54 protein-coding genes and 1 other RNA gene (2 of these 55 cut by a window edge) are annotated in these 56,738 nt (G+C 53.8%); 24 read left to right on the forward strand and 31 right to left on the reverse strand.

Annotation, left to right across the window (positions count from 1 at the left end):
- The 3 genes in view from AC2FC2_RS10590 to AC2FC2_RS10600 are tightly spaced (each overlapping or abutting the next) and all read right to left on the reverse strand, a layout consistent with a single transcriptional unit that may run on beyond the window.
- Positions 1-673 carry the 5' portion of a metal ABC transporter permease gene (locus AC2FC2_RS10590; protein ID WP_265554563.1) on the reverse strand. 185 nt of this gene lie to the left of the window's left edge, so the window shows 673 of its 858 coding nt (coding positions 1-673); the start codon lies at positions 671-673; its stop codon lies off the left edge, out of view.
- On the reverse strand, positions 670-1,383 hold the full coding sequence (locus AC2FC2_RS10595) for a metal ABC transporter ATP-binding protein (protein WP_490659192.1): 714 nt from the start codon (positions 1,381-1,383) through the stop codon (positions 670-672). Before AC2FC2_RS10595 ends, AC2FC2_RS10590 begins: the two co-directional genes overlap by 4 nt.
- Entirely contained in the window at positions 1,380-1,526 is a 147-nt protein-coding gene (locus tag AC2FC2_RS10600) for a hypothetical protein (protein WP_490659193.1), read from the reverse strand. Before AC2FC2_RS10600 ends, AC2FC2_RS10595 begins: the two co-directional genes overlap by 4 nt.
- Positions 1,527-1,856: 330 nt before the next feature.
- On the opposite strand from AC2FC2_RS10600, the gene AC2FC2_RS10605 reads away from it, so the two are divergent.
- The 3 genes from AC2FC2_RS10605 to hha all read left to right on the forward strand — a co-directional run bounded on the left by AC2FC2_RS10605 (position 1,857) and on the right by hha (position 2,973).
- Positions 1,857-2,183 (forward strand): hypothetical protein, encoded by a 327-nt coding sequence (locus tag AC2FC2_RS10605; RefSeq protein WP_265554883.1) that lies wholly within the window; start codon positions 1,857-1,859, stop codon positions 2,181-2,183.
- A gap of 162 nt (positions 2,184-2,345) precedes the next feature.
- Positions 2,346-2,714 (forward strand): Hha toxicity modulator TomB, encoded by a 369-nt coding sequence (tomB, locus tag AC2FC2_RS10610; protein ID WP_004940312.1) that lies wholly within the window; start codon positions 2,346-2,348, stop codon positions 2,712-2,714.
- Positions 2,715-2,769: 55 nt separating this feature from the next.
- Complete coding sequence (hha, locus tag AC2FC2_RS10615) at positions 2,770-2,973, forward strand: hemolysin expression-modulating protein Hha (RefSeq protein ID WP_044548719.1); 204 nt, start codon at positions 2,770-2,772, stop codon at positions 2,971-2,973.
- A gap of 79 nt (positions 2,974-3,052) precedes the next feature.
- Here the strand turns inward: hha and AC2FC2_RS10620 are convergent, their stop codons facing one another.
- Complete coding sequence (locus AC2FC2_RS10620; RefSeq protein ID WP_209636506.1) at positions 3,053-3,982, reverse strand: LysR family transcriptional regulator; 930 nt, start codon at positions 3,980-3,982, stop codon at positions 3,053-3,055.
- A gap of 138 nt (positions 3,983-4,120) precedes the next feature.
- Between AC2FC2_RS10620 and AC2FC2_RS10625 the strand changes: the two genes are divergently transcribed.
- Positions 4,121-5,908 (forward strand): adenine deaminase, encoded by a 1,788-nt coding sequence (locus tag AC2FC2_RS10625; protein WP_490659194.1) that lies wholly within the window; start codon positions 4,121-4,123, stop codon positions 5,906-5,908.
- A gap of 97 nt (positions 5,909-6,005) precedes the next feature.
- Positions 6,006-7,349: an NCS2 family permease gene (locus tag AC2FC2_RS10630; RefSeq protein ID WP_490659195.1), complete on the forward strand. Its 1,344-nt coding sequence runs from the start codon at positions 6,006-6,008 to the stop codon at positions 7,347-7,349.
- 123 nt (positions 7,350-7,472) lie between these two features.
- Here AC2FC2_RS10630 and ffs read toward each other — a convergent pair.
- An RNA gene (ffs, locus tag AC2FC2_RS10635) (signal recognition particle sRNA small type) lies at positions 7,473-7,569 on the reverse strand.
- 155 nt (positions 7,570-7,724) lie between these two features.
- Between ffs and AC2FC2_RS10640 the strand changes: the two genes are divergently transcribed.
- Positions 7,725-8,039: an MGMT family protein gene (locus tag AC2FC2_RS10640; protein ID WP_245209923.1), complete on the forward strand. Its 315-nt coding sequence runs from the start codon at positions 7,725-7,727 to the stop codon at positions 8,037-8,039.
- A gap of 65 nt (positions 8,040-8,104) precedes the next feature.
- Here the strand turns inward: AC2FC2_RS10640 and AC2FC2_RS10645 are convergent, their stop codons facing one another.
- Entirely contained in the window at positions 8,105-8,596 is a 492-nt protein-coding gene (locus AC2FC2_RS10645) for a YbaY family lipoprotein (RefSeq protein ID WP_209636512.1), read from the reverse strand.
- A gap of 229 nt (positions 8,597-8,825) precedes the next feature.
- Between AC2FC2_RS10645 and tesB the strand changes: the two genes are divergently transcribed.
- Complete coding sequence (gene tesB / locus AC2FC2_RS10650) at positions 8,826-9,689, forward strand: acyl-CoA thioesterase II (RefSeq protein ID WP_209636514.1); 864 nt, start codon at positions 8,826-8,828, stop codon at positions 9,687-9,689.
- Between the two features lie 93 nt (positions 9,690-9,782).
- Here the strand turns inward: tesB and amtB are convergent, their stop codons facing one another.
- From amtB to AC2FC2_RS10675, 5 genes are all read right to left on the reverse strand, one after another.
- Positions 9,783-11,069, reverse strand: a complete 1,287-nt coding sequence (amtB, locus tag AC2FC2_RS10655) for an ammonium transporter AmtB (protein WP_209636515.1) — start codon at positions 11,067-11,069, stop codon at positions 9,783-9,785.
- A 36-nt stretch (positions 11,070-11,105) separates the two neighbouring features.
- Positions 11,106-11,444, reverse strand: a complete 339-nt coding sequence (gene glnK, locus AC2FC2_RS10660; protein WP_012005549.1) for a P-II family nitrogen regulator — start codon at positions 11,442-11,444, stop codon at positions 11,106-11,108.
- A gap of 297 nt (positions 11,445-11,741) precedes the next feature.
- A complete protein-coding gene (locus tag AC2FC2_RS10665) occupies positions 11,742-13,520 on the reverse strand; it encodes a SmdB family multidrug efflux ABC transporter permease/ATP-binding protein (RefSeq protein WP_209636516.1) in 1,779 nt (592 codons plus the stop codon).
- Complete coding sequence (locus AC2FC2_RS10670) at positions 13,513-15,288, reverse strand: SmdA family multidrug ABC transporter permease/ATP-binding protein (protein WP_209636518.1); 1,776 nt, start codon at positions 15,286-15,288, stop codon at positions 13,513-13,515. Before AC2FC2_RS10670 ends, AC2FC2_RS10665 begins: the two co-directional genes overlap by 8 nt.
- A gap of 97 nt (positions 15,289-15,385) precedes the next feature.
- Positions 15,386-15,847 carry an Lrp/AsnC family transcriptional regulator gene (locus AC2FC2_RS10675; protein WP_061806800.1) on the reverse strand — a complete coding sequence of 154 codons (462 nt, stop codon included), beginning with the start codon at positions 15,845-15,847 and terminating at the stop codon, positions 15,386-15,388.
- A gap of 123 nt (positions 15,848-15,970) precedes the next feature.
- On the opposite strand from AC2FC2_RS10675, the gene AC2FC2_RS10680 reads away from it, so the two are divergent.
- The gene (locus tag AC2FC2_RS10680; RefSeq protein ID WP_209636920.1) at positions 15,971-17,011 is read left to right on the forward strand and encodes a PLP-dependent cysteine synthase family protein; all 1,041 of its coding nucleotides are present in this window, start codon (positions 15,971-15,973) and stop codon (positions 17,009-17,011) included.
- A gap of 112 nt (positions 17,012-17,123) precedes the next feature.
- Here the strand turns inward: AC2FC2_RS10680 and cof are convergent, their stop codons facing one another.
- The gene (cof, locus tag AC2FC2_RS10685; RefSeq protein WP_490659196.1) at positions 17,124-17,948 is read right to left on the reverse strand and encodes an HMP-PP phosphatase; all 825 of its coding nucleotides are present in this window, start codon (positions 17,946-17,948) and stop codon (positions 17,124-17,126) included.
- A gap of 110 nt (positions 17,949-18,058) precedes the next feature.
- Here cof and AC2FC2_RS10690 point away from each other — a divergent pair, with 110 nt between their 5' ends.
- Positions 18,059-19,786 carry an SgrR family transcriptional regulator gene (locus AC2FC2_RS10690; protein ID WP_490659197.1) on the forward strand — a complete coding sequence of 576 codons (1,728 nt, stop codon included), beginning with the start codon at positions 18,059-18,061 and terminating at the stop codon, positions 19,784-19,786.
- 116 nt (positions 19,787-19,902) lie between these two features.
- Positions 19,903-20,601, forward strand: coding sequence for a 7-cyano-7-deazaguanine synthase QueC (gene queC / locus AC2FC2_RS10695; protein ID WP_265554573.1), 699 nt, complete (start codon positions 19,903-19,905; stop codon positions 20,599-20,601).
- Positions 20,602-20,715: 114 nt separating this feature from the next.
- On the opposite strand, the gene AC2FC2_RS10700 is transcribed toward queC, so the two are convergent.
- The 9 genes from AC2FC2_RS10700 to bolA all read right to left on the reverse strand — a co-directional run bounded on the left by AC2FC2_RS10700 (position 20,716) and on the right by bolA (position 31,529).
- On the reverse strand, positions 20,716-21,132 hold the full coding sequence (locus AC2FC2_RS10700; protein ID WP_265554575.1) for an acyl-CoA thioesterase: 417 nt from the start codon (positions 21,130-21,132) through the stop codon (positions 20,716-20,718).
- Positions 21,133-21,288: 156 nt separating this feature from the next.
- Entirely contained in the window at positions 21,289-21,678 is a 390-nt protein-coding gene (locus AC2FC2_RS10705; protein WP_265554577.1) for a ComEA family DNA-binding protein, read from the reverse strand.
- Positions 21,679-21,817: 139 nt separating this feature from the next.
- Positions 21,818-23,704: a peptidylprolyl isomerase gene (gene ppiD, locus AC2FC2_RS10710; protein WP_490659198.1), complete on the reverse strand. Its 1,887-nt coding sequence runs from the start codon at positions 23,702-23,704 to the stop codon at positions 21,818-21,820.
- Positions 23,705-23,886: 182 nt separating this feature from the next.
- The gene (gene hupB, locus AC2FC2_RS10715; protein ID WP_006319790.1) at positions 23,887-24,159 is read right to left on the reverse strand and encodes a nucleoid-associated protein HU-beta; all 273 of its coding nucleotides are present in this window, start codon (positions 24,157-24,159) and stop codon (positions 23,887-23,889) included.
- A gap of 216 nt (positions 24,160-24,375) precedes the next feature.
- Complete coding sequence (lon, locus tag AC2FC2_RS10720) at positions 24,376-26,730, reverse strand: endopeptidase La (protein WP_209636533.1); 2,355 nt, start codon at positions 26,728-26,730, stop codon at positions 24,376-24,378.
- A gap of 194 nt (positions 26,731-26,924) precedes the next feature.
- Positions 26,925-28,196, reverse strand: coding sequence for an ATP-dependent protease ATP-binding subunit ClpX (gene clpX / locus AC2FC2_RS10725; protein WP_182821771.1), 1,272 nt, complete (start codon positions 28,194-28,196; stop codon positions 26,925-26,927).
- A 162-nt stretch (positions 28,197-28,358) separates the two neighbouring features.
- Positions 28,359-28,982 carry an ATP-dependent Clp endopeptidase proteolytic subunit ClpP gene (gene clpP / locus AC2FC2_RS10730; protein ID WP_020825491.1) on the reverse strand — a complete coding sequence of 208 codons (624 nt, stop codon included), beginning with the start codon at positions 28,980-28,982 and terminating at the stop codon, positions 28,359-28,361.
- 561 nt (positions 28,983-29,543) lie between these two features.
- Entirely contained in the window at positions 29,544-30,848 is a 1,305-nt protein-coding gene (gene tig / locus AC2FC2_RS10735) for a trigger factor (RefSeq protein WP_044548696.1), read from the reverse strand.
- A gap of 366 nt (positions 30,849-31,214) precedes the next feature.
- The gene (gene bolA, locus AC2FC2_RS10740) at positions 31,215-31,529 is read right to left on the reverse strand and encodes a transcriptional regulator BolA (protein ID WP_004940361.1); all 315 of its coding nucleotides are present in this window, start codon (positions 31,527-31,529) and stop codon (positions 31,215-31,217) included.
- 365 nt (positions 31,530-31,894) lie between these two features.
- Here bolA and AC2FC2_RS10745 point away from each other — a divergent pair, with 365 nt between their 5' ends.
- The 8 genes from AC2FC2_RS10745 (at position 31,895) to AC2FC2_RS10780 (ending at position 40,921) form a co-directional block, all read left to right on the forward strand.
- A complete protein-coding gene (locus tag AC2FC2_RS10745; RefSeq protein WP_209636535.1) occupies positions 31,895-32,473 on the forward strand; it encodes a lipoprotein in 579 nt (192 codons plus the stop codon).
- Positions 32,474-32,526: 53 nt separating this feature from the next.
- Complete coding sequence (ampG, locus tag AC2FC2_RS10750) at positions 32,527-34,005, forward strand: muropeptide MFS transporter AmpG (protein WP_400768503.1); 1,479 nt, start codon at positions 32,527-32,529, stop codon at positions 34,003-34,005.
- A gap of 439 nt (positions 34,006-34,444) precedes the next feature.
- The gene (cyoA, locus tag AC2FC2_RS10755) at positions 34,445-35,392 is read left to right on the forward strand and encodes a cytochrome o ubiquinol oxidase subunit II (RefSeq protein ID WP_209636540.1); all 948 of its coding nucleotides are present in this window, start codon (positions 34,445-34,447) and stop codon (positions 35,390-35,392) included.
- Between the two features lie 5 nt (positions 35,393-35,397).
- Complete coding sequence (gene cyoB / locus AC2FC2_RS10760; RefSeq protein ID WP_209636542.1) at positions 35,398-37,389, forward strand: cytochrome o ubiquinol oxidase subunit I; 1,992 nt, start codon at positions 35,398-35,400, stop codon at positions 37,387-37,389.
- A complete protein-coding gene (locus AC2FC2_RS10765; protein WP_209636543.1) occupies positions 37,379-37,996 on the forward strand; it encodes a cytochrome o ubiquinol oxidase subunit III in 618 nt (205 codons plus the stop codon). Before cyoB ends, AC2FC2_RS10765 begins: the two co-directional genes overlap by 11 nt.
- Positions 37,993-38,331: a cytochrome o ubiquinol oxidase subunit IV gene (locus tag AC2FC2_RS10770; RefSeq protein ID WP_012005527.1), complete on the forward strand. Its 339-nt coding sequence runs from the start codon at positions 37,993-37,995 to the stop codon at positions 38,329-38,331. The genes AC2FC2_RS10765 and AC2FC2_RS10770 overlap by 4 nt, the downstream gene beginning before the upstream one ends.
- A 17-nt stretch (positions 38,332-38,348) precedes the next feature.
- Complete coding sequence (cyoE, locus tag AC2FC2_RS10775) at positions 38,349-39,239, forward strand: heme o synthase (RefSeq protein ID WP_012005526.1); 891 nt, start codon at positions 38,349-38,351, stop codon at positions 39,237-39,239.
- Positions 39,240-39,556: 317 nt separating this feature from the next.
- Positions 39,557-40,921 (forward strand): MFS transporter, encoded by a 1,365-nt coding sequence (locus tag AC2FC2_RS10780; protein ID WP_209636545.1) that lies wholly within the window; start codon positions 39,557-39,559, stop codon positions 40,919-40,921.
- A gap of 51 nt (positions 40,922-40,972) precedes the next feature.
- Here the strand turns inward: AC2FC2_RS10780 and AC2FC2_RS10785 are convergent, their stop codons facing one another.
- Positions 40,973-41,464, reverse strand: a complete 492-nt coding sequence (locus tag AC2FC2_RS10785) for a YajQ family cyclic di-GMP-binding protein (protein WP_209636547.1) — start codon at positions 41,462-41,464, stop codon at positions 40,973-40,975.
- 182 nt (positions 41,465-41,646) lie between these two features.
- Between AC2FC2_RS10785 and panE the strand changes: the two genes are divergently transcribed.
- Positions 41,647-42,558: a 2-dehydropantoate 2-reductase gene (panE, locus tag AC2FC2_RS10790; RefSeq protein WP_265554598.1), complete on the forward strand. Its 912-nt coding sequence runs from the start codon at positions 41,647-41,649 to the stop codon at positions 42,556-42,558.
- Positions 42,521-43,111 (forward strand): protein deglycase YajL, encoded by a 591-nt coding sequence (gene yajL / locus AC2FC2_RS10795; RefSeq protein WP_265554600.1) that lies wholly within the window; start codon positions 42,521-42,523, stop codon positions 43,109-43,111. Before panE ends, yajL begins: the two co-directional genes overlap by 38 nt.
- Before the next feature lie 155 nt (positions 43,112-43,266).
- Here yajL and thiI read toward each other — a convergent pair whose 3' ends face one another.
- Complete coding sequence (thiI, locus tag AC2FC2_RS10800) at positions 43,267-44,715, reverse strand: tRNA uracil 4-sulfurtransferase ThiI (protein WP_209636554.1); 1,449 nt, start codon at positions 44,713-44,715, stop codon at positions 43,267-43,269.
- Between the two features lie 232 nt (positions 44,716-44,947).
- On the opposite strand from thiI, the gene xseB reads away from it, so the two are divergent.
- The 3 genes from xseB to dxs all read left to right on the forward strand — a co-directional run bounded on the left by xseB (position 44,948) and on the right by dxs (position 48,161).
- A complete protein-coding gene (gene xseB / locus AC2FC2_RS10805; RefSeq protein WP_209636557.1) occupies positions 44,948-45,211 on the forward strand; it encodes an exodeoxyribonuclease VII small subunit in 264 nt (87 codons plus the stop codon).
- 5 nt (positions 45,212-45,216) lie between these two features.
- A complete protein-coding gene (gene ispA, locus AC2FC2_RS10810) occupies positions 45,217-46,137 on the forward strand; it encodes a (2E,6E)-farnesyl diphosphate synthase (protein WP_037424308.1) in 921 nt (306 codons plus the stop codon).
- Positions 46,138-46,295: 158 nt separating this feature from the next.
- Positions 46,296-48,161, forward strand: coding sequence for a 1-deoxy-D-xylulose-5-phosphate synthase (gene dxs, locus AC2FC2_RS10815; RefSeq protein ID WP_209636559.1), 1,866 nt, complete (start codon positions 46,296-46,298; stop codon positions 48,159-48,161).
- 205 nt (positions 48,162-48,366) lie between these two features.
- On the opposite strand, the gene pgpA is transcribed toward dxs, so the two are convergent.
- The 6 genes from pgpA to nrdR form a co-directional block, all read right to left on the reverse strand.
- Entirely contained in the window at positions 48,367-48,897 is a 531-nt protein-coding gene (gene pgpA / locus AC2FC2_RS10820) for a phosphatidylglycerophosphatase A (RefSeq protein ID WP_209636560.1), read from the reverse strand.
- Positions 48,863-49,846: a thiamine-phosphate kinase gene (gene thiL / locus AC2FC2_RS10825; protein WP_209636562.1), complete on the reverse strand. Its 984-nt coding sequence runs from the start codon at positions 49,844-49,846 to the stop codon at positions 48,863-48,865. Before thiL ends, pgpA begins: the two co-directional genes overlap by 35 nt.
- 176 nt (positions 49,847-50,022) lie before the next feature.
- On the reverse strand, positions 50,023-50,439 hold the full coding sequence (gene nusB / locus AC2FC2_RS10830; RefSeq protein WP_061806788.1) for a transcription antitermination factor NusB: 417 nt from the start codon (positions 50,437-50,439) through the stop codon (positions 50,023-50,025).
- Positions 50,440-50,459: 20 nt separating this feature from the next.
- On the reverse strand, positions 50,460-50,930 hold the full coding sequence (ribH, locus tag AC2FC2_RS10835; protein WP_037424293.1) for a 6,7-dimethyl-8-ribityllumazine synthase: 471 nt from the start codon (positions 50,928-50,930) through the stop codon (positions 50,460-50,462).
- A 243-nt stretch (positions 50,931-51,173) separates the two neighbouring features.
- Positions 51,174-52,283 carry a bifunctional diaminohydroxyphosphoribosylaminopyrimidine deaminase/5-amino-6-(5-phosphoribosylamino)uracil reductase RibD gene (gene ribD, locus AC2FC2_RS10840; RefSeq protein ID WP_209636564.1) on the reverse strand — a complete coding sequence of 370 codons (1,110 nt, stop codon included), beginning with the start codon at positions 52,281-52,283 and terminating at the stop codon, positions 51,174-51,176.
- 10 nt (positions 52,284-52,293) lie between these two features.
- Positions 52,294-52,743 carry a transcriptional regulator NrdR gene (gene nrdR, locus AC2FC2_RS10845; RefSeq protein WP_037424287.1) on the reverse strand — a complete coding sequence of 150 codons (450 nt, stop codon included), beginning with the start codon at positions 52,741-52,743 and terminating at the stop codon, positions 52,294-52,296.
- Positions 52,744-52,929: 186 nt separating this feature from the next.
- On the opposite strand from nrdR, the gene AC2FC2_RS10850 reads away from it, so the two are divergent.
- Entirely contained in the window at positions 52,930-53,484 is a 555-nt protein-coding gene (locus AC2FC2_RS10850) for a SadB/YajI family lipoprotein (protein ID WP_490659199.1), read from the forward strand.
- 39 nt (positions 53,485-53,523) lie between these two features.
- Here AC2FC2_RS10850 and ttrA read toward each other — a convergent pair whose 3' ends face one another.
- Together ttrA and ttrC are read right to left on the reverse strand one after the other, a co-directional pair.
- Entirely contained in the window at positions 53,524-56,607 is a 3,084-nt protein-coding gene (gene ttrA, locus AC2FC2_RS10855) for a tetrathionate reductase subunit TtrA (RefSeq protein ID WP_490659200.1), read from the reverse strand.
- On the reverse strand, positions 56,600-56,738 hold the final stretch of the coding sequence (ttrC, locus tag AC2FC2_RS10860) for a tetrathionate reductase subunit TtrC (RefSeq protein WP_490659201.1). 920 nt of this gene lie beyond the right edge of the window; only the last 139 of its 1,059 coding nucleotides appear in the window; the start codon falls outside the window, past its right edge — the gene reads right to left on this strand; the stop codon is at positions 56,600-56,602. The genes ttrA and ttrC overlap by 8 nt, the downstream gene beginning before the upstream one ends.

Genomic DNA, 56,738 nt, shown 5'->3' on the forward strand with positions numbered 1-56,738 from the left:
TGCGCGCCCAAAAACGGGCGCTGGCAGCGGGCAACATCATCAGCCCAACCGACATCAGGGTACCGAGGATCTGGAAACCGGCGACCAGGTTGATGACCACCAAAGCCAGAAACATCCCGTGTATCAGCGCCAACCAACGGGGTGCGCTGACGCGTAAAAAGGTGGCGTCAAAAGATTCAATCACCAGCGCACGGTACAATGCGGCTAACACCAGCAGAGAGAAGCTGGTTATCGCCCCCACCATTAAAATGGCATGCGTGTCCACCGCCAGGATCGAACCGAACAACACGTGCAGTAAATCAACGCTGGACCCCCGTAGCGAAACTAAAGTCACCCCCAGCGCCAGAGATCCCAGATAGAAACCTGCAAAACTGGCGTCTTCTTTCAGCAACGTCCGGCGACTGACCAATCCGGACAGCATCGCTACCGCCAACCCGGCAATAAACCCACCGACGCCCATTGCGACCAGCGACATGCCGGAAATCAGATAGCCGATCGCGGCCCCTGGCAGCACCGCGTGAGATAACGCATCACCAACCAGACTCATGCGCCGCAGCAACAGGAAAACCCCTAGCGGTGCGGCGCTGAGCGACAACGCAAAGCAGGCAACCAACGCACGACGCATAAAGCCGAATGAAGCAAAGGGATCAATAAGTGAATCAAGTAACATCATTGCGCCACCGCCATACGACATACCGGTGGGCTGGCGACATTCAACGCGGGGATATGCTCCAACACTCGACCGGCGGCTCCCCAATGGCAGCATTCTGGTGTCAGTAACAACGCTTGAGGGAAATGGTTAGCCACCATCGACATGTCATGCAGTACCGCAATGACGGTTCGCCCTTGTTGATGCAACTGCGCGATCACCTGCAACAACAATTGCGTCGTTGCGCTGTCGATACCGGTAAAAGGTTCATCCAGTAAAATCAGCGGCGCCTGCTGGACCAGCAGACGTGCGAACAATACCCGCTGTAGTTGGCCCCCAGAAAGCTCGCCAACCGGGCTATGTGCCATCGCCGTCATGCCCACGGTCTCTAACGCTTCCGAAATTTGCAGTACAACGCGTTTGCGCAATCCACCAAACATGCCGCTCTGCGGCCAGCTTCCCATCGCCACCAGATCGCTCACCACGATCGGAAACTGGCGGTCCAATTCAGCCTGTTGCGGCAAATACGCCATCCGCGGTAATGAATGACCGCTGAAGGACAGACTGCCGTTCTGTAGCGGCAAAAGCCCAGCCAACGTTTTCAGCAACGTGGACTTTCCGGCCCCGTTTACCCCGACAACGGCGGTCAGAGACCCCGTAGCAAAGTGACCACTGAGCGGTGGGAACAGAGGTGCACCACCGTAACCGATCACGGCCTCTTGTAACGTTATCATGGCAATGCCACCGCCCAGAGTATGCCTAGCCAGAGTAAAACCAACAGCAATGCGGCAATGCCACAGCGCAACCCTGCAGAGGCCGTGAACAGTGAATGTAATGACGGCGTAGCGTCATCGTGTGATGTGGATGTCAGTTTCATGGTCAGACGACAGGAAATTAAATTGTTACAGTATAACATCACAAACACTTCAACAGCTCAAGCGCCGACCCGGTGATTAGTGCAACCGAACGTAACAATAAAGTGAGTAACCTGCCGACATGTGACACTTTTTCGAAAACGAGAGCGACTCTTTAGAGGTATGCTGGGTAGCGTCAGGGTTATTAACTGATAAGCAACGTTGGGTTAGTGTAAAAAAGCCTTTAGTTAACGAAAAGTTTACCGACGAAGTGTCCAAAAAGGAGTAAGATAATTAGACGGGAACGCCATAAGGTCAGGCATTAAATGGATCTAATTCTCCACTGTCGAACAATGACGGAAGCACTTTCTGTTAAAAAACTAAAGAAAGCGATCCTCGATAAAATGTCAGAGTTGGAACCGGCATTGACCAGCGGCTTGAGTTTTTATTCAGAAAGTGCGCATTATGCTGAGGGTTCATTAGAGATACTTGATATTCAAGCACTGAGCAACGATAAGTATTCAATGAGTTACCGCTATAAATGGACAATTTTCAATGCCTGTCTGGATATCAACGCCGAGGAATACATCAGCGATAGTGTCACTTTTCGCGTTGCCGAACAGGGACTCATCTTTGACATCATTGATAACTCTCGGCCATCTACAGCAGATGAATTGTAAGTTTACGTAATAACAGCAGGCCAGATGCGAAGAAATGATTTATATTCATTATACGGAAAGTTTATTCTGTCACCTTCATTAAGCTGTCTCCGTCTATGATGTAAATCAGCTTACTCACAGAGTGTTATCAACACCGAAATTAAGACTTACGGAGGGGATGATATGGATGAGTATTCGCCTAAAAGGCACGATATTGCTCAGCTAAAATTCTTGTGCGAAAACCTGTATGATGAAGGCATTGCCACGCTGGGCGACAGCCATCACGGCTGGGTGAACGATCCGACATCTTCCGTCAACCTTCAGCTTAATGAGTTGATAGAACATATTGCTTCGTTTGTGATGAGTTATAAAATTAAATACATGGACGAAAGTGATTTATCGGAGTTAGTCGAAGAGTATCTCGATGATACCTACACGCTGTTCAGCAGTTACGGTATAAATGATTCCGATTTGCGTCGTTGGCAAAAAACCAAGGCGCGATTATTCAGAATGTTCTCAGGAGAGGACATCTGTACGACAATGAAAACTTAGGGGATAATTATCCCCAAATTATTCTTCTCTACGGTTTATAACACCAAAGGTTATCATGACTAAAATTGATTATCTGATGCGTTTACGTAAATGCACCACAATTGACACACTGGAACGCGTCATTGAAAAAAACAAATATGAGCTTTCAGATGATGAGCTTGAGTTGTTTTACTCTGCAGCCGACCATCGCCTGGCTGAGCTCACCATGAATAAACTGTACGATAAAATCCCAACGGCCGTTTGGAAGTTCGTACGATAGTCCCAGCGTAAAATGCGTTGAGCCGATACATTCATCGGCTTCAATGTTCCCCTGCTAGCGTATTTATCTCATTGACTTCCTAGACTTTCATTCGCTTTTGGAATTCTTGCAATAACAATTGGAAACAATCATCAATTAATACCGGATGGTTTCGGTGTGCGCTGCGCATTAACGCCACGGTGCGGCTGAGCATTGGCTGCTGTAGCTGAACCACGGTTAATTCTTCATCATTCAAATGCGTGGTGTAAAGTTGCGGTAAAATTGCCACGGCTAATTTTGAACGCACTAAACCATATAACGTCTCTAAAAAATCCACCTGGTAACGTGCGGTTAAATTCAAACGGTGGCTTTCCGCCAATGCCAACACCAATCTGCTGATATTCCCTTTAGAAAAAACGGCGATATCCCGCCGGGTTAATTGCCGCCACGGTAGGTGATGTGATTCCGCCAGAGGATCGTCACATCGCATGACGACCACAAAGGGGTCTTCCTGCAACGGATATATCTCCAGCGATTCTGGCACCGAGCTATCCAGTGCACCAATACCAAAATCGATTAACCCGTTATCTAACTGTAATAACAGCGAGTCATTTGTTTGATCATGAAACTCGATACGCAGACGGGGAAAGTGCGTCGCCAGCAATTGCGGCACCGCCGGAAATAATAACCCGCTGACTGAAGGCACCAGCCCGATACGCACAGTCCCGTCGCCACCTGCCAACATAATACGCTGCATATCGTCAAACGCGGCCTGCGCCACATTCAGCAGCCGTTCAGCATGTGGCAAGATAGCCGCGCCCTGTTCAGTTAAGGTCACCGCCGAGGCGGTGCGATTCACCAACTTGCCCCCTAACACCAACTCTATCTGCCGCAGCGCACTGCTCAATGCCGGCTGACTGATAGCCAGTCGGTTTGCCGTATCGGTAAAATGCCGCAACCTCGCCAAAGTAACGAAATATTGGATCTGTTTCAGAGAAAGCGCGGGCAACCGGCGCCAGGGTTCAGACATGTCAGGTTTCCGTCAGCCAACAAAGTAAACGTTTGCGACAGCATAAACGTTTCTTATCAGGCGATAAATTAAATCATCTGTGCAAAGCCCGTACGCCCGCCTAGAGTAACAACCCTGTCATTATGCCGGGTAATCACCATGACCACTCATTGCACCAGCACGGGCGAACGCCAGCGTGCGGTGAAAGCCGCACTAGGCCAACATCCTTTTGATTTACTGCTGACAAACGCTGCACTCATTGACATGGCAACCGGTGAGGTTCGCCACGTTGATGTCGGCATCGTTGGCTCGCTGATTGCCAGCGTTCACCCTTGCACCACAATGACTGACGCCTTGCTGACACAGGATTTGGCTGGTGCGTATCTGAGCCCTGGGTTGATCGATACCCATGTGCATGTTGAGAGCTCGCACTTGCCACCAGAACGCTATGCTGAGATCGTCGTCGCCCAGGGGACCACAACGATCTTCTGGGATCCGCACGAACTGGCCAACGTGCTCGGCGTTGCTGGCGTGCGTTATGCCGTTGATGCCAGCCGAGGCTTACCGCTCCGGGTGATCTGCGCTGCGCCCTCAAGCGTACCTTCCACACCAGGATTAGAAATGTCCGGGGCCGACTTTGGCGGCCAGGAGATGGAAACCATGCTGGCATGGCCGGAGGTCGGCGGCGTTGCCGAAGTCATGGATATGCATGGCGTACTCAACGGCAGCGACCGTATGCTCGAGATCCTTAATGCCGGGTTAAACAGCGGCAAGTTGATTGAAGGACATGCACGTGGATTGAGCGGTGCTCAACTACAAGCTTACCTGGCCGCAGGTGTTACTTCTGACCACGAACTGACCTCAGGGGCAGATGCGCTGGAAAAATTACGCGCAGGTCTGACGTTAGAAATAAGAGGCTCTCACCCTTACCTGCTGCCGGAGATCGTCGCAGCACTGAAAACGCTCCCGCATCTGTCCTCACAAGTCACAGTGTGCACCGACGATGTACCACCCGATATGCTGTTGGAAAAAGGCGGCATCGTGGCATTGCTTAATATGTTGATCGAACAAGGGTTACCGGCGACTGATGTGTTACGCATGGCTACGCTCAATGCCGCCATCCGCTTGCAGCGTAACGATCTCGGGCTGATTGCCGCAGGCCGTATCGCAGATCTGGTGGTATTCGATTCTCTGAAACACCTTAATGCCCGGCAGGTTTACGTCGCAGGAAAGCTGATGGCACAAGACGGCAAAATGCTGGCTCCCCTCAACGCTAACCCGGATGTCACGGCTCCGCGTAACACCTTGCAGCTGCAACCGCGAGTTGCAGACGATTTCATCCTGAAGGTTCCTGCGATCCGCCATGGCCAAGCGACTCTGCGCCACATCAAGGGTGCCCGTTTTACCCAGTGGGGAGAAAAAACGGTCGAAGTACGTGACGGTAACGTACAGATTCCAGAGGGTTTTAGCCTGATTTGGGTTCAGCATCGTCATGGACGTCACCAAGCCACGCCACAACTGGCGCTACTGGAAGGTTGGGGTGAACTGCGTGGCGCTATCGCCACCAGCTATTCGCATGATTCACACAATCTCGTGGTGCTGGGCCGCGATCCTGCCGACATGGCACTGGCCGCCAATACCCTCATCACCACGGGCGGCGGCATGGCCTTAAGTCAAAACGGTAAGATCCTGGCACAGGTGGCGATGCCGATTGCCGGCATGCTTTCGGATCTACCTGCCAGCGAATTGGCAAAACAGTTTAAAAACCTGCGCGCCATGAGCGCACTGATCGCTGACTGGGAGCCGCCTTACCGGGTTTTCAAAGCAATAGAAGGCACCTGTCTGGCATGCAACGCCGGACCACACCTGACCGATCTCGGCCTGACTGACGGCACAACGCGCCAGATTGTCGATCCACTGATCGCCTGCTGGGAAACACCAGCATAAACACAAACATAATAACAACAGATAACCTATAGATTTCAAGCTACGGCCAGCCGTTCAACATGAAATACGATAGGTATAGCGACGGGAGATTGCCATTATGGCAGAAAATTCAGTACCTGCTCCAACACCAGGGAGCTGGCTGCAGCGGCGTTTTCAACTGCACGCGCGGCAAAGTAATGTCAAAACCGAATGCCTGGCCGGGATCACCGGTTTTCTGGCTGCGGCCTATCTGCTGGTCGTGATCCCCGGGTTACTGGCTGTCGGAGGCATGGATAAAGGCGCCGTCACCACAGGCACCATTCTGGTGTTCGTGCTGGGTACCTTGCTGATGGCATTTTACGGCAATCTGCCGTTTATTGTTGGGCCGGGTATCGGTGGTTCGGTGCTGGTCGGTGTGACATTGGCAGGCAGTGAAGGCATTAGTTGGCAAATTGGTCTGGGTATCGCTTGTTGGTCCGGCATTTTATTTTTTGTCCTGACCCGGCTAGGGCTACGTGAAGTGGTCACCCGTTCGGTACCACAGTCGATCAAGCTTGGGCTAACGGCCTCGATCGGGCTGTTTGTTGCAATACTGGGGTTCCGCAACGCCGGGCTGGTACTGGCCAACGCAAAATCCAACGCGCTAATGCTGGGGGACTTCACTGCGCCCGGTGCATTGATTGCGCTGTGTGGCCTGTTTTTAGCGATTGCTCTGCAGGCCCGCCGCATCCCCGGCGCTATTCTCTGGGCGATCCTGGTCGCTACTCTGGTCGGCATCCCATTCGGCGTCACGCATTTGCCAACCAGCCTGATGGCCATGCCGCATTCATTGGCCCCGGTACTCGGCCATGTCGATCTGGTCGGCGCATTGAATATTGCCTTCTTACCCTATCTGTTCGTGTTTTTCGCTTCGGAGTTTTTCTCAACCATGGGCACGACGCTGGCTGTGGGGGGTGAGGCCGGATTGTTGGACGAGCACGGCAATATGCCGCACATCAACCGACCATTCATGGTGGACTCTATTGCCGCTGCCCTCGGTCCCTGTGTCGGTATTCCTGCTGCCACAGCGCTGATCGAGTCCTCTGCAGCGGCTGAAGCCGGCGGAAAAACCGGGCTAACCGCACTGGCGGCGGCGGTGATGTTTTTACTGATGCTGCTGTTCACACCGGTTGCCCTGATGATCCCGAAAGAAGCCACTGCACCAGCGCTGATTTTGATCGGCCTGAATATGTTCAGCGGGCTGCGCAAAGTCGACTTAGCCAACTTTACCGACGGCCTGCCGGTACTGATGATGGTAATGATCACATTGATCGCCAACAGCTTTGGCACAGGCATCGCAGGTGGGTTGTTGTTTTATATTATTATCAAGGTGATTGCCGGTAAGTGGCGTGAAGTACCTGTAGGTCTTTATCTGCTGGCGATCCCACTGGCGTACTACTTCGCCACGCTGGTTAAGCACTGAGGTGGAAAAGCTGGCGAGCCGTCGGCGCCGGCAGTATTTCTGCTGCGACATTATTAGCCTGGCAATGGCAAACGAGCGGGATGAAGGTTAAAGAGGCTGGTGTGACGCTGAAATTGGTGGAGGCCCTGCCAGCTACATCCCGGCACACACGTCACCTGCTACGGCTGCTTCCTTCCGGATCTGACCGAGTTCACAAGTTAGTGTTGCGGGAGAACCAACAGGGCCCCCATTGACGGCTTCTGTACTCTGAAGCGGTGGGCATTATCGGCTATGCCCCGCCAAATAGCAAGCCAACCCCGGCCAACCGCTGTTTTCTTACCCACCTCGCCTGTGGCACACTCTTCGCTTGGGATTTTACTCGCGCAGGAAGACACTATGGAACCAGAAGACGCCTCCTTCAGCCAACGCGTATTCCACGTGGTGGCCGCCATCCCCTATGGTAAGGTCACGACCTATGGAGAAGTCGCACAGCTGGCCGGCTCACCGCGTGCAGCTCGGCAAGTCGGCGGCGTACTCAGACGTTTGCCTGAAGGCAGCAGCCTCCCTTGGCACCGGGTCATTAACCGGCACGGGCAAATATCGCAGCAGGGAGAGGATTTCCAACGCCAGCGGCAGGCATTGCTTGAGGAGGGGATTATCTTCGGCAAACACAGCACGATTGATCTGCAGGTCTACGGCTGGCGCTGGTAGTAACAAAACAGCCTTTGGCCAGAGCGCAAAGGCTGTTCATCGTTTACTGCTTCAGACCTGCCGGATTATGGCATCGTTGTCGGGGCAGCCTGTGCGGCCATGCCCTGCACCGGAACCATCACCAAGTCAGCACGGGTGCCGTTACGATTCACCACTTCCTGAATGGTGTCGGTAATGAACATCATCCGACCATTTAACGTAATTGCCGCACTCAGGATAATGCGCGCATTAGGCTGTATATCGGACGGATTGTACGGCAGTACAAAATTAAACGGTGCCTGCTTGCCCTCGGTGCGAACGGCGCGCTGGGCGATCACTTTAGATGGCGCATCCGCCAGTGAGGCATCAGAGAGCGTAACGGTCAGTACCGCATCCGGCGGCAGCGCTATGCGCTGGCGAATGTTAACCGAACCTGTCACCGCCGGGCCCTGAATCTGCGTTTGCGCAATCGCTGCGTTTCCCGCGGTCGGTGTAGGCACTTTCGCGCTCTTTTGGGCACAACCCGCCAGGGCGATTGTTAATGCTGTTGCTCCACCTACGATTTGCCAGAGTTTCATGGATCGGTCTCCTTTTTTATTATCAACATGTTGGTGGCTTTCACCACCGCACTCATTAAACTTAGCACAAAATACTGAAAAATCCATTTAGTCCTGCCTATTAATCATTTAGCCCTCTAATAACGCTCAGTATTCAGTCCATTTTCCCTGCGCTTTAACGCAATATATTGACGTCTTGCCGTGATATTCCGCACACTGCTCAAAATGATTATAAAAGGGTAGTAACTTTATGAGCCAGGCACTGCAAAACCTCCTTGATCTGCTGGATCTGGAGAAAATTGAAGAAGGGTTGTTCCGTGGTCAAAGCGAAGACCTGGGACTACGTCAGGTATTCGGTGGCCAAGTCGTTGGCCAGGCACTGTATGCTGCCAAGCAAACCGTGCCGGCTGAGCGCAGCGTGCATTCATTCCACAGCTATTTCCTGCGCCCCGGCGACAGCAGTAAGCCGATTATTTATGACGTGGAAATCCTGCGTGACGGCAACAGCTTTAGCGCCCGCCGCGTCAGCGCTATCCAGCACGGCAAACCGATCTTCTATATGACGGCCTCTTTCCAAAGCCCAGAAGAAGGGTTTGAGCACCAGAACACCATGCCAGATGTGCCGCCTCCGGAAGGATTGATGTCTGAATCGGAGATTGCCCAGAAGCTGTCGCACATGTTGCCGGATAAAGTGCGCGAGAAGTTCATCGGCCAGAAACCGATTGAAATGCGCCCGGTCAAATTCCATAACCCATTGAAAGGCAGCGTGGAAGAACCGCACCGCTACGTGTGGTTCCGCGCCAATGGCACCATGCCGGACGATCTGCGTATCCATCAGTATTTGCTCGGCTATGCGTCTGACTTCAACTTCCTGCCAACCGCGCTACAGCCGCACGGCGTCGGGTTCCTGGAACCGGGCATGCAGGTCGCGACGATCGACCACTCAATGTGGTTCCACCGTCCATTCCGCATGGATGACTGGTTGCTGTACGTAGTGGAAAGCCCTTCTGCTTCCGGCGCCCGTGGCTTTGTACGCGGCCAATTCTATACCCGTGATGGCCAGCTGGTTGCGACGACGGTTCAGGAAGGCGTGATCCGCCAACGCGAAGCCTAATCGCCCACCAAAGAAAAAGGGCGATGTCACCATCGCCCTTTTTGCATCATCATTATTTTTCGAGTTATTTAGCGCACTGCCCTTCTTCAAGGCTTATTGGTTGTAGGCACTCTCGCCATGGCTGTTGACGTCCAGACCTTCGCGCTCCTGCTCTTCCGGCACGCGCAGACCGACAATAGCCCCTGCCACTTTGAAAGCGATAAAGGCAGCCACTCCAGACCAGACCAGGGTTATCACGACACTCAACAACTGGATCCACACCTGATGGCCCATAGTAACGCCTTCTGCGTAGCCCGTACCGCCCAGCGAAGCAGAGGTGAACACACCTGTCAGCAGACAGCCGACGATGCCACAGACGCCATGCACGCCGAACACGTCACAGGTATCATCAACTTTCAGCCATTTTTTCAGCGTGACCACACCCCACAGACCGGCAATGCCGCCGACCAGGCCGATAATCAACGCCCCGCCAACACCCACGGTGCCCGCAGCCGGTGTTATCGCAACCAGCCCGGCGATCATGCCGGAACAAGCACCCAACAGTGAAGGTTTGCCACGCACAATCCACTCAGCGAAGGTCCATGAGAGAATCGCGCCCGCAGTAGCCACCACGGTATTCAGGAACGCCAGGGCCGCAACACCGTTAGCCGCGCTGGCAGAACCGGCGTTAAAGCCAAACCAACCGATGTACAGGATGGACGCACCGGTAAACACCATTGGCAAGTTGTGCGGCTTGAAGGCTTCTTTACCGAAACCCGCGCGCTTGCCCAGCAGGTAAGCGCCAATCAGACCGGCACTGGCCGCGTTGATGTGCACGACGGTACCACCGGCAAAGTCCAGTGCACCATCTGTAGCGAGCAAACCACCGCCCCACACCATATGGGCAATTGGCAGGTAAGAAATGGTGAACCAAATTGCCGCGAAGATCACTACCGCAGAGAAACGGATTCGTTCGGCAAAGCCCCCCACAACCAGCGCAACGGTAATACAGGCAAATGAGCACTGGAATGCCACGTGGATCATTTGGTTAAAGGTGCCGGTAACGCTGTCGATGCCAATGCCCTTCAGCATCGCCGTCTGGAAGCCACCGAAGAACGCATTGCCTTCGCTGAAAGCCAGACTGTAGCCATAAAGCACCCATAACACGCACACCAATGCGAAGGTGACTGTCACTTGGGTCAACATGGAAAGCACGTTCTTGGAACGCAGCAAACCGCCGTAAAACAACGCGACGCCCGGCAAGGTCATGAACAGCACCAAAGCGGTGCAAATCATCATGAAGGCGTTGTCAGCCTTGTCTGCGACCGCCGGAGCGGCCAGGGCCAAAGAAGGAACCATGGTTACCGTACTCAGGCCCAACATGGATAAAAGTTTTTTCATTATCAATCCATCCCCATTACTTTACTGAGCCTGTGATTACAGTGCTGCTTCATCTGTTTCGCCGGTGCGAATGCGAATGACACGTTGCAATTCGGCAACGAAAATTTTGCCGTCACCTATTTTGCCGGTGTAGGCCGCTTTACTAATGACATCAACCACTTCATCTAACTGGTCGTCAGCGATAGCAATGTCGATTTTTACTTTGGGTAAGAAGTTGACGCTGTACTCGGCTCCGCGATACAGCTCAGCATGCCCTTTCTGACGACCAAAGCCTTTCACTTCGCTTACGGTCAGCCCCTGAATACCTACAGAGGATAGGGCTTCACGCACGTCCTCCAGCTTGAATGGTTTAATCACCACGGTCACCAGCTTCATATTGCCTCTCCACGAATTAAGCCCAAACTCACCCCGGGTACGAGTCTTATAAAGCAAAGGCTATGCCACAAATGATTTTGTACGCTAATTCAGCAAATTAACCGGCAGGACGGCGATCCGTTGCACTGCAGGTCGCCGCCAATGCGCCAGCGCACAGAAGATTGATTAAATATTGCGCACTATTTTGGTGCGTGACGCGTCGAAAAAGTGCAGAGAAAGGGATTTAAAAAGCCGTGATGCCTGTTTGTGGTGCGTAGGAGTGGGAAAAGTAAGAGGCCGCCAAAGCGGCCCCAGGCATTACGCCGTTTGTGTTTCTTCGCGGTTAGCGGCGGCCAGTTCTTCCCCCACCAATTGCAGCTGATACATCTGGTAGTAACGTCCCTGCTGCGCCAGCAGTTGCTGATGATTGCCCTGCTCGACGGCCTGACCACGGTGCAGCACCAGAATAGTATCCGCATCCACAATGGTCGACAGACGATGAGCGATCACCACCAGCGTGGTATGTTCGCGAATCAAGCGCAGTGCGCGCTGAATCGCCTGTTCCGTTCCCGAATCAATGTTGGCTGTCGCCTCATCCAGGATCAAGATTTGCGGTGCCTGCACCAACACCCTGGCCATCGCCAGCAGCTGTTTCTGGCCCACAGAAAGATTGTTACCTTGCTCACCCAGGCGCGTATGAATACCCTGCGGGAAGCCGCGCACCAGCTCAGCCAGTTGAACCCTTTCCAGCGCTTGCCAGACGGCTTCCTCACTGATATTGCGCCCCAGGGTAACGTTAGCCAGCACTGACTCGGCAATCACTACCGGATCCTGCTGCACCATCGCCACGCCCTGACGCAACGTACGGTGTGACAGACTGGCCAGCGGACGCCCATCGAGACGCACCTCTCCCTGGTTAACGGGGTAGTAGCCCATTAACAGATTGGCCAACGTACTCTTACCGCTGCCGGTATGCCCGACCAGCGCCACAAAACCACGCGACGGCACCGACAGCGAAATATGCTGCAGCACCTTTTTGTCATCACGGTAGGCAAAGCTCAGATCGTCTATATCTATGCGCCCGCTTTCCAGCGGGCGTTCATCCGTGCCGTAACTCTGCTGCTGACGATCCATCAATTCGAAAATACGCTCGCCGGCGACAACTGCCTGCTGCAAGATAGATTGCTGCGCCGTCAGCTCTATCAGCGGCTCATTCAGACGCCCCAGATAGTTGATAAAGGCATACAACACCCCAACGCCGATCGCTCCCTCACCACTGAAGCCGAACAGCATCAACAGGCCACACAGCACGAGCGCCGAAAACAGGCTGAGCAGTGGACGCAAAAGAAAACCATCCAACCGCAAGGTTTGCATGCGGGCGGTATAATGAGAACGACTGGCGGCGCTCATGCGTTCGCCAAAGCGAAGCTGCTGACGGAACTGCTGAATGACCCCCATACCGTTGATCACTTCGTTAAAGCCATCGTTAATGTCTGCCAGATAACTACGTACCCGCCGCACAATCGGTATGCTGTAATATTGATAAATCCCCATCACCACAAACACCGCAGGAAAGATGCAGATCGCCACCAGTGCCATACGCCAGTCGAGGCTAAACATCGCCACCAGCATGGCGCCAATCAGCGCAGCACTTTTCAATACGGTGGACACAACCATCACGTACAGATCTTTGATCACTTCCGTGTCGTTGGTTACCCGCGAGATTAACTGCCCGACCGGCTGCGTATCAAAAGCACTCAGCGGCTGGCGTAACGCGGCATCCATCACGTCCGTACGCAGGCGTTGAACCACCCCGACTGCCGCCTGGTTGAACAGCAACGCCTGAAAATAGTGTAGCGCTGCTGCGAGCAGTTCCAACAGAATATAGGCGGCTGCCAGCCCACAGACGATCATCAACGGCAGCTGGCCCTTGGCAACATAGTTATCGATAAAGTAGCTGACCAGAATGGGTCCGGCGACTTCCGCCGCTGCTGCGACCCACAGCATTAACACCGCCAACCCCAGCGGTTTCCGGTACGGCGATCCATAAGCCAGCAACCGTTTCAGCGTCGGCCACAGCTTTTGCACCTTATTCATTGGGTAACATCTCCTCACCGCTTTCAGGAGCCTCATCGAGTGCCGCTTCCAGTTGCTGATAACGATACATATCGCGATACCAACCGGGTTGAGCCGCCAGCGACGCATGCTGGCCACGTTGCGCCACGCTACCGTGCTGTATCACCAGAATTTCACTGGCTTCGGTCAACGCCGAGAGCCGGTGTGCGCTGATAATCACCGTCCGGTTTTGTCCCCAGCTACGCAGGTTATGCAGAATTTGATGTTCAGTACGGCCATCCACTGCCGACAGCGCATCATCAAGGATCAGGATTTCCGCATCCAGCAACAGGGCTCGGGCAATAGAAATACGCTGTTTCTGCCCGCCGGACAGCATCACGCCACGCTCGCCCACTTCGGTTTCATACCCCTGCGGCAGACGCAAAATATCCTCATGTACGCTGGCCAGCCGAGCTGCTCGCTCAATTTGTTCCTGCGTCGCACCCGGATTCCCCAGCGCAATGTTGTTTGCCACGCTGTCAGAAAACAAGAACGGCGTCTGGCTAACCACAGACAAGCGTGAACGCCAATCGTCGAGCTTCACCTGCGTCAACGGCAACCCCTGATAGCTGATTTGGCCATCATCAATATCAAACTGACGCTGGATCAACGACAGCAACGTCGATTTACCGGCACCGGTCGGCCCACACAGCCCAAGCATTTGTCCTGGCTCCAGTTTCAATACCACATTGTGCAGTGCCGAATGCGTATTGCCCGGGTAGTGGAACGCCCGGATATCGACGGCCAGACTGCCTCGCCCTGCTGGCAACCTATGCTCGCCATCGGTTACCGCGGGTGCTTCGTCCAGCAGACTGCGAATACGGCTATAGGCCGCGCTGCCGCGCTCGACAATGTTGAACATCCAGGCCAGCGCCAACATGGGCCAAATCATCAGGCCAAGATACATGACGAAACTGGTCAGTTGCCCCAGCGTCATAGAACCGTTTACCACCATCCAACTGCCGCCGCCGATCGCCAACAGATTGGCGGTACCGATGGCGATATAAATCGTCGGGTCAAAACGGGCATCCACCCGCGCCACATGCATATTTTTGGCGCCAGTTTGGGCTGCCACTTCAGCAAACTGATTGGACTGATGATCTTCCAGGCCAAACGCCTTGATCATCCGAATACTGGTCATGCTTTCCTGCGCCTGATCGTTCAGGCTGGAGAACGCGGCCTGCGCTGATTTAAAGCGTTGGTGCAACTGATCGCCATAATACTTGATAACGATCGCCATGATCGGCATGGGAATGAGCGATATCAGGGTGAGCTGCCAGCTAATTTGGGTGCTCATTACCACCAATACAGCCAACCCCATCACCAGCGAATCCACCAGTGTTAATACACCTTCACCGGCAGCGAACACCACCCGATCGACGTCGTTGGTGGCACGCGCCATCAGATCGCCCGTGCGGTGACGCAGATAGAAGGCCGGGTTCTGACGGCTAAGTTGGCGATAAAAGTTTTCACGCAGTTCAACGGCGAGCTGATAGGACGCGCCAAACAGCAATACCCGCCACACATAGCGCAACAGGTAAACAACCACCGCGGTGCCGAGCATTAGCCCCAGCCATGCCATCAGCACCCCACCGGACATCTGTTTTTCGGTGATGCCATCCACAATGATCCCCACCAGCTTGGGCGGCAACAATTGCAGTATGGCAATGATGATCAGCAGCACCACCGCCCCTAAGTAGCGGCGCCACTCGCGGCGGAAATACCAGCCGATTTGAGCAAATAGTCTCACGCAGTTTTATTCCAAGATGTAGATGTAATCGTTTTTTCTCTCGATCTGCCTCAGCAGAGTAGGATACCACCGTTACTTCGCCGATTTGGTGAACTTTTCACTCAGGAACCGGCAGTGCAGTGGTGTATTTGATCTTTTCCATCGCGAAGCTGGAAGTCACGTCGATCAGCCCCGGCACACCGTTCACCAGGCGCTTGTAAAAGCTGTCGTAGCTCTTCATATCTGCCACTTCTACCTGCATCAGGTAATCGTATTCTCCCGCCATGCGGTAAAACGCCAGCACCTCCGGCATCTGCTTGGTCAGTTGCACAAACTGTTGATACCACTCGCTGCTGTGCTGCTGCGTTTTGATCAGTACAAATGCCGTCAGACCCAAACCGAGCTTTTCGTTATCGAGTAGCGCAACCCGTCCACGGATATAGCCCTCCTCTTCCAACCGCTTGAGCCTTTTCCAGCAGGGTGTCGACGTCAGATTGACCGCATCCGCCAGTGCCTGTAACGGCTGCGTGCAATCCTGCTGCAGCATGCAAAGTAATTTACGGTCTGTTTTATCTAACATATCGACAACCAGGAGAATAATTTTCTCCCATTAGGCGATTAAACAGGAAAAATGGCAATCCTTTTTTCTCAGCGGCGGGCTATATTATGCGGTAAATAAGCTCCCCTATTCTGAGGCCAGATGATGACAAATTCTTGGGTAAAATATGCTATCGGTGAAATAGAAGCGGATTTTCAACGCTCCGCCGACACGCACCTGATCCGCCTGAACCTGCCTGAATTTCCTGGTATCTGCCTGTACCTGAAAGACGAAAGTACGCACCCGACCGGCAGCCTGAAGCACCGCCTGGCGCGCTCGCTGTTCCTGTACGGCCTGTGCAACGGCTGGATCACCGAAAACACCACCATAATCGAGGCATCATCCGGCAGTACAGCGGTGTCAGAAGCCTACTTCGCCAGATTAATTGGCTTGCCTTTTATTGCTGTGATGCCTTCCTGTACCGCGCGCCGCAAAGTTGAGCAGATTGCCTTCTATGGTGGCCGATGTCACTTCGTCGATCATGCAGCGCAGATTTACGCCGTCTCCGAGCAACTGGCGAAAGAGCTTAACGGCCACTACATGGATCAGTTCACTTACGCAGAACGTGCTACCGACTGGCGTGGCAACAACAACATCGCCGACAGTATTTTCCGCCAAATGGCTCGCGAACCTTTCCCGGTCCCTAAACACATCGTCATGAGCGCCGGCACCGGCGGTACCTCAGCAACGCTGGGCCGCTACATCCGCTATCAGGGGCACGACACAAGCCTGATGGTGGTCGATCCGGAAAACTCGGTGTTCTATGATTGTTTCCACCAGCGTGACCGTACCCTGATTGGCAGTTGCGGCAGCCGAATTGAAGGCATTGGCCGCCCTCGCGCCGAGCCATCATTTATCCCTTCCGTGGTCGATAGCATGTTGCGCGTGCCTGATGCCGCCAGTGTTGCGACTATCCATTGGCTGGAGACGGTCCTGGGACGCAAAGTGGGCGCATCCACCGGCACTAACGTCTGGGGCGCATTACAGCTGGCAAAACAGATGCGGGAAAACGGCGAGCAGGGTTCCATCGTCACCTTACTGTGCGACAGTGGCGAACGTTATTTGGATACCTACTACAACGAAGAATGGGTCAGCAACAATATCGGCGATCTGACCCCCTATCTGGCGCAGTTGGCAGATTTGTAATCAGCAATAATCCCCAATGGCTTTCGAGTTGCAGCCAACAACGCTGCGGCTTGAAAGATGCCGGGTATAAAAAAAGCCGGGTAAGTCTTACCCGGCGGCCGCCAATAAAACCTCATAATTCGGGGGAATAGGTGAGGCAAGGTGAACGCAGCCAATGTTGCAAATAGTGAGCCACCGCCTGCTGTTCGCAGTGGCCGATAACCTGTAGCTGTGGCAATAACGACTTCAGCTGTGGCAACGCGTTGCCCATCACCACACCGTGCCCTACTGCCGCCAGCATCTCCTTGTCGTTCATCGCATCACCAAACGCCATGCAGTCCGCCATTTTCAGCCCCAGATGACGGCTTAAGGTGTCCAGCGCTGAGCCCTTATTGCAGCCCAACGGCAAAACCTCCAGGCATTCATAAGCGGAGAAGCAAAGATCAACGCGGGCGGCAAAATGTTGCCGCAGTTGTACCTGAAGCTTCAGCAGTTCTTCATGCGGCCCAGCAAAGCAGACCTTGCTGTTGCCAAACGCCGGCAAGCGCCGCACTTCGGTAAGTTGGTAATGGAAACCACTCAAGTGGTGCGCCCGTAGCATCGCCTCCGGCACCGCGAACTCCGTCATCCAGCCTTCGTCACGAAATACGTGCATACTGGCTTCGGTGCACCAATGGGTATGCAAGACCTCTTCAGCAATATCGGCAGGCAAATCGGTGGCGTGCAGCTGCTGCCCCTGATTATCATAGACCCGTGTACCGTTGCCCGTAATCAGATACCCTTGCAGACCCAGCTGCGCCATGATCGGCTGTGCATCCAGGTAGTGACGCCCTGTCGCGAAAGTGACAAACATCTCTCGCTCAACAAGCTGCTTTAGCACCGCCAGAGTTTCCGGCCCAACCCGGTGATCCGGTGTCAACAAAGTGCCATCCATATCAAAAGCCGCCAGGCGATACATAAAGACCTCGTGAATGTGAACGCGATTACAGTCCCTGCAGTATGAGATGGTATTTGCGGAAGTAATAGTGAACAATTCTGGAAAACTGTTCCGGATTTGGATTTCCCCTCATGCGCCTGACCCACCGCCTCAGCCAATATCAACGCCTGTACCAGCAACTTGGCGGTACGCCAGTCGCCATCACCATCAGCGAACTGGCGGCCATGTTCTATTGCAGTGAGCGCCATGCCCGCACGCTGGTGCAACAGTTGCAGGATCAAGGCTGGCTAAGTTGGCAGTCGCAGCCTGGGCGGGGAAAGCGTGCACGGCTGCATTGCCTGAAAACACCTGATGAACTCCGCGCCGCCCACCTGCAAAGGCTATTACAGGACGGCGATCATCAGGGTGCATTGGAAATGGCGCAGTTGGACCCACAACATTTGCAGGAATTACTCAATCCACACCTCGGCGGCCAATGGCAGGCAGGTAGCCCAACGTTGCGTATCCCCTACTACCGTACGCTGGAGTCTCTGGATCCGCTGACGCTCACTGGCCGTGCCGAACAGCATTTGGTTGCCACTCTGCATGCCGGCCTGACGCGCTTTATTACCGGTAATACCGAACCGCAATCAGATCTGGCTCATCACTGGCAAACCAGCCATGACGGTTTACGTTGGCAGTTCTTTCTGCGCAGCCAATTGCGCTGGCACAACGGCGAACCCTTGACCGGGCAACAACTTTTACAAACACTGGAAAAACTGCTGAAGCATCCGCGTAGCCAACCCAGTCTGGCCAACGTCGCCACGCTCAGTCTGCCGCATGCGCTGTGTCTGCAGTTTGATTTACACTCCCCAGATTACTGGTTGGCGCACCGACTGGCAGAGCTGCCTTGCCTGCTCACCCACCCCGATACGCCGAGCATGGGCGCAGGCCCATTTAAGCTAACGCTCAACGAGCCTCATTTGGTGAGGTTGGAACAACACCCGTTTTACCATTTGCAGCATCCTTATCTGGAAAGCATTGAGTATTGGATCACACCGGAACTGCAAAACGGCGATGCATATACCAGTTGCCAACACCCCGTACGTATTACCATTGGCCAGCAGGAGGACTTGGCGCTGGCGCGGCCGGTACAGCGCAGTATGAGCCTGGGTTGGTGCTATCTGGCGGTGAATTTAAAACATGGCGAGCTCAGTGAGGCGCAAGGGAAAAAGCTGCTGATGTTGATCCAACAATCCGGCTTACTGGCCAATCTGCCGGTTCCAAACAGTGTCATCACCCCCAGCCACGAAATGCTTCCCGGTTGGGCGATCCCACAACATCACGTTGAGGAGGGTATTACCCTGCCGGCCAAACTGAAGCTGCTGTACCGGCCCCCTGTGGAGCTGGAAACGGTCACCGTTGCGTTACAACAGCTGTTGGCACGACACGGTTGCGAACTGGAGGTGTGTTACTACGCGGGCAAACGCTGGCAAAGCGCCGAGCAAATCGAGCAGGCCGACATGCTGCTTGCGGACAACTTAATTGGGGAGTCGCCGGAGGCAACGTTAGAAAGCTGGCTACGGCAAGATACGCTGTGGCGCGGTATCCTGCCCGACTCTCGCTGGCAACATCAGCAACAGACGCTGCAACAGATCCAACAACGACCAGCACAACAACAACGTCATGAGCAGTTAAAAGATTACTATCGGCAACTGATGACAGCGGCGATCATCACTCCCCTGTTCCACTACCAATATCAGATCAGCGCGCCACCGCGTATCCATGGCGTCACATTGACCGCCCACGGTTGGTTCGACTTCTGCCAAGCCTGGTTACCACCACCGGTGGAGGATACAGAGCCGCCCTCAGCAGACTGAGCATGGGTGCGGCCCTGCGGTATCCAGCTATTTCTGCTACCATTGCTGCCGCAACGCATTTTTATCCTGCCGCCCGATTGTGTGTCGGGAAAGGCCAAATCCAATAAGGTGATTTTATGAAGCGCGCGGTTGTCGTTTTTAGCGGTGGACAAGATTCCACGACCTGCTTGATCCAGGCATTACAACAGTATGACGAAGTTCACTGCGTTACCTTCGATTACGGCCAGCGCCATCGCGCTGAGATTGAGGTGGCTCAGGCGTTGTCGGTAGCTCTGGGAGCCAAAGCGCACAAACTGCTGGATGTCGGCCTTCTCAACGAATTGGCGATCAGTAGCCTGACCCGTGACAATATCCCGGTACCCGCCTACAACCCAGATGAAAAGAATGCGCTACCGAGTACCTTTGTGCCGGGCCGCAACATTTTGTTCCTGACGCTAGCGGCTATCTATGCTTATCAGGTTGAAGCCGAAGCCGTGATCACTGGCGTGTGTGAAACCGATTTTTCCGGCTACCCGGACTGCCGCGACGAATTTGTCAAAGCATTGAATCACGCGATAGTGCTGGGTATCGCGCGTGATATCCGTTTTGAAACACCGCTGATGTGGTTGAACAAGGCAGAAACCTGGGCGCTGGCGGATTACTACCATCAATTGGCGTTGGTGCAGCAAGAAACGCTGACCTGCTACAACGGCATTAAAGGCAACGGCTGTGGCGAATGTGCCGCCTGCCATCTGCGCGCTAACGGCCTGCAGCAGTACCAAATCAACAAAGCCGAAGTCATGGCAAGTCTGAAACAGAAGACCGGCCTGGTCTGAAGGAAGATAACCTGAATAGGTGAGTTGCATCGAGGCAGCTAGCAAGCCGTCGCTACTATGGATGCAACTTGCCGCATGATGGGTAGAACGGCGGCAGCATTGCCGCCCGTTATTTTACTGATCCTCTTCCGGCTGCGTGAATACCTGCAAGTGTTCGCGCAGTTGCCCTTCAATAGGCAGCGCCCGCTGAGTTTTTAGATCCACACAAACAAAGGTCAGCATTGCGTCTGCAACCGGCGAGCCTGTAGCATCTTGTATCACCTTCTGGCTCAGCACACCGCTTTTGCTGTTTAGCTGCACCATCTGGCTGTCGATACGCAGTTTGTCTCCTAACAACGCCGGCGTGCGGTAGTTTATATTGATGTTCACCACGATAAAGGCAATGTTGTTTTGCGTCATCCAACGGAAGCCTTCCTGATTCTCCAGCCAATCCCAGCGCGCCTCTTCCAAAAACTCCAGATAGCGGGCGTTATTAACATGCTGATAAAAATCAAGATGATAACCACGGACTTTGATAAAGGTATGGTGCATAGTGTACGGCCGCTCCTGCCTGGTGATTACAGTAAAGAAGGAGCCGCTGGCGGCTCCTTTACGCGTTTGGTCAACTCGCCAAACTGGTAAGACCTGTAAAATGTAGCAGAGGAAAAAGAGCTGTATGGGCACTTTGCCACTCAGCTGTGAGTAACATCACATTTTGAGCCGTGCACGATTCATTTCAAATAAGGCAGGCCCAATGCCCGGCACTTCCTGGAGCTGTTCAATCTGTGTAAAGGGGCCATGCTGTTCACGATAGCGCACTATGCTCTCCGCTTTCTTCAGCCCCACGCCCTTCAGCACGCTCGCCAGTTGTTCGGCATCCCCCTGATTAATACTGACCGACGCCTCTTTATTGGCAGTCACACCGGGCTCGGTGCTTTGCCCTGCTTTAACCGGCTGTGTTGATAACACCGGTTGCCCGGTAGCCGCTTTCTCTTCCGCCGCCAGTGTCGGCCCTGCAAGGCAGATCAGGGCTGCCATCAACAACGCTTTAATGCTCAAGCCACGGCCATTAGCCGCTTTTATTTCTGTAAGTTGCATGCTGTATCCTCCTTGTGTTTAACAGCAAGCTCACCTTGCCGCAACGGGCGATCTTCAGCAATTCACGGATTCCAGATGTGGAAAAGGCCGCGAAAGCGGCCTTTGAGGATTACATTGCGTTGCAGAAAATTGCGGTACTTTACTGAGGTTGCTGCTGCTCAGAGGCACCCATAGTGATTTTGGCTTCTTTACGCAAGCTGGCCAGCAGAGAGTCAAAGGACACGCCGGTCGCACCTTCTTCCATTTTGCTGACGAAGGTTTTCATTTCTTCCGCTGGCAAGGTGCCAGGATTCACAGCATCGAGTGCAATAAGCACCACGTTGCCCTGATTATCCTGCGACATGCCGTAAACGGGTTTACCTTCCTGCGGATGCGCCAGCGCGAATACACTCTGCACCAGTTGGCTATCTTCCGGCGCACGTGCCATCTTCTGCACGCTACCAAAGCTCAGACCCGCCACTTTCATTGCTTCGTCGCCTTTGCCTTGTTTCAGCTCAACCAGCAGTTTCTCGCCCTGCAGTTTCGCTTCCTGTTCCGCTTTGTTGCGTTTAACCAATTCAGCTACGCGATCTTTCACCTGGTCGAAGGGTTCAATGCCTTCTGGTTTATGGCCAGAAACACGGATCACGAAGGCGCGGTCACCATCAACGGTGATCACATCAGAGTTGCTGCCCGGAGCACCCGCTTCGCCAATCAGTGAACCGTCAAAAATCGACTGAATCACAGGTTTGAAGTTCAGTGCTGCCGGGATGTTATCGCGAGTAAACCAGTCAGTGTGTGCCGCTTTCACGCCCGCGGCCTCTTCTGCTGATGCCAGGGACTCGTTATCGCTGGTGGCAGCTTCGCTGACCTTCTGCTGCAGCGCGTAATACGCATCTACGGCTTTTTCCTGCTTAACCTGCTTGGCGATAGCGTCATGCACTTCGCTCAAAGGTTTCACTTTCTCAGGTTCGATGTCGTTCAGACGCACGACCAGATAACCTACGGAAGACTTCACCGCGCCAGACAGCTGGCCTTTTTCGGTCAGGTTAGCCTGTTTCAGCTCGTCTGCTGTGGTTTCCGGCTCCAACCAACCCAATTCACCACCGGTGCGGCGTGAAATGATGTCGGTGGATTTTTCTTTCGCCAGGGTGGCAAAATCGCCGCCTTTTTTCAGTTCATCCAGCACTGCATTGGCTTCCGCCTCAGTTTTCAGCTGGATAACGCTGTAGTTCTTGCGTTCAGGTTGGCCGTAGCTGCTTTTGTGCTGGTCGTAATAGGCGCTGATATCCGCGTCGGTTACCGTCACCTTGTCCTGCATAGAGGCCGCATCCATCGGGATATAGCTTACTTTGACCTGCTCCGGCGCAATGAAGCTGTTCTTGTTCTGGTTGTAGAACTCTTTCAGCTCGTCGTCAGTCACGGTTTGCTTGGCCTGCAACGCTTTCAGATCCAGCGTAGCCAGGCGCACATCGCGTTCTTGCAATACCAGTGCTGTCATGCCTTGCGCTTCAGCGGGCAAAATGAAGCCGGAGCTACCAAAGGCTTGGATCACTTGCTGATTAACCAATTGCTGGCGCATTGATTGCGCAAAGTTATCGGCGGTGTAACCCATACGGCTAATCAGATCGAGATATTTAGCGTTATCGAACTGGCCGTTAGTTTGGAAATAAGGCGCCTTGCGGATGGCGTCCTTCACCTGATCGTCGCTGACGCTCAGGCCTAATTTCTTGGCGTATTGATCCAACAGCATGTTGTCGATCAACTGTGACAACGCCTGATGGCGCATCTGCTGCATGTAGCCTTCATTGCCCGCCAGCGCGGAGAACTGGTCACCCAGCTGTTGCTGCATACGGCTGCGTTCGCTTTGGAAAGCCTGTTCCAGCTGAGCGCGCTCGATCACCTGACCATTTACTTTCGCTGCATAATCGCCGGAACCGCCGATCAGGTAGTTACCCACCCCGGTCAAAATAAATGACAAGATGATCAGGGCCAGGATGATTTTGAGCACGACGTTATTAGCAGCCGCGCGTAAATTGTCCATCATAGTGTGACAACACTCCGCTGTGATGTGGATTAAAAACACCCTTGCGCAGGCGCGTTCCCTGCGACAAAAATAAAAAAAGCGCATCAATCTGATGCGCCTTATATCTTACCTTACCAGCACCGTTGCGTCAGGTGATTGTTTATTACAAAACCCTGTAACGCTAAACGGTTAGACGCAAACAATCAGTTTACTGCGTCTTTCAGCGCTTTCCCTGCACGGAAGGCCGGAACTTTGGCTGCCGCGATTTTGATCTCTTTACCGGTTTGTGGATTACGGCCAGTACGGGCTGAACGCTCACGCACTGTAAAAGAACCGAAACCAACCAGAGCCACGTCATCCCCTTCCTTCAAGGATTCGGTAACAGATGCAATGACTGCATCTAAAGCACGTCCAGCTGCCGCTTTGGAAATATCAGCACCTGCGGCAATTTTGTCGATCAGTTGTGACTTATTCACTCTATCATCCCCTCTAGAATTCAATCGTCGCACCGAAAAATCCCTACGGTTGCGACAGCGCAGCTGTTATATCAATCCCATCGAACCTTGGCAAGCCACCGAAAGCATGACAAAACGCGGGCCGATAGCTTTCTAACTTAGCGGTACAAAAAAAGACTGGCAAGTCCGAAATGACTTGCCAGCATAAGTTTTATCAATGGTTTTTGCGATTCGTCACTATTTTGCCGCTACCGGCAGTGCGCCGAAGGCCGGGTTTTGCAACGCAAGGTTCAAAACTTCATCGATTCGCTGCACCGGATGAATATCCAGATCGGCGATAACGTTGTCCGGAATCTCTTCCAGATCGCGCTTGTTCTCAAAAGGAATCAGCACGGTTTTGATACCGCCGCGATGCGCCGCCAGCAGTTTCTCTTTCAGACCACCAATAGGTAACACCTGACCACGCAACGTGATCTCACCGGTCATTGCCACATCTGCGCGAACCGGGTTGCCTGTCAGGCAGGAAACCAGCGCTGTGCACATCGCAATACCGGCACTTGGGCCATCTTTCGGCGTAGCGCCTTCCGGCACGTGCACGTGGATGTCACGCTTCTCGTAAAAATCAGGATTAATCCCCAATTTGTCCGCGCGCGCACGCACCACGGTCAGTGCAGCCTGAATCGATTCCTGCATCACTTCACCCAGAGAACCGGTGTAGGTCAGCTTGCCCTTGCCCGGTACGCAGGCGGTTTCAATGGTCAGCAGATCGCCACCCACTTCCGTCCACGCCAGGCCAGTAACTTCGCCCACACGGTTTTCGGTATCCGCACGACCATAATCGACGCGCTGCACACCCAGGTAATCCTTCAGGTTGTCGCCGTTGATCTCAATATGCTTGGTCTTCTTGTCCATCAGCAGCGTTTTCACCGCTTTACGGCACAGCTTGGAGATTTCACGCTCCAGGCTACGCACCCCAGCTTCACGGGTGTAGAAACGGATAATGCCGACAATGGCGCTGTCGTCTACCGTCAGTTCACCTTTCTTCAGGGCATTGCGCTCAAGCTGCTTCGGCAACAGGTGTTGCTTGGCAATATTAAGCTTCTCATCTTCGGTATAGCCTGACAGGCGGATCACTTCCATACGATCCAGCAACGGCGCAGGAATGTTCATCGAGTTTGAGGTGGCAACAAACATCACGTCGGACAGATCGTAATCGACTTCCAGGTAGTGATCGTTAAACGCCACGTTCTGTTCCGGATCCAGCACCTCAAGCAGTGCAGAAGCAGGATCACCACGCATGTCCGAAGACATTTTGTCGATCTCATCGAGCAGGAACAGCGGGTTTTTCACCCCCACCTTGGCCATTTTTTGGATCAGCTTGCCCGGCATTGAGCCGATATAGGTGCGTCGATGCCCGCGGATTTCCGCTTCATCGCGCACGCCGCCCAGTGCCATACGCACGTACTGGCGGCCGGTCGCCTTGGCGATCGACTGCCCCAGCGAGGTTTTACCCACGCCTGGAGGCCCTACCAGGCACAAGATCGGCCCTTTGATTTTGCTAACGCGGCTCTGCACTGCGAGATACTCAAGGATACGATCCTTGACGCGTTCCAGGCCGTAGTGATCGATATCGAGCACTTCCTGCGCCTTAACCAGGTCTTTTTTCACCTTGCTGCGCGCATTCCACGGTACCTGCAACATCCAATCGATGTACCCGCGTACCACGGTCGCTTCCGCAGACATCGGTGACATCATTTTCAGCTTTTGCAGTTCCGCTTCGGTTTTTTCGCGCGCTTCTTTCGGCATTTTGGCCGCTTCAATCTTACGCTTCAGCGCTTCATGCTCGTCCGGCGCGTCGTCCATTTCACCCAGTTCTTTCTGAATCGCCTTCATCTGCTCATTCAGATAGTACTCACGCTGGCTTTTTTCCATCTGTTTTTTGACGCGGTTACGGATACGTTTCTCAACCTGCAGCAGGTCGATTTCCGATTCCATCATCGCCATCAGGTACTCCAGACGTTCAGTAATATCGAACATCTCCAGTACCGACTGCTTGTCGCTGAGTTTCAGCGGCATATGCGCAGCGATGGTATCCGCCAGGCGTGCAGCATCGTCGATGCTGTTCAATGACGTCAGCACCTCCGGTGGAATTTTCTTGTTCAGTTTGATGTAGCCTTCAAACTGATTGATGGCTGTACGCACCAGGACTTCTTGCTCACGCTCATCAATTGCCGGCGACTCAAGATATTCTGCCTGGGCAGCAAAATGCTCACCGCTGTCGGAAAGCGTAGTAATACGTGCCCGTTGCAGACCTTCTACCAGCACTTTTACCGTGCCATCGGGCAATTTCAGCATCTGCAGGATCGACGCTACGGTGCCGACAGAGAACAAATCATTAATGCCAGGTTCATCCGTTGAGGCCTCTTTCTGTGCCACCAGCATGATCTTCTTATCATGATCCATTGCTGCTTCGAGGCACCGAATCGATTTTTCCCGGCCAACAAATAACGGGATCACCATGTGCGGATAAACCACCACGTCGCGCAACGGCAAGACGGGGATTTCAATGCGTTCGGAACGCTCAGGGTTCATAGAGCTCTCTCTTAAGTTTAACTTCCGCCAGGTTGAGGGGAATCTCATGAGACGCAAGCATCAAACGTTTCATAAAATCTGGTTAATGAGTATATGGGGATGAATCTCTTACATTCAACGGCAAGAATGCAGGAAAAAGAAATGGGGGATAAAATCCCCCATTTTGGTATTAACTTTCTGGTTTGACTGGCGAATTATTCGCCTGAAGCCTGCGCTTCCGGCTTGCCGTAAATCAGTAACGGTTTGGACTGACCGGCAATGACCGACTCGTCGATCACCACTTTGTCGACGCTGTCCATAGAGGGCAGGTCATACATGGTATCCAGCAGCGCGCCTTCTACGATAGAACGCAGGCCACGTGCACCGGTTTTACGTGTCATGGCTTTCTTGGCGATAGCATTCAACGCTTCTTCACGGAATTCGAGCTCGACACCTTCCAGATTGAACAACGCCTGATACTGTTTGGTCAGGGCATTTTTCGGCTCTTTCAGGATCTGAATCAGCGCATCTTCGCTCAGCTCGCTGAGCGTAGCGACCACCGGCAGACGACCAATGAACTCTGGGATCAAACCAAACTTGATCAGATCTTCCGGTTCAGCCTGCAGCAGCAATTCGCCTTCCGTTGCTTTCTCTGCTTCACCCTTCACGGTTGCGCCGAAGCCGATACCGGAACCGGTATTGACGCGCTGACCGATCACCTTATCCAGGCCGGCAAATGCGCCACCACAGATAAACAGGATTTTCGAGGTATCAACCTGCAGGAATTCCTGCTGCGGATGCTTACGACCCCCTTGCGGTGGAACGGCAGCAATGGTGCCTTCGATCAGCTTCAACAGTGCCTGCTGCACGCCTTCACCCGAAACATCACGGGTAATAGACGGATTGTCTGATTTACGAGAAATCTTATCAATTTCATCGATATAGACAATGCCACGCTGTGCTTTCTGCACATCGTAGTCACATTTCTGCAGCAGCTTCTGGATAATATTTTCCACGTCCTCACCCACATAACCGGCTTCGGTCAGCGTGGTGGCATCGGCCATGGTGAAAGGGACATCCAGGAAGCGCGCCAGCGTTTCCGCCAGCAAGGTTTTACCGCTACCGGTCGGGCCAATCAGCAGAATATTGCTTTTGCCCAACTCAATACCGTTACTGGTATCGCCATTGCGCAAGCGTTTGTAGTGGTTATACACCGCAACAGCCAGCACTTTCTTCGCCTGCTCCTGACCAATGACGTAGTCATCCAGGTGGTGGCGGATCTCGTGCGGCGTCGGTAGCGCACTGCGCTCACGGTGCGGGGCAACTTCTTTAATCTCTTCGCGAATAATGTCGTTACACAGGTCAACACATTCATCGCAGATATACACTGACGGACCGGCAATCAGCTTACGCACTTCATGCTGGCTTTTGCCGCAGAAAGAGCAGTACAGCAGCTTTCCTGAACCGTCTTTGCGCTTATCTGTCATCAGTAAACCTCTTCTTTAGTCTTTGTTCCGCAGGAAAATCACGGCGATCGTGCGCCCCAATTCATACCGGGAATGCCGATAATGCTCACCAGAGCGAGCCGCGCCCGCTCTGATTACTATAGTCTATCGGCTCGCACATATTACCTCGCCAGCCGCGTGGTCTTACTTGCGGTGCGTCAGAATGCCGTCAACCAGACCATATTCTACTGCTTCTTCCGCGGTCATAAAGCGATCACGCTCGGTATCGCGTTCGATCTGCTCCAATGACTGGCCGGTATGTTCTGCCATCAGCTCATTCATGCGAGCCTTCACCTTCAGGATTTCACGCGCATGGATTTCGATATCCGTCGCCTGGCCCTGATAGCCGCCCAGCGGCTGGTGGATCATCACACGTGAATTTGGCAGGCAGAAGCGTTTGCCTTTAGCACCGGCAGTCAGCAGGAACGAGCCCATCGAGCATGCCTGGCCCATACAAATGGTGCTGACATCCGGTTTGATGAACTTCATGGTGTCATAGATTGACATGCCAGCGGTGATCACGCCACCCGGGGAGTTAATGTACAGGTAAATGTCTTTTTCCGGGCTTTCTGCCTCGAGGAACAGCATCTGCGCCACAATCAGGTTGGCCATGTGATCTTCGACCTGGCCGGTCAGGAAAATAATGCGCTCTTTCAGCAGGCGGGAATAGATGTCGTAAGAACGCTCCCCGCGTGAAGTCTGCTCTACCACCATCGGCACCAGGGCCATGTTAGGTGCAAATTGATCTCGTTCGCCACTGTATGACATTACCGTCTCCTAATAGAAATTGCCTTGGCGGCCAGGGTTACACCCTATTACACCGATTCTACTTGAGAACGGTCATGATGACTATGCTCAAGCATTCGACCCACGCCACACGTACCCGACGGTTTTTCTTATCCCGCGCACTCTGGCAAACAGCCTTTCCCCGTCATCTTTCAAGTCACAGCGTTGTTACCTGCACTTGCTCACCCCAGTTACTTACTCGAGTAAGCGCCTGGGGATGAGCGAGTTGGGCGCCTAGCTGCAACTTGAAAGCTATAGGGTATACATATACTTTTTACAGATTGGGGCCGCTGAGAGATTTTCAAGCCCGGTCACGTATTTTTAGCGGTTACCCTGCGCACCCACGAACTGGCAGTAAACATCATGCCAGACTGTTCCAAGAACAACAGTGTAAATATAGTGCATATTGTCACGCTTAACCTGAGATTAATCAGCAACGTGGCCAAAAGAAAAGCCCGCAACCGAAGGTTACGGGCTTTTTTAACGCCGGGACTCAGCAAGCCGTTCCCAAGGGCGCAACCTGTGCGCCCCGACGTACAGGCATTACGCCTGTTGAGTCTGGTTCATCAGCTCGCTGAAGGTAGTGGCTTTCTCAGTCACTTTCGCTTTTGCCAGCAGGGCTTCAACCGCTTGTTCTTCCAGAGCAACGTTGCGCATATTGTTCATCAGCTCTTTGTTTTTGCTGTAGAACTCAACAACTTCACTTGGATCTTCGTAAGCAGAAGCCATTTCTTCGATCAGCGTTTTAACGCGATCTTCGTCAGCTTTCAGATCGTTGGTGCTGATCACTTCGCCCAGCAGCAGGCCAACAACAACGCGACGCTTAGCCTGTTCTTCGAACAGTTCACGTGGCAGTTCCAGCGCTTGCTTCTCGTTGCCACCGAAACGCTGTGCAGCCTGACGGCGCAGAACGTCAACTTCGCCGTCGATCAGCGCAGCTGGAACGTCGATTTCGTTAGCGCTGACCAGACCGTCGATTGCCTGAGTCTTGATGCGGTTACGCACTGCGCCTTTCAGCTCGCGCTCCATGTTTTTACGCACTTCAGCACGCAGGCCTTCGATAGAACCATCAGCCACGCCGAAACGTTTGATGAACTCTTCAGTCAGCTCTGGCAGCTCACGCTCTTCTACTTTCTTCAGAACGATAGCGAACTTAGCCGCTTTGCCCTTCAGGTTTTCAGCGTGGTAATCTTCTGGGAAGTTAACGTCGATGGTGAATTCTTCACCGGCTTTATGACCGACCAGACCTTCTTCGAAGCCTGGGATCATGCGGCCCTGGCCCATAGCCAGTACGAAGTCAGAGGCTTTGCCGCCTTCAAACTCTTCACCGTCGATAGAACCAGAGAAGTCAACAGTCACACGGTCTTCAGCTTGCGCTGCGCGATCGCTGTCTTTCCAGGTCGCCTGCTGTTTACGCAGAGTGTCCAGCATAGTGTCAACGTCAGCGTCGTTAACTTCGACAACTGGCTTCTCAACTTCGATGCCATCCAGGCCTTTCAGCTCAACTTCTGGATACACTTCGAACTCAACGGCGAAGGTGAAGTCTTCACCTTCTTTGTACTCGCCCGGCACATAGTTTGGTGCGCCAGCCGGATTGATCTTTTCTTTGATGATCGCATCAACAAAGCTGCGTTGCATCGCTTCGCCCAGCACGTCTTGGCGAACGGAAGCGCCATAACGCTGCTCAACGATGTTCATCGGTACATGGCCTTTACGGAAGCCATCGATACGAACGCTTTTTGCCGCGTTGATCAGCTCTTTTTTGATAGCCTGCTTGATTGTATCAGCGGGTACAGTAATAGAGAGACGGCGCCCAAGGCCTTGAGTGGTTTCTACTGAAACTTGCATCTTGTTACCTCAAAAAAATCACAGTGCTCGGTCAACTCCGTTCCAAGAACCAGGACGGCTACATTACAGAACCGAGTTTCCTGATGACAGAAGCGTCCCGAAACCATTCCGGAAAAATAAGACGCGACATTATAGCGGCGCATGCGGAGCGAGTCGAGGAAAGCAAGGCGGCGGCGGCGCGCTAAAACTCACACTTTTGTCGATTTGATCGCCAAAAGGCCGCCGAAACCGACCCGGCCTTAGCTGCATGGCGCATCGGCTGTGTCGTCGTCAAAAACAGACACGGCCCGCAGGCCGTTCCAAAATTCGTCTGTAGTAATACCCCAATTCGTGGTCAAAGTTCCACTGATACCGCAAATTTAGCCATCAGGCTAGGGTACCGGCCCCACGACATGGGGGTGATGCTGGCACGGTATCTTGCAAACCTTCCCACTCTTTCAGGGTATAGGTGTGCAATGCCAACGCATGGACGCCATCTGCCAACTCTTCAGACAGCACGCCGTAAATTGAACGATGCCGAGTCAGAAAACGTTCGCCGACGAAGCGATCGCTGACCAATACGACTTTAAAATGGCTTTCTGAACCCGCCGGAACGTTGTGACGATAACTTTCATCAACGACTTCCAGATACGCGGGCTCAAACGCCGCCCTTAACTTTGCTTCTATTTGCTCGCGAATCATAGGATCTCCTTTACTACACCGGCAGAGGACCGCCCCATCTATTTCAATATTAGCCGCTTTCCCCCCTTTTAGACCATTCCTCAGGTAAATTTCTCTTTTCTGCGGGCAAAAAATGGTCAACATCCGCCGCCGCTTGAGGTTTATCTGATTGAGGCGGTCAAAAAAGCATGTTTTTATCAACGGCAGGTAAAAATTTGTCACTCCGGTGCGTTCTGCGCTTCCTCCGGCTGGCGGCGATGCTATGATGTCGACAATTTGTTGTTGGCTATCCCGCTCTGATTATTACAGAAAGCGTGCTCAAACCCGCCGCTCTGCCTTTGGCGGTTTGCAGCAGCTTAAAATCCATCGAGAATGAGACAGTAACTATGTTGAAAAAACTTTGCCTTCCACTGTTGGCCGCACTGATGCTGGCTGGCTGTGCTACCAGCAGCAACACCTTGAACGTGACGCCAAAAATTGTGCTGCCGCAGCAAGATCCTACGCTGCAAGGCGTAACCATCAGCATTAACGGTGCGGATCAGCGTAAAGATCAGGCACTGGCAAAAGTGAACCGCGACGGTCAGCTTGTGACGCTGACGCCATCACGTGATCTGCGCTTCCTGCTGCAAGAAGTGCTGGAGAAACAAATGGGCGCTCGCGGTTACATGATTGGCGCAGACGGTGCGGTTGACCTGCAAATCGTCGTCAATAACCTGTATGCGGACGTCTCTGAAGGCAACCTCCGCTACAACATCACCACCAAGGCGGATATTTCGATCATCGCTCAGGCGAAGAACGGCAGCAAGCAGGTGAAGAACTATCGCTCCACGTATAACGTCCAGGGCGCCTTCACCGCAACCAACGAGAAAATCACCAACGCGGTTAATAGCGTGCTGGGTGACGTTATTGCCGATATGGCGCAAGACACCAGCGTCAACGACTTTATCAAGCAAAACGCGCGTTAAGCCGCGCTCGCCTTGTGCCGCCCGGATCATCGGGCGGTGCAGACAGGGAACTCATGTCGAAACAGTATCTGAATATTTTCACCCAGCGTAATTCTGCCATCCTCCTGCTGCTGGGCTTTGCGTCGGGTCTGCCACTGGCACTGACCTCCGGCACGCTACAAGCCTGGATGACCGTCGAAAACATCGATCTGAAAACCATTGGTATTTTCTCTCTGGTTGGCCAGGCCTATGTGTTCAAATTCCTGTGGTCCCCCTTTATGGACCGCTATACCCCGCCATTCCTTGGGCGGCGGCGTGGCTGGTTGCTGATCAGCCAATTACTGCTGGTCGCGTCAATTGTTGCGATGGGCTTTATGCAGCCGGCGCAAGACTTGTGGTGGCTGGCGGCGTTGGCGGTACTGGTCGCCTTCTGTTCTGCATCGCAGGATATCGTTTTTGACGCCTATAAAACTGACCTGCTGAGCGCTGAAGAACGCGGTGCCGGCGCCGCTATCTCGGTTCTGGGTTATCGCCTGGCGATGTTGGTCTCCGGTGGGTTAGCGCTGTGGCTGGCCGATCGCTATTTTGGCTGGCAGTCAACCTATTGGTTGATGGCTGGGCTGATGCTGATTGGTATTGCCGCCACCTTGATGGCTCCCGAACCGGACGACAGCATTCCTGCGCCACGCACCATGGAACAAGCGGTGGTTGCCCCGTTGCGTGATTTCTTTGCGCGTAACAACGCCTGGCTGATTTTACTGTTGATCGTGATGTACAAGATGGGGGATGCCTTTGCCGGCAGCCTGAGCACCACCTTCCTGATCCGCGGCGTTGGCTTCGATGCCGGGGAAGTCGGTCTGGTGAATAAAACGCTGGGCCTGTTCGCCACCATCGTCGGCGCCCTGTTTGGCGGCGTGCTGATGCAGCGCCTGAGTTTGTTCCGCGCGCTGATGCTGTTCGGTATCCTGCAGGCGGTTTCCAATCTCGGTTATTGGATCCTTGCCGTTACCGATAAAAACCTTATGACCATGGGCAGCGCCATTTTCCTGGAAAATCTGTGCGGAGGAATGGGGACCGCAGCCTTCGTCGCATTACTGATGACGCTGTGCAACAAGTCATTTTCCGCCACCCAGTTTGCACTTTTGTCTGCACTGTCCGCCGTTGGGCGCGTTTATGTTGGCCCGATTGCCGGCTGGTTTGTCGAAGCACACGGCTGGCCGCTCTTTTATTTATTCTCAATCGCCGCTGCCCTGCCGGGCCTGTTGCTGCTGCGCCTGTGCCGTCAGACGCTGGAATATACCCAACGTACCGATAATTTCATGCCGCGCACCGAGTTCCGCCAGTATTACCGTTGGGCATTACGCATGCTGACGCTGGGCTGCTCGTTGTTGGGCCTGTGGCTGGTTCTACTGATCACCAACGCGCTTGACTGGAGTGCCTTGCCAAATCTGGCCGATCGGCTGTTGCAGTTAGGCGCCGCGTTGAGTCTGGTGGGCATTGCAATGGGCAGTGTGCTGGATTATCTGGCGTTACGCCGTACTAAATTGGCGTGATATCGCCGACCGGTCATCGCGCCGGTCGGCAAAAATGCATCAGAGTGATGTATTTATTTAGTTAAAAAATATAATTCCCGTCCAAATTATTTTTTTATCCGAGTGCGGCAGTCAGAAATAAAATTAAATTCACTTTTAAGACACAATAATTTTACATTAAATAAACCTTTCATTCGTATTTCAAAAAAGGGTTTCTACATGCAAGATTCATCATACCTTTAGTTTTCCTTAACATACGAATTACCCGGCACGATTCAGCGTGCCAACGCGTTGTTGCCATTAGTAAATTGTCACGCAGCGTGACATCTGTGACCCCCTTAACAGAAAGTGTCAACAAGCCGCTGACACTCCCTTAAGCATGTTTACAGTACTGCAACCTTCCCGTAAAATGCCCGCACACATGAAACGACAATAGAGCCTTTGTAATTGAGGTCGTTAGATGAGACTTAAGAAATACAATAAAAGTATTGGGATGTTGGCCTTAATTGCTTCCACTGTAATGCTCAGTGGTTGCAATATGGTATTGATGAATCCCAAAGGAGCAATTGGTGTTGAGCAACGGACACTGATTATCACCGCAATCGCATTAATGTTGATCGTAGTGGTACCAGTTATCTTTATGGCGTTCGCCTTTGCCTGGAAGTACCGTGCTTCCAACAAAGATGCCAAATACAGTCCGAACTGGTCACATTCCAACAAGATCGAAGCGGTCGTCTGGACCATTCCTATCATTATCATCGCCATCCTTGGCACCATTACCTGGAAAACGACGCACGAACTCGACCCGTTCAAGCCGATTGTCACTGACAAAAAGCCAATGACGATCGAAGTCGTGTCGCTTGACTGGAAATGGCTGTTTATCTACCCAGAACAAGGCATCGCAACCGTTAATGAGCTGGCCTTCCCGAAAGATGTTCCAGTCGAATTCAAGATCACCTCTAACTCGGTAATGAACTCGTTCTTTATTCCTCAGTTAGGTGGGCAGATTTATGCGATGGCCGGGATGCAGACCAAACTGCACCTGATCGGCAATGAAGCAGGCAAATACGACGGTATTTCCAGCAGCTTCAGCGGTCGCGGGTTCTCCGGCATGAAATTCACCGCCATTGTCACCCCAACCGAAGGCGACTTCGATCAGTGGGTTGCCAAGGTGAAAGCATCGTCGACTAACCTTAACGCCACCAGCGACTTTAACAAACTGGCAGAGCCGAGTGAAAATAACCCGGTCGAGTACTTCTCCAGTGTCAAACCGAATTTGTTCAAAGAAACGATTGGCAAATTCATGGGCGATATGGACATGCACAAAGGCGCTTCCGCGCACGAAGGTATGGACATGAGCCAGGGTATGGACATGGGTGAACATGCTCACGCCGGAGCCGAGGAATAAAACTGATGTTGGGAAAATTAACGCTTGATGCGGTTCCGTACCACGAACCAATCATCGTAGTCACCGTTGCTGCAATTATTATTGGGGGCTTGGCTCTGCTGGCCCTGATAACCTATTTCGGCAAGTGGAAGTGGCTATGGAAAGACTGGCTGACTTCGGTCGACCATAAAAAAATTGGTATCATGTACATCATCGTGGCAATGGTTATGTTGCTGCGTGGTTTCGCCGATGCCATCATGATGCGTAGCCAGCAGGCGCTTGCGTCCGCCGGCGAGGCCGGATTCCTGCCGCCGCACCACTACGACCAAATCTTTACCGCTCACGGCGTGATCATGATCTTCTTCATGGCGATGCCTTTCGTGGTCGGTCTGATGAACGTGGTCGTACCGTTGCAAATCGGTGCTCGTGACGTTGCCTTCCCGTTCCTGAACTCCCTGAGCTTCTGGTTCTTCGTGGTGGGTGTCGTGCTGATCAACATCTCTCTGGGTGTCGGTGAGTTCGCGCAGACAGGCTGGTTGGCGTATCCGCCGCTGTCGGGCAAGGAATACAGTCCTGGTGTCGGGGTCGATTACTGGATCTGGAGTCTGCAGATTTCTGGTCTGGGTACCTTGTTGACCGGTGTGAACTTCTTCGCAACCATCATGAAGATGCGTGCTCCTGGCATGCCTTTAATGAAGATGCCGGTGTTCACCTGGGCGGCGCTGTGTACTAACGTCCTGATCATCGTTTCTTTCCCAATTCTGACCGTGACTATCGCGTTGCTGACCCTGGATCGCTACCTGGGCTTCCATTTCTTTACCAATGATATGGGCGGCAACATGATGATGTACATCAACCTGATTTGGGCCTGGGGTCACCCAGAGGTGTATATCCTGGTTCTGCCAGTGTTTGGTGTGTTCTCTGAAGTCACCGCGACCTTCTCAAGAAAACGCCTGTTCGGCTATACCTCACTGGTATGGGCAACCATCGCGATTACCGTTCTGTCGTTCATCGTATGGCTGCACCACTTCTTTACCATGGGGTCCGGCGCTAACGTTAACGCCTTCTTCGGTATCGCCACCATGATCATTTCCATCCCTACCGGGGTGAAAATCTTCAACTGGCTGTTCACCATGTACCAAGGCCGCATTCAGCTCAACTCCGCAATGCTGTGGACCATCGGCTTCATCATCACCTTCTCCGTTGGTGGGATGACCGGCGTTCTGCTGGCAGTACCGGGCGCGAACTTCGTGCTGCACAACAGTCTGTTCCTGATTGCCCACTTCCATAACGTGATTATCGGTGGTGTGGTGTTCGGTTGCTTCGCTGGCCTGACCTACTGGTTCCCTAAATCCTTCGGCTTCACGCTGAACGAAAAATGGGGTATCCGTGCGTTCTGGTTCTGGATCATCGGTTTCTTCGTGGCCTTCATGCCGCTGTATGCTCTGGGCTTTATGGGTATGACTCGTCGTATCAGCCAGAACATCAACCCAGAGTTCCACCCACTGCTGCTCGTAGCAGCTGGCGGCGCGGCTCTGATTGCCTGCGGTATCCTGTGCCAACTGATTCAGATCTACGTCAGTGTGCGTGACCGTGAGCAGAACCGTGACCTGACCGGTGACCCATGGGGTGCTCGTACGCTGGAGTGGGCGACCTCGTCTCCACCGCCGTTCTATAACTTTGCCGTAGTGCCACAGATTCATGACCGTGATGAGTTCTGGGACATGAAAGAAAAAGGCGAAGCTTATAAGAAGCCGGCGAAATACGAACCCATTCATATGCCGAAAAATACCGGCGCCGGTGTGATTATTGCTGGCTTCAGCCTGGTATTTGGTTTCGCGATGATCTGGGACATCTGGTGGATGGCGATCGCTGCCTTCGTAGGTATGATCGTGACCTGGATTGCCAAGAGCTTCGATGAAGATGTTGATTACTATGTGCAGGTTGATGAAATCGAGCGCATTGAAAACCAACACTATGAACAAATCAGCAAAGCAGGCGTGAAACATGTCAACTGATACTCTGACTAACCATAACGCAGCCCATGCAGAGCATGGGCACCACGACGCAGGAGAGACCAAAGTCTTCGGATTCTGGATCTACCTGATGAGCGACTGTATTTTGTTTGCGAGCTTGTTCGCGACTTATGCAGTACTGGTGAACGGGACCGCGGGCGGTCCCTCTGGCAAAGACATCTTCGATCTGAAGTTTGTCCTGGTTGAAACCTTCCTGCTGTTGTTCAGCTCCATCACCTACGGTATGGCGATGATCGGCATGAACAAAGGCAAGGTTGGCAGCGTTAATACCTGGCTGTTCCTGACCTTCCTGTTTGGTCTGGGCTTCGTAGCGATGGAAATCTATGAATTCCATCACCTGATTGTTGAAGGTTATGGTCCGGATCGCAGTGCGTTCCTGTCCGGCTTCTTCGCACTGGTTGCTACCCACGGTCTGCACGTGACTACCGGCCTGGTGTGGATTGTCATCATGATGATTCAGGTCAGCAAGCGTGGCCTGACGTCAACCAACAAAACCCGTCTGATGTGCCTGAGCCTGTTCTGGCACTTCCTGGACGTGGTCTGGATCTGCGTATTCACCGTTGTTTACCTGCTGGGGGTTATGTCATGAGTCATTCATCCCATGAAACTTCTCACGGCGGCGCAAGCCACGGTAGCGTCAAGACCTATCTGATCGGCTTTATTCTGTCGATCATCCTGACGGTGATTCCATTTGCGATGGTCATGAGCGGTACAGCCTCTCATTCAACCATTCTGGCGGTTGTCGTTGGCATGGCAGTGATTCAGGTTGTTGTTCACCTGATTTACTTCCTGCACATGAATACCTCATCGGAAGAGCGCTGGAACCTGGTGGCATTACTGTTCACCGCTATGATCATCGGTATCGTTGTTGTAGGTTCACTCTGGATTATGTACAACCTCAACATCAATATGATGGTCGATTAAGAGCAGAGCTGGACGTGATGATTAAGCAATACCTGCAAGTAACTAAACCAGGAATTATTTTCGGCAATTTAATTTCTGTCGTCGGGGGATTTTTGCTCGCCTCCAAAGGGAGCATCGACTATCCCCTGTTTCTCGCCACCCTCGTGGGTGTCTCGTTGGTTGTCGCTTCGGGCTGTGTGTTTAACAACTACATTGACCGTGACATCGACAAGAAAATGGAGAGAACGAAGAATCGGGTGCTGGTTAAAGGCCTGATCGCGCCGAGTGTAAGCCTGGTTTATGCTACCGCTCTGGGTATTGCGGGCTTTGCGTTGCTGTATATCGGTGCCAACCCGTTAGCCATGTGGCTGGCGGTGATGGGTTTCGTGGTGTATGTCGGCGTCTACAGCCTGTACATGAAGCGTCACTCGGTATACGGCACCTTGATCGGCAGCTTGTCGGGCGCTGCGCCACCGGTTATCGGTTACTGCGCGGTGACCAATGAGTTCGATGCTGGTGCGTTGATCCTGCTGGCTATCTTTAGCCTGTGGCAGATGCCGCATTCCTATGCGATTGCCATCTTCCGCTTTAAAGATTACCAAGCGGCGAACATCCCGGTATTGCCGGTCGTCAAAGGCATTTCGGTGGCGAAGAACCACATCACGGTCTACATTGTGGCGTTTATGATTGCCACCCTGATGTTGACCCTGGGCGGCTACGCTGGCTACAAATACCTGATCGTCGCTGCGGCGGTAAGCGTATGGTGGTTGGGCATGGCACTGCGTGGTTACAAAACCGAAAATGACAGCGTGTGGGCACGTAAGCTATTCGTGTTCTCGATCGTTGCCATCACCTCGTTGAGCGTCATGATGTCTATCGACTTCAGCGCCACCGCGGCGCCGGAAGCCCTGATGACGTACGTCTGGTAAGCCAAATCGTCTGTAAATGGGCCGCGTAAGCGGCCCATTTTATTTGTCAGTTCAGAAATCCGTTTACTCCCGAAATGATCGGAGCTGCAACAAGGCGGCAAGAGTGCGAATCATCGGGAGCTTGACCAACCAAGTGACCGGGGTAAGTGCTCGCGGTCAACAGCGCTGTAGCTTCAAGGGGAAGCTGTAATATCTGCTAAACAACATTAGATTTACCCCCCCTACCCTTCACACTAAAATGACGCAGTTTTAACAGAAGCTATCCCATCAGGCGTTATCACCGATAACCTGACGGAATGGCTTTTAATGAGGTTTTAATGAACGATAATGCAATGACCCCGCTGGAGCGCCGGGCGACCTGGGGATTAGGAACGGTATTTTCACTGCGCATGCTCGGCATGTTTATGGTGCTGCCGGTACTGACCACCTACGGCATGGCATTGAACGGTGCCAGCGAAACATTGATCGGTATTGCTATCGGCATTTACGGCCTGGCACAGGCTGTCTTCCAGATCCCCTTTGGTCTGATCTCCGACCGCATCGGCCGCAAACCGCTGATTGTCGGCGGCCTGCTGATCTTTGCTTTGGGCAGCGTGATTGCCGCCGCAACCGACTCTATCTGGGGTGTTATTCTTGGCAGGGCATTACAAGGTTCTGGCGCTATCGCGGCGGCAGTCATGGCGCTGCTGTCAGATCTCACCCGGGAACAAAACCGTACCAAGGCCATGGCGTTTATCGGCGTGAGCTTCGGTATAACTTTCGCTATTGCTATGGTCGTCGGCCCGATTGTCACCCACGCCTTCGGCCTGCATGCGCTGTTTTGGATGATTGCCGTGCTGGCACTGGCCGGTATCGTAATCACTCTGACGGTCGTGCCTTCCGCAAGCCATCACGTGCTGAACCGTGAATCCAGCATAGTGCGCGGCAGTTTCAGCAAAGTGCTGAGTAACTCCCGCCTGTTAAAACTGAACATCGGCATTATGTGCCTGCATATTCTGCTGATGTCCAGCTTCGTGGCACTCCCATTGGCGATGGAAAAAGCAGGTTTGGCCCCGAGCGAACACTGGATCGTCTACCTGGTCACCATGCTGGTTTCTTTTGCCGCCGTCGTGCCCTTTATCATTTACGCTGAGAAGAAACGCCGAATGAAGCAAGTCTTTATGGGCTGCGTGGCGGTGCTGTTCTGCGCTGAAATACTGTTGTGGCTGTCCGGCGCGCACCTGTGGGGCATCATTGCAGGTGTACAGTTATTCTTTATGGCTTTTAACGTGATGGAAGCAATCCTGCCTTCACTGATCAGTAAAGAATCCCCTGCTGGCTATAAAGGCACGGCGATGGGCGTTTACTCTACCAGCCAATTTATTGGCGTCGCGATAGGTGGCAGTCTGGGCGGTTTCCTGTATGGCCTGCAGGGCGCTGGGCTGGTATTTATCGCCGGCGCGGTGCTGGCGGCCATTTGGTTCTTGGTCAGCAGTACCATGCAAGAACCGCCATACGTCAGTAGCCTACGTATTACATTGTCGGAACTGGCAGTGAAAGATTCAGCCTTGGAAAGCCGCCTGAAAGCCCAGCCGGGCGTGGCGGAGGCAATAGTGGTCCCGGAAGAGCGCAGCGCCTATGTAAAGGTCGATACCAAACAAACCAACCGCGGCCAATTGGAAGCGCTGGTGAATTCACTGTAAAGAAAAGGGCCAGCAAGCTGGCCCCTCACGATCTTCGCCTTCGCAAAAACCTTAATCGCGGAAGTTCTTGAACTGGAACGGCTGCCCCAGATCGGCACCGCGTACCAGCGCCATCACGCCTTGCAGATCGTCACGTGACTTACCGGTTACCCGGACTTCTTCACCCTGGATTTGCACCTGAACTTTCAGCTTGCTGTCTTTGATCAACTTGACGATTTTCTTCGCCTGGCTGGCTTCGATACCTTGCTTCAGCTTGGCTTCCACACTGTAGGTTTTTCCGCTATGGGTCATTTCGTCCGGGATCTCAAGCGCGCTGCCTTCGATACTGCGTTTACTGAGCTTTTCACGCAGAATATCAAGCAACTGCTGCACCTGAAAATCAGATTCGCTGGCAACTTTAATGCTTTCATTTTTTTCGTTCAGCTCGAAGCTGGCCGGCACGTTACGGAAATCCCAACGCGTGCCAAGATCGCGCGTGGCGTTCTCAACGGCGTTACGCACTTCCTGCATATCAATTTCGGAAACAATGTCGAAAGATGGCATACTTCTTCCTCCTGAATGAGAGCCTAATGCGATAGGCGATTTCGATGCCGAGCATGATAACCGCTTTAAGGCCTCAGGCAAAATCTGCCTAACCTGTTGGCGAATAACCCGTCGAACAACGGAAAAGTCTATAATTATACGACAGTAATAGAGCGATATTCCCGTTACCCCAAGGAGTCTGGATGAAAATAACTATTCTTGGTTGCGGTGCGCTCGGACAGCTGTGGCTCTCTCGACTTTATCAGCAGGGCCATGACGTACAGGGATGGTTGCGAGTGCCACAACCCTTCTGCGCAGTGAACGTGATTGAGCCTAATGGCCCCTCGTTCAACCGTAATTTGCCCACCAACGATCCCGAACATTTGGCGCAGAGTGAACTGCTGCTGGTCACCCTGAAAGCCTGGCAGGTATCCGGCGCAGTCAGTGCGCTGTTGCCGAAGTTGAACCCGCGCTGCGCCATCCTGTTACTGCATAACGGCATGGGTACTCAGGATGAACTCCCGGCAAACAACCAGCCGATATTGCAGGGAACCACAACCCATGCAGCACGCCATGACGGCAGCACGATTATCCACGTCGCGGGGGGCACCACGCATATTGGCCCAACCTCCCCGCCGGCAATATCCCTCAGCCATCTGGCAGAGGTGCTGCATCAAGCCCTGCCTGATGTCGCCTGGCACAATAATATTGCCTCTGCGAATTGGCGTAAGTTGGCCGTCAACTGCGTAATCAACCCGCTGACGGCGCTGTATAACTGCCGTAATGGTGATCTTCAGCGCTATCCAGAGCAAATTGAAGTTATCTGCCGCGAGGTCTCCAGTGTGATGGAAATGGAGGGCTACCACACCTCTTGTGAAGGGTTGCTGCAGTACGTCATGGCCGTGATCCAGAGTACCGCAGACAATATCTCTTCGATGCTGCAAGACATCCGTACCCAACGGCACACGGAGATCGACTACATTACCGGCTACCTCCTGCGCCGCGCACGTAGCCATGGCATCACCCTGCCAGAAAATGCGCGGCTGTTTGAATTGATTAAGCGAAAGGAAAATGAATATGAGCGTATCGGCGCTGGTCTGCCTGGCACCTGGTAGCGAAGAAACCGAAGCCGTCACTACCATCGATCTGCTGGTACGAGCGGGCGTTAACGTCACTACGGCCAGTGTGGCCAGTGATGGCGACCTGACCATTGTCTGTTCGCGCGGCGTTAAGCTGTTGGCGGATGCGCCCTTGGTATCGATTGTGGACGAGCCTTTTGATGCCATCGTGCTGCCCGGCGGCTTGAAAGGTGCCGAATGTTTCCGTGACAGCCCGCTGCTGGTGGAGAAAGTGCGTCAAATGCATCTGCAAGGCAATATCGTCGCGGCTATCTGTGCAGCACCTGCACTGGTGTTACAGCACCACGACCTGTTTCCCATCGGGAATATGACCGGGTTCCCAGGATTGAAAGAACAGATCCCTGCGGACAAATGGATGGAGCGCCGTGTGGTCTTTGATGCACGCGTTAACCTGCTCACCAGCCAAGGGCCGGGAACGTCTATGGAGTTTGCGCTGAAGCTGATTGATTTGCTGTTGGGTAAAGCGAAAGCGGCGGAAATCGCGGCGCAATTAGTGCTGATACCGGGGATGTACGACTTCCGCGATTAGCAAGCATCAGTTCTGAGGTTAAAATATATAATCCACAAAATAATTGGAGCTGCAACCCGGCGGCCAGTGCGGGAATCCCCGAGAGCTTACTTGAGTAAGTGACCGGGGTGAGCGCATGCAGCCAACACAGGTGCAGCTTCAAGTATGAAGTGGATTTAAGGACGATAGACTTTGACGTTACTATACCCCTGCTCCAGCAAGTACAGCGCCTGCAGGCGGCTCATCACGCCACGCTCACAGTACAGCAGGTAGGTTTTGCTCTGGTCCAAATCGCCAAACTGGGTACTGAGCTTGTAGAACGGCAGGGATTTTACCTCTACCTGATCCAGCTTCAGCGGTTTATCTTCCTGTTCGTCGTTGGAACGAATATCCAGAATCACCTCGTCAGTGCCAAACGCCGCCACGGTTTCCACTTCGGTAACCTGTTCCTGCGTTTGCTCGGCGATAGTACGAATATCCACGTTCTTGGCTTCGCTCACCACACGATCGAGAATGCTGAAATCAAAGTTAGCTTCTTCTTCTTCGATCTTCGCTTTGATTGCTTTTACCGTCGGGCTTTTCGAGATCACACCGCAGTATTCCGGCATGGTCTTGGCGAAATCCTCGGTGCCAATCTCACGCGCTACTTTAATGATGTGCTCTTTATCGTGGGAGATCAGCGGACGCAGGATCAGCGTATCGGACGCATTGTCGATCAAGCGCAGGTTCGTCAGCGTCTGGCTGGACACCTGGCCCAAGGCCTCACCGGTCACCAGTGCCTGCACGCCATAACGTTCAGCAATCTGCGAAGCAGCACGTACCATCATGCGCTTGAGCACCACGCCCATCTGGCCGTCTTCAACCTTTTCCAGGATCTCGCCAACCACGGGTTCAAAGTCGATAGCGATAAACCGCACCTTGTGCGAACTGGCAAAGCGGTTCCACAGATAGTGAGCCACCTGGCGCACGCCAATTTCATGCGCAGCGCCACCCAGATTGAAGAAGCAATAATGCACGCGGCAACCACGACGCATTAGCATATAGCTGGAAACGCCTGAGTCGAAACCACCAGAAATCAGCGACAGTACGTCTTCCTGTGTCCCCACCGGGTAACCGCCGATGCCTTCACGGCGGGCTTTCACCAACATCAGCTTGTCGTCTTCAATCTCCAGGTTGACCGTCACCTGCGGGTGCGACAACTTAACGCGCGCGCTTTCGATATGCTGGTTCAGACCGCCGCCGACGTAACGCTCCACGTCCTGAGAATTAAAGTCCTGTTTGCCACGGCGTTTAACCCGCACACAGAAGGTTTTACCTTCCAATTGCTCGCGATAGGCTTCCAGCGTCTGCTCGAAAATATGGTGGATGTCGGTATAGTCGCGGTCTTCCACTTCCAAAATATGGTGTATACCGGGAATGCGCGTCAGTGCGTCGGCAATAACCGGACGCTGGTTTTCATCTTTGGCGCGAACTTCGATATGATCCCAGTGACGGACAACCGCCAGTGTTTCATCATACTGCTTCAGGACGTTGCGGATACTGGTCGAGAGGATCTTGATAAAGCGCAAGCGCACAGATTGGCTCTTGATGGTGATTTCCGGGAACAATTTAATGATAAACTTCATGGCGGTCTTTATTGTCAGAATTACGTGGGAAAAGGATTTACAATGTATATGCGATTGATAAAGCCCTCGGGGCTACCGAATGTTTTATCAATCGCATTTGCGGCGCAGAGTATACCATCATCTGGTGGGGCTCGGTGCACAAAACCACACATGCGCGCCATGATTTGCTAATCAAAATCCGCTAGGATAGGCTCTGGCGCTACTGTTCACATGATGATGTAAAAAGAAAACTATGCCGAAAAAACCTGCACAATCAGACAGTACAGAGCAAAGCATCAGCTTTGAAAGCTCACTCAGCGAGCTTGAAAACATCGTAACGCGTCTGGAATCGGGTGAATTGCCTTTGGAAGACGCGCTCAATGAGTTCGAGCGTGGCGTACAGCTCGCGCGTCAGGGCCAGCAGAAGCTTCAGCAGGCGGAACAGCGCGTACAAATTCTGCTTAACGACAGTGCCGATGATACTGCGCTGGCACCTTTTACACCGGATGCCGAGTAATCACCATGTCCGAGACCGTCCAACAAACCGCTTTTTCTGACCAGCTGCAGGCGTTGCGCCAGCGGGCCGACCGCACGCTGCTGGATTTTATCGCACCCTTGCCGTTCAACAATGGCAATATGGTGGCGGCAATGCGCCACGGCGCGCTGCTGGGCGGCAAACGCCTGCGTCCGTTCCTGGTGTACACCACTGGGCAGATGTTTGGCGTATCACTGAATAATTTGGATGCGCCCGCAGCTGCGGTAGAATGTATTCACGCCTACTCACTGATCCATGACGATCTGCCGGCCATGGACGACGACGACCTGCGTCGTGGTCAGCCGACTTGCCACATCAAATTTGGTGAGGCCAACGCAATTTTAGCCGGCGATGCCCTGCAAACGCTGGCCTTTTCCATTCTGGCCGATGCCGACATGCCCGATGTGGCGTTGCGCGATCGGTTAGCGATGGTGTCTGAATTGGCAACCGCCAGCGGCGTTGCGGGAATGTGTGGCGGTCAGTCGCTGGATCTCGAAGCCGAAGATCAGCAGGTTGGTCTGGAAGCATTGGAGCAGATCCATCGCCACAAGACCGGCGCATTAATCCGCGCCGCAGTCCGTCTCGGGGCCTTGGCCGCCGGAGAACCTGGTCGTGCCGCGCTGCCACAGCTCGACCGTTACGCGGCTGCAATTGGCCTGGCGTTCCAGGTGCAGGATGATATTTTAGATGTGGTCGGCGAAACCGAAAAAATTGGCAAACGCCAAGGCGCAGACCAGCAACATGGAAAGAGCACCTATCCAGCTTTGCTCGGGCTTGACAGCGCGAAAGCAAAAGCGTGGGATCTCTATCAGGAAGCTTTAGCTGCATTAGATACTTTGGCAGCACAATCTTATAACACAGCGCCATTGCGAGCGTTAGCCAGCTTCATTATTGAACGCGACAATTAACGTGTGACGTAATACCCAATTGACTTCAAGTTGCAGCCAGGCGGCAACTGAGCGAATCCCCCGGAACTGGGCAATCCCAGTGACTGGGGTGAGAGAAGGCGGCCAATACCGCTGCACCTTGAAAGATGAAGGGTAACATCCTCTGATATGAGTATCGAATGAGTCTTGATATAGCCAAATACCCGACCTTGGCGCTAGCGGAAAATCCCGATGAACTCCGCTCGTTGCCGAAAGAGAGCCTGCCGAAACTGTGTGACGAACTTCGGCAATACCTTCTGGACAGCGTCAGTCGCTCCAGCGGCCACTTTGCGTCTGGGCTGGGTACCGTCGAACTGACGGTGGCGTTGCACTATGTGTACCAAACCCCGTTCGATCACCTGGTATGGGACGTGGGCCATCAAGCCTACCCACATAAGATTCTGACCGGTCGCCGTGACAAAATCTCCACTATTCGCCAGAAAAATGGCCTGCATCCTTTCCCGTGGCGTGCGGAAAGCGAATACGATGTGCTGTCAGTTGGCCACTCTTCCACCTCGATCAGCGCCGGGCTCGGCATGGCTGTGGCAGCGGAACGTGAAGGTAAAAATCGCCGCACTGTCTGCGTGATCGGCGATGGCGCAATCACCGCAGGTATGGCGTTTGAAGCCATGAACCACGCCGGCGACATTAACCCAGACATGCTGGTGGTTCTGAACGACAACGAAATGTCGATCTCGGAGAACGTCGGTGCGTTGAATAATCACCTGGCCCAACTGCTGTCCGGCAAGCTCTACTCCACCCTGCGCGAAGGCGGAAAAAAAGTGCTGTCTGGCCTGCCGCCAATCAAAGAATTGGTCAAACGCACCGAAGAACACCTGAAAGGCATGGTCGTGCCAGGCACGCTGTTCGAAGAGCTGGGCTTTAACTACATCGGCCCGGTCGACGGTCACGATGTCCAGGGCCTGGTTGCCACGCTGAAAAACATGCGTGACCTGAAAGGCCCGCAGTTGCTGCATATCATGACCAAAAAAGGCCGCGGTTACGCCCCTGCGGAAAAAGACCCGATCAGCTTCCATGCGGTACCCAAATTCGATCCAGCCAGCGGGACTCTGCCAAAAAGCGCGGGGGGCCTGCCAACCTATTCAAAAGTCTTTGGTGATTGGCTATGCGAAACTGCCGCCAAAGACAGCTCGCTGATGGCCATCACTCCCGCAATGCGTGAAGGCTCAGGCATGGTGCAATTCTCCCGTGACTATCCACAGCAATATTTTGATGTGGCTATCGCCGAGCAGCATGCGGTGACCTTCGCCGCTGGCCTGGCGATTGGCGGTTACAAGCCGGTGGTGGCCATTTATTCCACCTTCTTGCAACGTGCTTACGATCAATTGATCCACGACGTTGCCATTCAAAAATTGCCGGTAATGTTTGCTATCGATCGCGGCGGCATTGTCGGCGCCGACGGCCAAACTCACCAAGGTGCATTTGATCTGTCATTCATGCGTTGTATCCCAACCATGGTGATCATGACGCCAAGCGATGAGAACGAGTGCCGTCAGATGCTGTACACCGGTTATCACTACAATGAAGGCCCAAGCGCCGTACGCTATCCACGCGGCAACGGCACCGGCGCGCCACTGGAACCGCTCAGTGCGCTACCGATAGGCAAAGGCGTGGTCCGCCGTGAAGGTGAAAAGCTGGCGATCCTGAACTTCGGTACACTGTTGCCGGAAGCGGCACAGGTAGCGGAAACCATGAACGCTACGTTGGTGGACATGCGCTTCGTGAAGCCACTTGACGAACAGCTGATACTGGCGCTGGCAACCAGCCACGACGCACTGATTACGCTGGAAGAAAATGCCATTATGGGCGGTGCTGGCAGCGGTGTGAACGAGTTGCTGATGGCCAAGCGCCGAGTCGTACCTGTGCTGAATATCGGCCTGCCGGACAGCTTTATCTCCCAGGGCAGTCAGGAAGAAGTCCGTGTTGATCTTGGCCTGGACGCTGCAGGCATCCAGCGGCAAATCGAGGTCTGGCTGGCGCAGTAATCCTCACGCCACACTGACAGGCGCCTCCGCTTTTGCGGGGGCGTTTTCATTTCTGCCGTCTGAAAATCCGCTACAGGTAACGTTCTGTGCTAACGCAGGAAGAAATGCCGAGGGGGGAACGCCCTGTGTGCCGCGTTGCGTGCCAGGATTTGAATAGCTTGGTGAGTGGTGCTCAAGGGCGCAGTATTGCACTGCGCCCTTGTTATCAGAACAACCCAACCGGCCAGTGGTGGCCAATCAGGTAGATAATACCGGCGGAAAATACCCCAGCGACGATGTCGTCAACCATGATGCCCATACCACCATGAACGTTGCGATCAAACCAACGAATCGGCCACGGCTTCCAGATATCAAGAATGCGGAAAATCACGAAGCCTGCCGCTACCCACTGCCAATCATTGACCGGCAGCGCCATCAGCGTGATCCACATCCCGACAAACTCGTCCCAGACGATACTGCCATGATCGTGCACCTTCATGTCTTTGGCCGTCTGATGGCACAGATAAACACCGATGCAGATACTGAACATCACTAAGAGTGAATACAGTTGCCAAGGCAGTTGGATCAGCAGCAGCCAAAAAGGAATCGCAGCCAGTGATCCCATCGTCCCAGGCATTACCGGTGACAACCCGCTGCCGAAGCCGGTTGCCAGCAGGTGCCAAGGATTACTCATCCGCAAGCGGCGTTTAGCGTCATCCATGTTACGCCTGCCCTTCGCTGAAATGGTCGAAGCCATGCCACGGCAATTCCACTGCTTCATCGTTGCGGTAGAACTTAATACCTTCGGAGAGCGGGCCAATTTGACCAATGCAGGTGTAATCCGCACCCAGATGGCTCAGCGCCACTTCCAAAGCGCCACGATTGATCTCCGGCACGGTGAAGCACAATTCGTAATCTTCACCACCGGTCAACGCCCAGCGCAATGCTTGCTCAACGTCCACATTGCTGCTTAACGCCTGTGACAACGGCAGCTCATCAAGGTTGATCCGCGCACCGCACTCGGAAGCGCTAAGCACGTGTTTCAGATCCGAAATCAAACCGTCCGAGATATCAATCGCCGAACTGGCCAGATCGCGCAGTGCCTGCCCCTGCAATACCCGCGGTTGCGGCCGCAGGTGACGGCCAACCAGGTAATTACGTGCGTCAACGTCCGCCACCTGCAGACGATCCTGCAGAACAGCCAGGCCGGCGGCGCTGTCACCCAGCGTTCCGGTGGTGTAGATCCAGTCACCAATGCGCGCACCGCTGCGGGTCAACGCACGGCCGGCAGGGATAAGCCCGTGAATGGTTAACGTCATGCTTAATGGGCCGCGTGTGGTATCGCCGCCAATCAACTGCATGCCGTAATAATTAAGTTGTTCGAACAGGCTGTCACTAAACGCCTTTAGCCAAGGCTCATTCACGTCCGGCAGGGTTAATGCCAGTGAAAGCCAAGCGGGATCGGCGCCCATAGCGGCCAAATCGCTCAGATTGACGGCCAGTGCTTTGTAGCCGAGATCGGCCGGATCGATATCCGACAGGAAGTGAACGCCCGAAACCAGCGTGTCGGTACTGACGGCCAAAAGCTGTTTTTCTGCCACTGTCAGAAGTGCGCAGTCATCTCCAATGCCCAACTGTACGTCCCGGCGCAGACTCTTAAACCGGTCAAAATAGCGGGCAATGAGGTCAAATTCGCCGCATGCCATGGTCATATTCCAATATACTCTTCATACTTGAAGCTGCATCTGTGTTGGCTGCAAGCGCTCATCCCAGTCACTTACTTAAGTAAGCTCCGGGGAACTCACGCTTTTACCGCCTTGATGCAACCCCAATTATTTTGTGTATAGATAAAATTAAGGCCGGGGATACCGGCCTTAATGCTTTATTTTTTCTTGCGGATGCTGGGTGCTACTTTATCCAGCACACCATTCACAAACTTGTGGCTGTCCTCAGCGCCGAAGGTTTTCGCCAGCTCGATCGCTTCGTTGATGGCCACTTTGTAAGGGACATCTTCACGCATTTTCAGCTCAAACAGCGCAATGCGCAGAACGGCTCTTTCTACCTGGCCCAGCTCTTCGAGCTGGCGCGACAGGACAGGTGCCATCAGGCTATCCAGCAGACCTGCATTCACCGCCACGCCGGACAGCAGCTCCCGAAAATAGGCGATGTCTACATCTTTGACATCTTGCTCCGACAGGAACTGGTGTTCAACATCGGCAATGTCATTTTTAGACAACTGCCAAGAGTAAAGCGCTTGAACAGCGCACTCACGAGCGCGGCGACGAGCAGCAGGTTTCACGGAATTCCCCTTAACTAAATTCAGGCTTTAATAGCTTTGATAACATTAATCATTTCAAGTGCGGTCAGAGCCGCTTCAGCGCCCTTGTTGCCTGCTTTGGTGCCAGCACGTTCGATAGCCTGTTCGATGCTTTCGGTTGTCAGCACGCCAAAGGCAACCGGGATTTCAGTGTTCATAGAAACACTGCCCAGGCCAGAGCTGGCTTCGCCCGCGACATATTCAAAGTGCGCGGTGCCCCCACGGATAACGGTGCCCAGTGCGATCACTGCATCATATTTGCCGGTGTTAGCCAGCACGCGTGCAGTCAGTGGCAACTCGTAAGCGCCCGGGACCCAGACAACGGTGATGTTGTCGTCAGCAACCTGACCAATGCGCTTGAGTGCGTCGATGGCACCTTGCAGCAGGCTGTCGTTGATGAAATTGTTAAAACGTGCAATTGCAATCGCCACACGGGCATTTGGAGTAGCAACAACACCTTCGATAACTTTCATGGGCTTTCCTTAAAAATGGGTTCAGTACCCCGCAGGGGGGCGGATTCTATCATATTCTTTATACCCGTCATACTTGAAGCTGCATCTGTGTTGGCGACGCCCGCCGACTCGAGTGGCTTACTTGTGTAAGCTCACCGGGATACGCGCGCTTGCTGCCTTGATGTAACACCAATTATTGACGGGCACCAGACCGTGCTGTCGGTGTTGTAAAAGACCCATCCCCCCGACACACAGACATTAAAATCAGTATTTTGCTTTCAATCGTAGCCGCAAATCGGGCCCGACGTGCCGCACTTCGCTGAAGACAAACTCCGGCGCATCAGCCAAATGTTCCAGGCCCGGTAGGTGGCACAAACCGTGGCCATTATCGCCCAACAATTTTGGCGCGATGTACAAAATGAGCTCATCGACCAACCCGGCCTGCAGCAAAGCCCCTGCCAAGTGCGCGCCAGCCTCGACCCAGATGGAATTCACTTGTCGTTTGGCCAATTGCATCATCATCACGACCAGATCAATCCCGGCGCCATGGGCCGGGAAGGTCAGTTGTTCGACATCCTGCGGCCAAACGTGGTCATCCGGCTGCAAACGCGCCAGCCAGGTTGCCCCCGGCTGTTGCACCACCCGGTGCTGCGGGGTGACACGATTTTGGCTGTCGAGGATAATGCGCAATGGCTGCCGCAGGTTTTCACGTGGATAAATGCGTTGAGTTTCAGCATCCAACTCATCCCAACGCACCGTCAGTGATGGATCGTCAGCCAGTACAGTGGCACTGGTACTGAGAATCGCCGCGCTTTGCGCTCGCAACCGCTGTACGTCCTGGCGCGCCTCGGGCGAGGTGATCCATTGGCTTTCACCGGACGCCATCGCCGTACGGCCATCGAGAGAGGCGCCAAGTTTCAATTGTACATACGGGAAACCGGTACGCATCCGCTTGAGAAAGCCCAAATTCACCGCTTCGGCTTCAGCCAGCATCAAACCATGACGCACATCCAGCCCCGCCTGCTGTAATTTGTACAAACCCCGCCCCGCCACTTCCGGATTCGGGTCTTGCATGGCGGCCACGACACGAGCGACCCCGGCGGCAACCAGTGCATCGGCGCAAGGCGGTGTACGACCATGGTGGCTGCAAGGTTCCAGCGTGACATAGGCAGTAGCACCACGTGCTTTTTCGCCCGCCATGCGCAGCGCATGCACTTCCGCATGGGGCTCACCGGCTCGCAGGTGGTACCCTTCACCGACGATTTCGCCATCGCGCACAATAACACAGCCGACATTCGGGTTCGGTGCGGTAGTGAAACGCCCCAGCCGCGCCAATTCGAAAGCGCGTGCCATGTAGAATTCATCGTTATGCATGAGGGGTCCCTTAATCCTGTAGACGGGCGATCTCTTCGCCGAACTCGCGAATATCTTCAAAGCTGCGATACACAGAGGCAAAGCGGATATAGGCGACTTTATCCAACTTCTTCAACGCATCCATCACCAGGTTACCAACCAATTTGGTTGGCACTTCACGCTCGCCGGTGGCACGCAATTGGGATTTAATGTGGTTAATCGCGTTTTCCACGTCGTCAGAACTGACCGGGCGTTTTTCCAACGCCTTCAGCATGCCGCGACGCAGCTTGTCTTCGTTAAATGGCTCGCGCACATCGTCGCTTTTTATCACCCGTGGCATCACCAGTTCAGCCACTTCAAAGGTGGTGAAACGTTCATTACAAACCAAACACTGGCGACGACGGCGCACCTGCGAACCATCACCCACCAAACGGGAATCAATGACTTTGGTATCAACAGCGGCGCAGAAAGGGCAATGCATAACACGTCCTGATAAACGTTTTCATAGTTAAGAGCAGTTTACCCCGAAGTGCGGCCACAACAAAGGCCGTCGGCCATTTGTTGCGAGCCCACCTGCGGAACAACAGGACAAAAACGGGCTGGCATGACTTTCCCTGCCAGGCGGGCTAAGCTGATAAAAGGAGATGTTGAATAGGAAATCCCCGCTATGACAACCCATTACCCCAAGATTATCCTGCTGAGCACCCTGGCCCTGCTGGCGGGCTGTGCACAAACTCGCGAGGTGCCGAAACTGCACAATCAGGTGGTTGCGCTGAATCAACAGTTAACCACTCTGACTACCCAGGCTACGGCGCTGGAACAGCAAAATCAGCTGAACAAAAACTCCACCAGCGGTGTTTATCTGCTGCCGGCGGCCAATAATGCCGCACGCTTGCAGAGCAGCCTCGGCGAGCTGAGCGTGTCACTGAGCCACGTGAAAGCCGAAGCTAACGGCACCCAAGCCTTATTGCACGTCCGAACGCTTTCACAGGCATCCCTGCCCGCGTTCAACGCAGTAGTGGAATGGGGCCAGTTGGATCCTGCCACCGGTAAACCCCTGGCGGCAGATTCCCTCTCGCAACCTATTGCCAGTGCAGATTCACTGCTGCCTAAAACTGAGCATACTTTTGAGCTGCGTTTCAGCGGCCTGACACCTGAACAACTGGGTTTTGTACGGCTGCATAGCGTAGAGCCCGTTAAAGCAGCGCCAGCGCAAAACTAACAGCAATAAGGCCCAACCTCCGATGGTTGGGCCTTCAGGTTACGCCAAGCGTTGCAGCCTTGCCGGTAATCCCTGACGAACCGCCGCACCGCTGACCCAATCAAGCCAGCTATTACCGATCTCTCTGGTCGGATCCGGCAACCCAAGATCATTCAGATTGATGCCGGCGGCAATGCGTGGATCTGCCGCCATCGGCTGCCCATCCAGCAGGTGTGCACGGGCCCCCATCTCGCGATGGCCATAGCCGTGCTCGATAGCAATAACGCCTGGCATCACGCCATCGAGTAAGCTGACTTGCGCCTCAACGCTGCCGCCCGGGGTCTGCAACCGAACCCGATCGCCATGCTGCAATGCATAGCGCTCAGCGTCGACCGGATTAAGCGCCACCAGATTGACGGGCTTCACCGCACGCAAGCGATCAATGGGCGCTGTTGAACTGCTCATCAGATGTGACTTAAACGACATCAAACGGAACGGCCACTCGTCCGATGGATAGTGTTTCCCCACGTCTGAACCGTCGGCAAAACGCGGTGGGTAATACGTCGGACACCCACTGTAACGCTCTCCTGTCATCGCATGGCGGTGACGTGCCACCTCTTCATTCCAGATATTAAGCCCCTTCTTCCATTGCGGGCCAGTTTCATTGCCTCGCCAGGCTTGCTCATACGGCGCGAAACGTCCACCCCGAGCCAACATATAACCCACCCGCAGCCGCTCATCCGCTTTCAGCACCCTGTCTAGTGCCGGTTGCAGGCGATCAACACCGGTCAACCGTAGCTCGCTTTCTGTCGCCTCAGGCAATGGCTCCCCGGCAAAAGCCACGTTGGCCGCTGCGCGCAGGTAATAATCCTCGGCAGTGTGCAACCCAAAAGCATTGCCTTGCGTATCCTGCAAAGCGGCATCACCAAACCCCGGCAGCGCCATCGCCTTCGACAACGCAATGACGAAGCTTTCCAGTGCCACCGGCTGCCCCTCTGCGGTGCTCAGGGTGCGTGACGGGACGACAGGCCAACGCGCAGTGCTCGATCGCACCATCACGCCGGACCAGGGCGCCGTAAATCCCCAGCTTTCGAAGTTGTGAGTGTCCGGCACGATATAATCTGCCAATGCGCTGGTTTCGTTAATAAAGGCGTCCACTGCAATAAACAGCGGCAGTTGCCGAGGATCTTTAAGTCGGCTTTCGACCACTTCGCGCAGGCCGGCAACACCGTAGAGCGGGTTGCCCATATGGCTGATCCAGGCCTTTAGCGGGTAAGGATACCCCATCAGCGCCGGAGCAAGCTGCTCAGTGAACTGCCCCGCAACAAAGGGGTACCAAGGCCCACGGGCCGGGTACGGCTTATCGCCTTGCTCAACCTTGCGGCGATACTCGTCTGATTGTTCATACGCCTGTTTGCTGCGCGACAATACCAACCCTTTTGGCTTCACCATGCCCGGGAAAGTTTTTAAGTCATAACGCGGCCCATCGGCAAACTCCTTGAACTTACCGCCGCCGACCGAGACGCCGCCCTTAAGGTTCAGGTTACCGATCAGCGCATTGAGCATCATCACCGCCCAGCTGTTATAAAAACCGTTGCCGCTCATCATACCGCCGTGCGCAATCACCGCTGCCTGCCGCTGGTAAGAGGTGAACTCTTTGGCCAACGCGGCAATGGTCTCGGCGCTGACACCACACCGGGTGCCGTATTCGGCCAACGTGAAGCGTTCAGCGGCCTGTTGCAGGCAAAGAAAACTCGAGCGAACCTGAACCTGTGAACCGTCGGCGAGCTGTAACTGTTGCTCCACCCGCAACGGCCCCTGTAAAGCCTCATTCGCCGGCACTGGCTTAGCCCGCTGCGTATCCCAGACCAAAGACGGGCTTTCGGCTTCCCCGGTTGCCCCCCCGTCCAAATGCACCTGACGTAAAAACTGCCCGCACAACGGGTGATCCTCATCGGTCACAACCAAATGCGTGGCGTTGGTCCAACTCTTTTCGCCGGCGGCCTGCATCGCCACCTCGCCAGGTAATGCCAGGTAGTCGGCGTTATAGCGTTCTTGCTCAATAATCCAACGGATCATGCCCATCGCTAATGCAGAGTCCGTACCCGGCAACACCGGCACCCAACGGTTGTGATCATTGGCCAACGTGGTGGTCAGTGGCAGTGCCGGCGCCACTACCACGTAGCGGAATTCATCACGCATGCGAGCATTGGCTAACTGCCGCCCCTGTCGCTTGAACGGGTTGCCCGACTGCGCAGGGGACGTACCGAGAAATAGCCCAAAACGTAAATGATCCCAATCGGGTTTGACGTGCGCATTCGTTTCCAGATCCCCCATTAAGGCCCCGGATCCCGCGCGGTAAGCCAACCCGCAATAAGCCCCATGATGGCCGAAGTTGCGCGTCCCAAACGCATTCTGTGCAAAACGCTTGATAAAAGCATCTCGGCCTTCATCACCGGCATTAGTGACCAGCAGCTGATTGGCCTTTGGCCCCAGTGAAGGTTGTTCCGGATCAAGCGGAGTTTCAAGATCGCGGATCGCCCGTAATCCCTCAACCGGCCCCTCGCCAAAAAGGTCACCGCCCTCCACCACCTCATGGATCAACTGTTCAAAGCTGATCCGTTGCCATTGGCCACTGCCACGTGGCCCTACCCGCTTCATCGGCTCCAGGACGCGATAAGGGCTGGTCAGCCCTTCCAACAACGTCGCCCCACGTGCACAGGCCGTCGAGCGCTGTTCAAGACCCGCATCGCCCCCCAGGCGGTTGAGCGCATCACTCACCGGCAGCGAATAAGGAAAGTGGTGATCATGAGACAACGGATGATACGGGTTACCCGCCACGCGTAATATTTGCTGGCTTTCGCGATCCACCCGGACCCGTAAGCCACACAACGTCCAGCAACCAAAACATTGCGTCATGGACACCGCTTGCTGCGGGTTGGCCTGCCAGCCATCAGGATGCCGGGTCCCCTCTGTCGGTAGCGCGTTGGCACTGATTCTGTCCAGCGTCAATTTACCGCTGCTGCCGTCGCGCAGGCCGGTAAAGACTTTTTGCACCATCTCGCTGTAGCTGGCACCAAACAGCGTCAATCCACCCAGAGCGAGACCGCCTTTCAACCACTGACGCCGCGTTGACTTAGCCATAGTGTCTTTTCTCCATCAGCTGATGCTGCAATTCACGAATTCCAATGATTAACGCAATCCACAAACCCAGGGTGCCCAGAATCGCCAACAGCCCTTCACTGCCCAGCGGCAACACATAGGGATTAGCCACT

The organism is Serratia sp. CoH_122_TC_1 (genome assembly GCF_058191755.1).

Excerpts from the sequence above, each read along its gene's own strand:
- AC2FC2_RS10595 (WP_490659192.1), bottom strand. The coding sequence starts at position 1,383 with ATGATAACGTTACAAGAGGCCGTGATCGGTTACGGTGGTGCACCTCTG.
- AC2FC2_RS10600 (WP_490659193.1), bottom strand. The coding sequence starts at position 1,526 with ATGAAACTGACATCCACATCACACGATGACGCTACGCCGTCATTACAT.
- AC2FC2_RS10605 (WP_265554883.1), top strand. The coding sequence starts at position 1,857 with ATGACGGAAGCACTTTCTGTTAAAAAACTAAAGAAAGCGATCCTCGAT.
- tomB (WP_004940312.1), top strand. The coding sequence starts at position 2,346 with ATGGATGAGTATTCGCCTAAAAGGCACGATATTGCTCAGCTAAAATTC.
- hha (WP_044548719.1), top strand. The coding sequence starts at position 2,770 with ATGACTAAAATTGATTATCTGATGCGTTTACGTAAATGCACCACAATT.
- AC2FC2_RS10620 (WP_209636506.1), bottom strand. The coding sequence starts at position 3,982 with ATGTCTGAACCCTGGCGCCGGTTGCCCGCGCTTTCTCTGAAACAGATC.
- AC2FC2_RS10625 (WP_490659194.1), top strand. The coding sequence starts at position 4,121 with ATGACCACTCATTGCACCAGCACGGGCGAACGCCAGCGTGCGGTGAAA.
- AC2FC2_RS10630 (WP_490659195.1), top strand. The coding sequence starts at position 6,006 with ATGGCAGAAAATTCAGTACCTGCTCCAACACCAGGGAGCTGGCTGCAG.
- AC2FC2_RS10640 (WP_245209923.1), top strand. The coding sequence starts at position 7,725 with ATGGAACCAGAAGACGCCTCCTTCAGCCAACGCGTATTCCACGTGGTG.
- AC2FC2_RS10645 (WP_209636512.1), bottom strand. The coding sequence starts at position 8,596 with ATGAAACTCTGGCAAATCGTAGGTGGAGCAACAGCATTAACAATCGCC.
- tesB (WP_209636514.1), top strand. The coding sequence starts at position 8,826 with ATGAGCCAGGCACTGCAAAACCTCCTTGATCTGCTGGATCTGGAGAAA.
- amtB (WP_209636515.1), bottom strand. The coding sequence starts at position 11,069 with ATGAAAAAACTTTTATCCATGTTGGGCCTGAGTACGGTAACCATGGTT.
- glnK (WP_012005549.1), bottom strand. The coding sequence starts at position 11,444 with ATGAAGCTGGTGACCGTGGTGATTAAACCATTCAAGCTGGAGGACGTG.
- AC2FC2_RS10665 (WP_209636516.1), bottom strand. The coding sequence starts at position 13,520 with ATGAATAAGGTGCAAAAGCTGTGGCCGACGCTGAAACGGTTGCTGGCT.
- AC2FC2_RS10675 (WP_061806800.1), bottom strand. The coding sequence starts at position 15,847 with ATGTTAGATAAAACAGACCGTAAATTACTTTGCATGCTGCAGCAGGAT.
- AC2FC2_RS10680 (WP_209636920.1), top strand. The coding sequence starts at position 15,971 with ATGACAAATTCTTGGGTAAAATATGCTATCGGTGAAATAGAAGCGGAT.
- cof (WP_490659196.1), bottom strand. The coding sequence starts at position 17,948 with ATGTATCGCCTGGCGGCTTTTGATATGGATGGCACTTTGTTGACACCG.
- AC2FC2_RS10690 (WP_490659197.1), top strand. The coding sequence starts at position 18,059 with ATGCGCCTGACCCACCGCCTCAGCCAATATCAACGCCTGTACCAGCAA.
- queC (WP_265554573.1), top strand. The coding sequence starts at position 19,903 with ATGAAGCGCGCGGTTGTCGTTTTTAGCGGTGGACAAGATTCCACGACC.
- AC2FC2_RS10700 (WP_265554575.1), bottom strand. The coding sequence starts at position 21,132 with ATGCACCATACCTTTATCAAAGTCCGTGGTTATCATCTTGATTTTTAT.
- AC2FC2_RS10705 (WP_265554577.1), bottom strand. The coding sequence starts at position 21,678 with ATGCAACTTACAGAAATAAAAGCGGCTAATGGCCGTGGCTTGAGCATT.
- ppiD (WP_490659198.1), bottom strand. The coding sequence starts at position 23,704 with ATGATGGACAATTTACGCGCGGCTGCTAATAACGTCGTGCTCAAAATC.
- lon (WP_209636533.1), bottom strand. The coding sequence starts at position 26,730 with ATGAACCCTGAGCGTTCCGAACGCATTGAAATCCCCGTCTTGCCGTTG.
- clpX (WP_182821771.1), bottom strand. The coding sequence starts at position 28,196 with ATGACAGATAAGCGCAAAGACGGTTCAGGAAAGCTGCTGTACTGCTCT.
- clpP (WP_020825491.1), bottom strand. The coding sequence starts at position 28,982 with ATGTCATACAGTGGCGAACGAGATCAATTTGCACCTAACATGGCCCTG.
- tig (WP_044548696.1), bottom strand. The coding sequence starts at position 30,848 with ATGCAAGTTTCAGTAGAAACCACTCAAGGCCTTGGGCGCCGTCTCTCT.
- bolA (WP_004940361.1), bottom strand. The coding sequence starts at position 31,529 with ATGATTCGCGAGCAAATAGAAGCAAAGTTAAGGGCGGCGTTTGAGCCC.
- AC2FC2_RS10745 (WP_209636535.1), top strand. The coding sequence starts at position 31,895 with ATGTTGAAAAAACTTTGCCTTCCACTGTTGGCCGCACTGATGCTGGCT.
- ampG (WP_400768503.1), top strand. The coding sequence starts at position 32,527 with ATGTCGAAACAGTATCTGAATATTTTCACCCAGCGTAATTCTGCCATC.
- cyoA (WP_209636540.1), top strand. The coding sequence starts at position 34,445 with ATGAGACTTAAGAAATACAATAAAAGTATTGGGATGTTGGCCTTAATT.
- cyoB (WP_209636542.1), top strand. The coding sequence starts at position 35,398 with ATGTTGGGAAAATTAACGCTTGATGCGGTTCCGTACCACGAACCAATC.
- AC2FC2_RS10765 (WP_209636543.1), top strand. The coding sequence starts at position 37,379 with ATGTCAACTGATACTCTGACTAACCATAACGCAGCCCATGCAGAGCAT.
- AC2FC2_RS10770 (WP_012005527.1), top strand. The coding sequence starts at position 37,993 with ATGAGTCATTCATCCCATGAAACTTCTCACGGCGGCGCAAGCCACGGT.
- cyoE (WP_012005526.1), top strand. The coding sequence starts at position 38,349 with ATGATTAAGCAATACCTGCAAGTAACTAAACCAGGAATTATTTTCGGC.
- AC2FC2_RS10780 (WP_209636545.1), top strand. The coding sequence starts at position 39,557 with ATGAACGATAATGCAATGACCCCGCTGGAGCGCCGGGCGACCTGGGGA.
- AC2FC2_RS10785 (WP_209636547.1), bottom strand. The coding sequence starts at position 41,464 with ATGCCATCTTTCGACATTGTTTCCGAAATTGATATGCAGGAAGTGCGT.
- panE (WP_265554598.1), top strand. The coding sequence starts at position 41,647 with ATGAAAATAACTATTCTTGGTTGCGGTGCGCTCGGACAGCTGTGGCTC.
- yajL (WP_265554600.1), top strand. The coding sequence starts at position 42,521 with ATGAGCGTATCGGCGCTGGTCTGCCTGGCACCTGGTAGCGAAGAAACC.
- thiI (WP_209636554.1), bottom strand. The coding sequence starts at position 44,715 with ATGAAGTTTATCATTAAATTGTTCCCGGAAATCACCATCAAGAGCCAA.
- xseB (WP_209636557.1), top strand. The coding sequence starts at position 44,948 with ATGCCGAAAAAACCTGCACAATCAGACAGTACAGAGCAAAGCATCAGC.
- ispA (WP_037424308.1), top strand. The coding sequence starts at position 45,217 with ATGTCCGAGACCGTCCAACAAACCGCTTTTTCTGACCAGCTGCAGGCG.
- dxs (WP_209636559.1), top strand. The coding sequence starts at position 46,296 with ATGAGTCTTGATATAGCCAAATACCCGACCTTGGCGCTAGCGGAAAAT.
- pgpA (WP_209636560.1), bottom strand. The coding sequence starts at position 48,897 with ATGGCTTCGACCATTTCAGCGAAGGGCAGGCGTAACATGGATGACGCT.
- thiL (WP_209636562.1), bottom strand. The coding sequence starts at position 49,846 with ATGGCATGCGGCGAATTTGACCTCATTGCCCGCTATTTTGACCGGTTT.
- ribH (WP_037424293.1), bottom strand. The coding sequence starts at position 50,930 with ATGAAAGTTATCGAAGGTGTTGTTGCTACTCCAAATGCCCGTGTGGCG.
- ribD (WP_209636564.1), bottom strand. The coding sequence starts at position 52,283 with ATGCATAACGATGAATTCTACATGGCACGCGCTTTCGAATTGGCGCGG.
- nrdR (WP_037424287.1), bottom strand. The coding sequence starts at position 52,743 with ATGCATTGCCCTTTCTGCGCCGCTGTTGATACCAAAGTCATTGATTCC.
- AC2FC2_RS10850 (WP_490659199.1), top strand. The coding sequence starts at position 52,930 with ATGACAACCCATTACCCCAAGATTATCCTGCTGAGCACCCTGGCCCTG.
- ttrA (WP_490659200.1), bottom strand. The coding sequence starts at position 56,607 with ATGGCTAAGTCAACGCGGCGTCAGTGGTTGAAAGGCGGTCTCGCTCTG.